The organism is Williamwhitmania sp. (assembly GCA_035529935.1).
Classification (GTDB): Bacteria; Bacteroidota; Bacteroidia; order Bacteroidales; family Williamwhitmaniaceae; genus Williamwhitmania.
Genome location: DATKVT010000029.1, coordinates 1 through 40,566, shown reverse-complemented (window position 1 = coordinate 40,566; position 40,566 = coordinate 1). Strand labels below are relative to the sequence as shown.

The following is a 40,566-nucleotide window of genomic DNA, read 5'->3' as shown; positions in this document are numbered from 1 at the left end:
TGATTTTTTTACTTACTCTGATGTTCTTGCCTCCGTTGGTGAGAAAAAACTTACCATTGAACACTTTCTATTTGCCGATAGTAATTTCTTTAAAACATTCAACGTCAAACTACTTGAAGGAGAACCAGAGAATGTGCTAAAGGAACCTTTTTCGTTGGTGCTCACCAAGAAAGAAGCCAAAATACTTTTTGGCACCGACCATGCAGTAGGAAAAACCATCACTCTGGACAATCGCCAAACATACACGGTTACAGGCATTATGGAACAGATGGAAAACAGCACCATATCTGTCGACGCCATAGGTTCATTCAGCGATATTGGCCGCATCAGAAATGACCCAAATTTTGAAAACTACATCACATCAATGTGGAACTACCCCACCTACGTGGTTTTGAAACAGGGGGTGTCAAAATTGGAAGTGGAACAGCAACTCACCAGCTGGGCCAAAGAACGGTTTCCTAATTACAGATACATTTTTACGCTTAAACCTCTTCAGGATATCTACTTCGACACGTCTATCAAATACGAGGTTGGCAGCAAACACGGAAACAGAGACCTTGTTTATCTCTTTCTGGTAGTTGGTGCTCTTATCCTTCTTTTGGCATGCGCAAACTACATTAACCTTGCCACCGCCATGGCTATCAACCGATTTAAGGAGATGGGTATTAAAAAGACACTTGGTGCAGGGAGAGGACTTCTTACCTGGCAGCTAATAGGAGAATCGGTGGTCATTTGTTGGCTTAGCCTTATTTTTGGGCTTATCCTGCTCGAAGCCCTTTCACCGGTCATTAATCCTCTCCTTGGTAGCAACATCTCCTCGACAATATTGATTCACTCCACCACTACCATTGTCTTGCTAATTGCTGGTGCAACACTCCTAGGAATACTAACTGGAATGCTTCCTGCTATGTACCTAGCCAAAACCAATACCATAAATGCCTTAAAAAATGAGCTATCCTCAGGGAGAGGTGCAATTACATTGCGTTCGGCCATGATTGTTTTTCAATTTTCCATTGCAATCACCCTGATAATAACATCAATTGGCATTTATTCGCAAGTTCAGTACATGCTAAAAAAGAATCTTGGGTTTAACCCTGGAAATGTGTGCTACATTGATGGAAATAGGAGTCTAAACGCCTCGAAAAAAAGGCTACTAAAAGAAAAGCTACTTACATGCCCTGCAATAAAAAACGTGGCATTAATGAGCCAAGTGCCGGGTGAAATTGGCTGGCAGGAAAGCTTTTATATTCACCAAAAACCATTTCAGTATACCTTTTTGGCTGCCGACCCTGAACTTTTTGATGTTCTTGAAATACCCATCATCAAAGGTGAAAACTTCAGCAGTTTACACCTAGAGGATCAGGACAGCTGCATGATTATCAATCAAAGCGCCAAAGATATTATGGGTGTGAATGCCGGAGATATATTTATCGATGATCAAGGAAAATCATTTAAAATACTGGGCGAAGTGAACGATTTTAACTTCAACTCATTAAAAGAAAGAGTTCCTCCGTTGATTATATTTCCAAGAATGAATGCAGCAAACCATTTACTTATTCGCTTCGAAAAAGGAAAAATCGCTGAAGGACTAAACTTTGCAAAAAAAACATGGGAAGAGCTGGTTCCGGATTACCCTTTCACGCCAGTTTTTTTTACCACATCGCTAAACGAACTTTACACAGGAGAGAGGAAAATTGGTTCTCTGATTCTATTTTTCACTTTATTGGCACTGGTTATTGCGGCTATGGGGCTTTACGGACTATCAACATTTCTGGTTAACAAAAGAAAAAGAGAAATTGGGCTACGAAAGGTTATGGGGGCTTCTAACAGTCAAATAAGAAAGAAAATAAGCTTCGATTTTCTGAAATGGGTCCTATTTTCAAATATCATAGCATATCCAGTATCTTATCTAATGGTGAACTATTGGCTCGAACGGTTTGCCTATAGAACAGCAATTTCGCCAATGATATTTGTTGCTGGAACAGTGTTATCAGCCCTAGCCGCCCTTATAACAGTATATTGGCAAATTAGCCAGACCGTGAAAGTTAACCCTGCTCAAACGCTTAAACATGAATAGAGCGGAGCCAATGTGGTGTTCATAGCTGGTCATTATCGAACACTACTTGTACAAAAGCGATACACTCCACCGAGCCGTATGAGATAGAAACCACTATGTATATTACTGATAATGTGAATGTTTAATCATTCGGCACAACTAATGTAACTAATGAGCCAAACAGTTAAATTCTTACGCCATGATTAATGCTTCAAATCTTACCAAAGTTTTTCGGACAGAAGAGGTTGAAACAACCGCTCTAAACGAAGTGGACCTACATGTAAAAGATGGCGAGTTTGTTGCCATAATGGGTCCATCTGGATGTGGAAAATCAACGCTACTTAATATCATTGGATTGCTGGACAATCCTACAGGTGGAAGCCTAAAGATTAATGATATTGAGGTTGCCAAGTTTACTGAAAAGCAACGAACTAATATTCGCAAAAACACCATTGGATTTGTTTTCCAGAGTTTCAACCTCATCGACGAGCTTACCGTTTTCGAAAATGTGGAATTACCATTGCTTTACCAAAAGATTCCTGCAAGTGAGCGCAAGGTTCAGGTTGAAAAGGCACTAGAACGGATGAATATTGCACATCGTCGCAATCACTATCCGCAGCAGCTATCGGGAGGTCAGCAACAAAGGGTTGCCATTGCCCGTGCTGTAGTTTCGAACCCAAAGCTGATTCTAGCAGATGAGCCAACGGGAAATCTAGATTCCAACAATGGAAAAGAGGTAATGGACCTACTTCAGGAACTCAACCGGGAAGGAACAACAATAGTAATGGTGACCCACTCTCCGTCGGATGCAAAATACGCCCACCGATTAGTGAACCTGTTCGATGGGAAAGTATCGGTTGAACAGCCAGCAATGACTTATGCCGAACTTTAACTAAATCAACTAACTATTTAAATGTTTAAGAGCCTTGTATTAATTGCTTTTCGAAATCTCAAAAGGCAAAAGTCTTTTAGTCTAATAAATATCGTTGGGCTCTCCCTCGGCTTGGGTATTGCGGTGGTAATAATTAGCTTCATTGCATTTGAACAAAGCTTTGATACTTTTTATCCTGACTATCAAAATATTTACAGAGTGGCCCACACGGGAGAGTTTAACGGTAAGAAGATTAACGCGGCAAACTCACCTCTTCCCGAAGCGCCGGCAATCCTCGAGGATATCCCCGAAGTTGCCGTCGCTACCCACTTTTATGACATGCCTGAATTTACCGTTGTTAAAGTTGGCGAGTCAAAATTTCTGGAAAAGAGTATTTTTCTGACTGACTCTCTCTTTTTCGCTGTTTTCAATGTAAAAGTGGACGGAAACGAACCCCAAAAGGCTCTTGCATCCCCAAACAATGCTTACTTATCCGAAGAGACTGCAAAGCGATACTTTGGAAACCAAAATCCAACAGGACAGACCATTGAAATAAGAGATAAGGTAGTAACCATTGTTGGTACATTTAAAGATTTTCCAGCTAATAGTCACATTCACCCTAAGATCATTGCCAATCTTAAGTTGCTGTTTTCCAGTCAAGAGTTAAATGAATGGGGAAAATTTGGCTACTTTACCTACATCAGGCTACGAGAAGGAAGCAATGCCGATACGGTACAGTCAAAAATCAGAACAATGTTCGACAATCGTATTGGAAAAGAGTTTGCAGCAATGGGTATATCCTTTATCCCATACTTACAGCCAATTGAAAGCATTCACCTTCACTCCTCTCTCATGGGTGAGGTTGAACCAAATGGCGACTACGAAACCATTTACATCTTCAGCGCTATTGCTCTTTTAATTCTGCTCATTGCCGCAGCCAACTACATGAATTTATCAACTGCACGCTTCTCCAGAAGGGCAAAAGAAGTAGGAATTCGGAAAGTTAGCGGTGCCCGAAAAGGGATGCTCGCCGTCCAATTTCTGAGCGAATCGGTTGTGCTGGCTCTCCTATCACTTGGGATTGCACTATTCTTGGCAGAGCTGCTTTCACCTTTGCTACCTCAACTCTTACAGCGAAATATTGAGTTGGATTTATTTACAACTCACAAGATTTTTCTGTTCTATATTCCGGTTGCCGTCATTACAGGGCTCATTGCAGGCAGCTATCCAGCATATTTTCTCTCTTCCTTTAAACCCATAGCAACGCTTAAAGGAAAAGTTGGTGACGCAAAGCGGTCGGTTGTGCTACGAAAAGTATTGACTCTCACTCAGCTATTCATAACCATTGGATTAATTATTTGCACATTCACCGTTTACAGGCAGTTGCAATATCTCGGCCACAAAAATTTAGGCTTTAACAGAGATAACATAATGATGCTTGGGCTCACATCCAGGGACGCCGTTCAAAAAGCAAATTTGCTAAAAGAGAAAATGTTAACATTTTCAGGTGTTGAAAGCGTAACAGCTACAAGCAGCTTCCCCGGTAGTGTAAATCATGGAGAAGGGTTTGTTCCAGAAGGGTTTGATACCACTCAAACTACGCTGATGTTCCGACAGGATGTGGATTACGACTACTTCAAAACAATTGGAGCAAGCATGTACTCAGGACGTTTCTTTTCTAAGGAATTTCCAACTGACTCCAATGCAGTTATAATCAACCAAACAGCACAGAAACTCTTTGGTTGGAAAGATGCGATAGGAAAAACGATTAGTTCAGCAGGAGGATCACGGCAGTCAACCATTATAGGGGTATATAACGACATGAACATTCTTTCGCTTCACGACCCAGTTCAACCTGCAATTATTTTTCTGGCTAAGCAACCGCCTGCATTCCTCCTCATTCATACGAATGGAGACACAAAGGGAATCGTTGAGAAAACAGAGGAAGTATGGAATAATCTTATCCCAGATAATCCTTTTCGTTATAGCTTTTTGGATGCTGAACTGGCTAAAAACTATGTGAAAGAAAAGATGCTTGGAAGAATATTCCTCATTCTTACAGCCCTAGCCATTCTTATTGCCAATATGGGATTACTCGGTCTGGCAATATTCAACGCAGAAAGAAGACGGAAGGAGATCAGCGTTAGAAAGGTGCTAGGTGCAAATAAGCGAGTTATAGCCTTTCTGTTCCTAAAGGAGTATGGGCTACAGATAGTAGTAGCAAGTGTGGCATCATGGCCTCTTGCCTACTACCTTATGGAGCAATGGTTAGATAACTTCCCCTACCGAACAACCATTTCCATTTGGACCTTCGTAGGAGCAACTATCATTGCAAGCCTTATTGTCTTGCTTGCTATAGGTTATACCGTAATTAAAGTTGCAAATACTAACCCGGCAGAAAGTCTTAAATACGAATAGCAACCATACTAATTAATTGCAGCAAACCTCAATCGATTGACAATTTCGATTGAGGTTTGCTGTATCATGCAGTATTGAGCACCAAAGGGGAACTACAGGTCAACAATTAATAGCTATTAGGTTCAACTTGCCATAAATTATAATATATTGACGCAGGTTTTGATACTACATAATTCATTAAGTTCTTGGCCATGAAAGCAAAAATGAATCTTCGCAGCAAAATACAAACCTATGTGATTGGTGCAAGTGCAGTAATATTTGCTGCAACGGTCAGTTTTATCAGCATTAACTCGCGACAACAGGCAGCAACCGATGCAAAGCAAATCATAAGACTCCAAGCTTGGGAAGCAGCGCGGCAGCTACAGACAAAACTCGAATCTGATTTTGCAATCATTCGGACAATGCGAACCAGCTTTCAGAGTTGGAAAATGCTTGGTTCTGCACTTAGAGACTCTGTAGTTCTTAAGACTCAGCGGCTCTTAATCGAGGATAATCCTAGCCATATTTCGGTGGCCACAAGTTGGGAATTAGAATATATCGATCCAACCTATACCAAGCACTATGGAAGACTTCTCTGGGGCTTCTATCGCGAAAATGGACAAATAAAAACGCTAAAGGGGCTAAAAAATCTTCAAGGCGATGACACCTCAAGTGTATACTACAAGCTAAAAACCTCCAAGAGCGACTATTTGGGTGACCCAGAGCCATACTCCTACACCGGGAAAAAGGAGGATGAAGTATTATCTGCAAACATTTCAATCCCCCTAATCTCAAATGGTAAATTTATTGGACTTGCAGGTGCCGATATAGACCTATCGAGCTTTAGCGATATTGTTGGTAGCTTAAAACCTTTCAAAACCGCTAAGGGATTACTTATTTCCAACAACCTCAAATTCGTAGTTAATCCTAACCTTAAAGCAGTAGGAAACCCAATAGCAGAAACAAACCCAGAACTTGTCGCCTTTGCCAAAAACATTATCGGAGGTGAGGAGTTTCAGTCGGAATTCACCGACTCCTCGGGACGCAAGCAATTCTTGGCCTTTGTTCCTGTTAAGGTTAAAGGAATTCATACACCCTGGTCCGTTGGTCTAGAAGTACCCATGGATGAAATAATGGCAAAGCCAAACCACCTTCTCTATCTCTCCATTGCTGTTGGTATAATTGGCCTTCTGATTATGCTCATTTTAGTAATTAGAATTTCGGCCTCCATTACCAACCCGGTAAAACAGATAACCAAGAATCTCCTGCTCATGGCACAAGGAAAAATTAAGGAGGTCGTTATTCCTCAACTAAATACAGGCGATGAGCTGGAAGCCATGAATAAAGCACTTGAGCAATCTGTTGCCGATTTAAGTCTAAAATCAGAATTTGCGAAACAAATTGGAACTGGCGACTTGGAGGCCACTATTGAGCTTCCATCTACCGAAGATGAGCTGGGTAAGTCGATGCTGGAAATGCAGCAAAGCCTCAAAAAAGCAGATGAAGATGCCAAGAGCAGAGCCAGTGAAGAGCACGAACGACAGTGGGCAAGTGAAGGATTTGCCAAATTTGGGGAGCTCCTTCGTAAAAATTCCAACAATCTGCAAACCCTCTGCCAGGTGCTGGTTAAAGAGCTTACTCGTTACATGAATTTTAACCAAGGGGGGATTTTTCTTCTCAACGACAACGATTCTAACCATCCCATTCTAGAACTCACTGCCGCTTTTGCCTTCGACAGGGTTAAATTCCTAAAAAAGGAGATTCAGTGGGGTGAAGGGCTGGTTGGTGCGTGCGCATTTGAGGGTGAAACAATTTACCTTACGGAGGTTCCGCAAGATTACATCAAGATTACCTCCGGCCTTGGTGATGCCAATCCAAACTCTGTAATACTTGTTCCACTTAAGGATGACAATGGTAGTGTTTTAGGCGTAATTGAGATGGCCTCCTTCACCACAATTGTACCCTACCAGCAAGAATTTTTAGAACAGTTGGGAAGAAGCATTGCATCTACGATAGGTTCAGTTAGAATAAACCAGCAAACGGCTTTGCTGCTTCAGCAAACCCGTCAGCAAGCTGAAGAGATGATGGCTCAAGAGGAGGAGATGAGGCAAAATATTGAGGAACTCCATGCCACACAGGAGGAAATGACTCGAAAAGAGCATGAGATTGCCTGGACTATGGAGTCTATCAACAACTTAGTTGCCGTTATTGAGCTAGACTCAACCGGAACTGTAACTCACATTAACGAGAAGGCAGCAACACTTCTTGGTTACACAAAACCAGAACTTGTAGGGAAAAACTATAGCGTGTTATACAATGAAAAAGAGTTTACTAAAGCGCTTGGATCAGAGTCGTTTTGGTCGACCATGAGGAACAACAAAGTTTTTGAGGCAAATGTTCGTATTATTAGCCAGCATGGGTCTACCGTTATTTGCAAATCAGCCTCCAGCCCCCAGCATGATAGCACGGGTAACCTGGTGAAAATTATGCAAATGCTATTTCCCCAAGCATAGCCTTTCTCTAAAAAGATGAACCGACTTGATAGGGCTATTCTTTATGTGATTTTAGGTGGTGCACCACCCCTTCTGCTCATGCTAATTGCTTGGCGGTTAGGTATGGATTCTCTTCCGTCACGGTATGTCGTTCTATTTGCCCTAGTCGGGCTTATACTTGGACTGCTTACAGACTTATTTGTTTTGGGAGAGTTCGTAAGAAGAGCCTTTACGCTGCCCATTTTTTCCTTGATCATGTTGTATGCATTTTACCTGTTTCTTTTCTGGATATTGAACTACCAACTGCCTTGGCAAAGCATTATTCCAGGACTGGGTGCCGGTTGGTTTGTTGGCAGAAAGGCATACTTTATGGGAGGAGGAAAAATTCTCCTAAAACAGATGGCGAAAAAAGCAAACACCATTTGCTTCATCGGAACCTCAACCACTTTTACTGGTACAATAATGATGATTTTTCAGAACAGAGATGTGGTATTTCAGTGGCCAGCAAAATTGGGCATTCACCTCAGCTCCTCCTTTTGGGTGACCATTGCCGCCCTTGTTATGACGGCTATTATCACTCTAGCGTTACAGTGGGTCCTAATTCGAAAATTAGCCATTCTTTCATTTAAGTACTGGAATCCGAAACCACAGCCCAATAAAACCAATAACTTTTGATTTACAGAGATCTAATAAAATAGAAACTACGAACTTCAAATTATACTGCCAGCTCCTTTTTGCTGGATAAACGGATTAACTAAATCGACAAAAATGATTTACTAACCTTAAATACCTGAACACATGAAAAGCAATAACAAAGAGCAATCTTCGGTTAAGCCTATGGGTATTGGCCTTTCCATAGTTTTTCTAGGTGCTACTACAGCAGCAATGTGGTTTGCGATGCAATACTTTTTACCGAGAATGGTAGTCCAGTTTGCCGCAACCCCTGCCCCACTTGCATGGTATATCTCAACCGGAATTGCTGTATTCTTGCCCATGTTATTGTTGACAATGGTTTTGGTAAAAACAGAATTAAAAAGTTTCACCTACCATCAGCTAAAACATCGATTAAGAATAAGAAAGTTGAAGGGAGAAGATTGGATATGGGTTTTCCTGAGCATAATGCTTTCGGCTATTCTAACGATGGTGCTCATCTTTATAAGTAAAAACAACATTGATCATTTCTCACCACAACCTGCACTTTTGCAGCTGCATTCCTTAGCCCCTGAAGATAGCTGGATTATGTTGGCTTGCTTGCCTCTATTCCTTTTCAACCTATTGAGTGGTGAACTATTTTGGAGAGGCTACCTATTCCCTCGGCAGCAGGCAAAATTTGGAAAAAGAACATGGTTAATCAATGGCCTGCTGTGGTTAATTTTCCGTCTGCCGCTGGGCCTTAACCTCCTTATTGTCTCCACCCCAACTGCATTCTTAATTACCTATGCTTTTCAGAAGACGCAAAACATAAAGGTTGCAATTCTTGTTAATGGGGTAATAAGTGGTTTAGGTTTTATTGCTCTAGCACTTGGCTACATGTAGTTGAATGAAAAAAGCAGGAAAAATATCTACAGCGGTTCAATTTCTTCTAATTGGTGCCCTTATTGTTGCTGGTCCCATATTCACCGTTGGTAATTTAATTCTGTTGCTTATACAGATGTCTAGCCTTGTCCTTGGAATATGGGCTATTCAGGTGGTTGGGGTTTATAACGTCTCCATCTTCCCAATTCCACGCCAAGGATTGGAGCTCCAAATTAATGGTCCATATCGATGGATTCGTCATCCCATGTATTTGGCGGTTTTACTCTTCACTGCCCCCATTACCCTTCAACATCCAACAGCATTAAAAACAAGCTTAATGGTGCTGCTAGTAATTGATCTGGTTTCAAAAATTACCATAGAGGAATCATTACTAAAAAAGGAGATACCCACCTACAGGTACTATATGAAAAAAACTTGGAGACTAATCCCTCTCATCTACTAATTTGCAGAACTAATATGATGCGATGGATTATCAATGTTGGATTGCCTGAATTATCTCAACCCAATTCGCCACCTCATGCTTCTAATAATCTTCGCATTTCTTATAGGCGGCATATGGATAAGCCTAGCAACAATGCTTTCAGAAAAGTTGGGTAGTAAAGCAGGTGGAATGGTTGCCAACCTACCATCTACAATATTGGTATAGCTGTTATTTATTGGAATAACTCAAGGATCTCAATTTGCTGCAAACGCTGCGTCGGCAGTGCCTATTGGCATGATTATAGACACCCTCTTCCTATTCATTTTTATTGCGCTAGTCGAAAAAGGGCTTCTCCTCGCTACCACAATTTCTGTGGCATCATGGTTTGCACTCGCCGCCCTCTCCTTACCCTTAAAAGAACTTCCTAGCTGGATTACTTCCCTAGTTTATTTAGGGGTATCATCCCTCATTTTTATAGTGGCTGAACAAAAACTTGGCATTCAATCCCTGCCAAAAACCAACAAAAAATTTTCCAATCTACAACTCATTACCAGAGCAATGTTTGCTGGTTTAGTTGTTGGAGGAGCAGTTACTATAGGGAGAACAGGGAATGCTTACTGGAGTAGATTATTTAGCATATTTCCCGCTGTCATGTTATCGTCTATGGTGATACTCACGATGAGCGCTGGAAGTCAATTTGCTAGAGCCACCGGCAAAATAATGATTATCACCTCAGCCAATATTGTAGTCTACGGATGGGCAGTGAGCTTATCTTACCCAGCATTAGGCTTGATTTGGGGAACACTTTTTGCATACCTACTTGCAGCTATCTCGGTGTACTTGCTCCGTCCCTTAGTAGCAAAAACTAAATAGGCTAACCATTGATATCCTCTCCACCAGAAGGAGAATTAGAGTCAATTTCGCCTGAATCATAATCCTGTATATTGTAGCCGATTGGAAGATCAAACTGCTGATCTGGAATGTTCGGATTTTTAGAAAAAGTTTGAGCAACAACCTCAACCCCATTAATTTCAGTCTTCAGCACAACATTGTTAAAATGAACGCCGTGCATGCGTCTTTGAGGATACTCGTGATACAAGCTATACGAGAATTTGGTTCCCAATACGCCAAGCAAAAATTCGCTACCCTCCTCCCGATAGTCCATAAATCGCTTCATGGAATCGGAAAGCAGAAACTGAGGATAAGCAGCAAGAAGCGTCGTTGAAAGAACTCTTTTTAGCACCATATTTTCAGTCATATCATCACCATTTTCCTCCCGGAACAAATCGAAGGAGTAGAGGTAGCCATCGCGAATCAGATTGATAGAGTGACTCCGACCGGAAAGGCCAAAATCATCTCCTTCGTTAAATGTTTCTATTAGTTGCTTTTGGCCATAATCGTCAAAATATAGGGTACTAGACACATGAACGCCTAAAATTTTGATTGGCGAAAAAACAACGATTCCTGATTTTAGCCTATTATCAACAGAATTAGAATTGGGATGGCTATCATTTCTTCTTCCTAAACCACAGCCATCGGCAAATAGTAAGAGTATTGCGGCTATACGAATTATGGTTTGATTCCCCATTATTTACCTTAAGTTTTTCGCCTGACAAGTTACGACCTATGCTAGGTAAAACCTTGCCGGATAATAGTTTTAAACTACCGTTTGCAAAACAATACCAAAAAGATTTTGGGTGCTAATGAACCTTTGGCTACTTTTGTTGTCTATTGCTCATAATGCCTTACAATGGACACAAAGAAAAAAGATTCGCGCTACTCCCGTATTTACGATCAGCTGACAGAACTGGTAAAAAAGTCGCAAGACCCAACTGCTCGGATGTGTAGCATTTCTGCGGTACTCAAGCACAAGTTGGACTACTTCTTCTGGTGTGGATTTTATTGCCTAACTCCCGAGCAAAAGCTCATCGTGCGCACCTATCAGGGACCGGTTGCCTGCATGGAACTTAAAACAGACGTTGGGGTTTGCTGGGCTGGCATCAACCAAGGGAAGACAATTATGGTTGAGGATGTTGAACAGTTTCCAGGCCATATTGCATGCGACTCAAGGTCGAAGTCGGAAATTGTTGTACCTGTATTTAACCCCGAAAAGATTATCGTTGGGGTGATGGATGTGGATAGCAGCGAGCTTGGATCGTTTGATGAAATAGATGCAAAGTGGCTTGAAAAAATCGTGGCGCTTATATACAGCTAGCCGTAATAACGTTGGTCATTGGCTGCAAAAAATCAGGAATTAGTTCCTTTACACTTGATTGTAGATTTTTTAAAGCTGAAATTTTCCAATACCTAAGTTGCGGTATAATATTTGTATAGATTAGGAGGACCTTTGAACCAAAAATGCTATGAAAAAAATCTTCCCCTTACTAGTTATGGTTGCAATTATTAGCTCTTCCTGTATGGATAACAATAACTGCACCTATTGTAATCCTTACCCCACCCCATTCGTTTTCACCCTGTTTCCTTCGCTCACGGGCACAAGCATGATTAACGACAGCACCTACATCCCAGACTCCATCCAGCTCTACTACCTTAAAAATAATGTTCAAGAACCGGTCAATTTTGTAATCAGTAACTCGAACTACTTTGGAAACTATATTTATACCACAGATATCTCCAAAGTGAGTGCTGGTGAAAATATCAAAACATTTTATTTACATCTTAGCCAAACCGAAACCGACACGATTTATTTTGATTGTAAGGTTGTAAATGACGGATGTTGCACTTACTACAATTACGACAGCCTATCCTACAATGGAAAAGTGATGCCTTACAGCAGCATCTATGGCCTTTACTTCTTTATTAAAAGTCAACCATAGTAAACATTTCCCCTGCTTCCTATTTAAAAGGCCGGTATAACAACCGGTTTTTTTATTCTGACATTACAATACTACTCAACCATAACCTGCACCATTTTACTAATTTTGTAAAAAAATGAGATAATAATGAAGCTATCCACGGAAGCTCCCATCACACTTTTCGACCTAGTGATGCAGAAGTTAAACCTAGGTTCAAAGTCGAAGGCAAAAAAAATAGTTGAATACGCCACCATTCATATCAATGGAAAAGCAAACAACAACCCAAGACAAATTGTAAATCCGGGAGATGAAGTAACGCTTGAGAGGGAAAAACAACCCGCCAGACGGTCGACACCGCCATTTCCAATCCTTTACGAAGATGATTTTCTTCTTGTTGCTCAGAAACCAGCAGGCTTGCTCACCCATGGAATTGGGGAGGAAAATAGTAAATCATTTGTCGGAATTTTAGGTAGCTATATTACCAATACCTCAAAGGGAAGGGAGCGCATTTTTGTAGTTCACCGGCTCGACAGGGAGGTGGCCGGTTTGCTAATTTTCGCCAAGAGTATTGCCGTCCAGGATAAGCTAAAGGACAACTGGAAAAGTGTGGAGAAGTTATACTATGCACTGGTGGAGAATCCACCAAAAGTTGCAGAAGGCGTTGTGGAAAGCTGGTTGCATGAGCATCCCAAAAGTCTGAAAGTATACTCTGGAAGAAAATCGCCAGAAGCAAAACTTGCAATAACAAATTATCGGCTGGTAAAAGAGGTGTCTCCTTACTACCTGCTCGAGATAAAGCTCGATACCGGAAGAAAGAACCAGATTAGGGTACATCTGTCCGACATTGGATGTCCAATAGTTGGTGATTACCGATATGGTGCCAGCAGCAAGTTCAAGCGTCAAATCAGGCTATTTGCTTACTACCTGCAATTCCCACATCCTGTTACAGGAAAAATAATTGAAGTAAAAGCGGAGCTGCCGCAAACATTCTTGCATCCAGGAGAACAGGATGAAAACTACAAATAATTGAGGCTCCACGCTGCAAGCGAGGGGAAATGCACTCTCCTCGATTCAAAATAATTCATGATTAATGCAATTATTATGAGCATATGCTTATATTTGCAACCCGAATATTGAGCATATGCCCAGAAAGAAATGCTGTAGAATAGTATCAAACGAGCCTACTGTAGCAGGCTTTACCCCTATTGGATGTGAGAGAAGGAAGCTTACCACGATTCATCTAGAACTCGATGAACTTGATGCGATTAGATCAGCAGATTTTTTAGGCTTGTATCACGAGGCTGCCGCCGAAAAAATGGGAGTATCGAGAGCTACTTTTGGGAGAATTTTGGCAGAAGCCCGAAAAAAGGTGGCTGAGGCGCTTATTTCTGGAAAAAAACTTACCATTGAATCGTCAACCTTACCATGTAAGCATTGTGGCCTTCAAGGCTGCAATTGCCACGATAAATACTTGATTACCTGTAATAAAACAACTCTCTAATAATATTGAAAACAAATGAAAAAAGTTGCATTACCCTCAAATGGGAACATGGTGGATGGCCATTTTGGTCACTGTGAGTATTTCACGGTTTACTCCATCGACTCCACCAATGCCATTGCCGAAAAAGAGGTAGTTGCCTCCCCTAACGGCTGTGGCTGCAAGTCGAACATAGCCTCAGTGCTTAAGGAAAAAGGTGTTGATACTATGCTGGCAGGAAACATTGGGCAAGGTGCTGTCAATACACTTGCCGGAAGCGGAATCACCGTTCATGCAGGCTATTCAGGCAATGTTGAAGCGGTGCTACATCAGTTCCTAAGTGGTGATCAAAAAGGTAGTGAAGCCAACTGCAACCATAACCACGATGGTGATCACAATCATCACCATGGAGCAGGTCACTCCTGTAACCACAACTAGTAAAAAATGGGAGGTAACGCCTCCCATTTTTTTAAACTATTTCTTTATCGACCCATGTCGCACCACAAGAACCGGGATGCGCAACTTCCTTCTCACAAAGTTTACGGTTTGCCCAAAAATTATCTTCTTAATCTGGCTATGACCGTGTGCCCCCATGACTAAAAGATCGGCGTTAAATTCGGAAACCAGCCGTGGTATTTCATGTTTTGGACTGCCAAACCCTACCAAGGTTTCAACTCGGTAGCCTTGCGCCTTAAGTTCCTCGGCGTAGCCCTCTAAGTGTATCGTATCCTGTTGGGTTTCCAAGTCCTGAATATCGCTTCCAAAAACAAATGTTCCTGCCGACTCAACAACGTGCATAAGCAGGTATTCTGCCTCATCACGACCCGTACTAATGGCATAGTTGATAACATCGGCATCGGAGTGGGTAAAATCCAACGCGAGCGCTATTCGTTTAAATTCCGGCTTCAGCTCAAGCTTAAGTGGAATAACCTCGTGGGGAATTAGAGCCATTTTCTGTCGGCGTTTCACAAACAATGGACCAAAGGTAATAAATAGCATTACCAACCCAAAGAACGAAACTATCGGAACTACAGTTAACCATATTAACAGTGGGATCGAGGAGGTTAACAACCAACCGTGAATTTCGTCAAATACCAACTTAATATTTAAACTTAGGATTATTAGCGCAATCAGCCACGATACAATAACTACATACCTTCTGATGGCAAAAGTCCCCATCTTCTCCTTGGAGCTAACAAAATGGATTAGAGGTACCACTGCGAAACCCAGCTGTAAGCTTAGCACAACCTGGCTAAAAACAAGCAGTTTACCGGTATAGCTCTCCCCCATTAGCACAATTACTAACACTGCAGGTATAATGGCTAAGGAGCGGGTAATAATGCGTCGAAGCCAAGGGCGAATTCGGAGGTTGATATGGCCTTCCATCACGATCTGCCCTGCAAGAGTTCCGGTGATGGTAGAACTTTGTCCGGCAGCAATCAAGGCAACCGCAAACAGAATTGGTGCAAGATGAGATCCCAGAATAGGTGCAAGAAACTTATACGCCTGCTCAATTTCGGTAACGTCGAAGTGCCCATTTTTATAGAAAGCAGAGGCCGCTAAAATTAGAATAGCCGCATTGACGAAAAAAGCAAGGTTAAGCGCCACAATAGAATCGATAATATTGAACCTAATGGCCTGCTTAATAGAAGCTTTATCACTATTAAATTTTCTTGTTTGCACAAGTGAGGAGTGCAGGTATAGGTTGTGGGGCATTACGGTGGCCCCAATTATTCCAATGGCGATGTAGAGAGCGGCATCGTTGGGAAGTATGGGTATAAAGCCTTTTATCAACTCTCCAGCAATCGGCTGGGCATAAATCATCTCCACCAAAAAGGCAACACCAATTATCAGAATTAAGGCTAAAATAAAGGCTTCCATAACTCTCATGCCCCTATTAATCAGAAACATGAGAATGAAAGTATCCAGAAAGGTAATTAATACTCCGTAAATAAGAGGTAGCCCAAAAAGAAGGTTCAAACCAATGGCCATACCCAGCACCTCGGCAAGGTCACAAGCTACAATGGCAGTCTCCGCTAATCCATAAAGAATTATATTGATAAATGGCGGATAGTATTCCTTCGAAGCTTGGGCAAGGTCGAGTCCGCGCACTATACCCAAACGGGCGCTCAGCGACTGGAGCAGAATGGCCATAATATTGGACATCATTAACACCCAAATAAGCGTGTAGCCAAACTGGCTGCCACCGGCTATATCAGTTGCCCAGTTACCTGGATCCATGTAACCAACGCTAACGAGGTATGCCGGACCTAGAAATGCAAGCAGCCTTCGCCAATAACCTTTCTTAATTGTGGTATCAATGCTTGAGTGAACCTCACCCAACGAAACACCCGTTTTATTGCTCATGCCAATGCGATATCATCCTTATATAAAAGTGGATTAACAAATATAGAAAAATATAGTTGAGTAAGCATTGAAAAAGATGGAGCAAAAGGCCATTTCTACATCCTTTTCCAAACCTATTACAACACTTTGGTGACAATTAATTTGGGTTAGGATTAAACTTCGGTTTAGAAATGTGATCTTTGTTAAAAACTTCCTTATGGCATTTGACCTTTCGAAGAAACGTTGGCAATGGGCTTCCATTTTGCTCCTAGCCCTTATTTGGGGCAGCTCGTTTATACTTATGAAGAAGGGGCTTCAAGCCTTTACCGATATTCAAGTGGCGGCCATTAGGGTTTTCTTCTCGTTTCTGGTGTTGATTCCTGTTTTTCTTAGGCATATCCGTAAGGTAAACAAGCAAAATATTGTTCACCTGGCCATTGTGGGTTACGCGGGCGTGTTTTTTCCGGCCTTTCTATTCACCCTATCCGAAACCCAAATAACCAGCTCCCTAGCGGGCATGCTCAACAGCCTTGCACCTCTCTTCACCCTAATTGTTGGCATTTTTTTCTACCAGAGCAAACCGGCAAGAAACCAATACCTCGGTATTGCTATAGGACTCATTGGTGCCATCGGGCTAGTTTCGGAGGGGAGGCTCGATTTTTTGGAAAACGTAAACGTGTATGGGCTTTATGTTGTAATTGCCACCTTTGGCTATGGCATTAACGCCAATGAGGTGAAGGTTAAGCTGAAGGGAATGAATGGAATTGAGATCACTTCGTTGGCCTTTATGCTCGTAGGGCCACCCGCTGGGATTATCCTGTTTTGCACCAACTTGAGTGGTGCGTATCAATCGCCGCATTTTTGGCCAAGCCTCGCAGCCACGCTTACCTTAGCAACCTTTGGTTCAGTGCTTTCGCTCTTTATCTACAACAACCTGATACGGCACACCAGCGCACTATTTGCCACCTCTACAACCTACATAATTCCTGTATTTGCAATATTTTGGGGACTTGCCGATGGCGAAACGGTTACCCTCTTTGCTATTTTTAATATAGCAATCGTAATGCTTGGAGTGTGGTTGGTAAACAGAAAAAAAACGAAAACAGTAATTCCTTAGATCTATTCTTCAATAAAACCGAGATCAATCGTTGGTTCCCTCAATGATAGATTGGCGCATTCGCGATGGAATAAGATGAATGAACAATTTTTGCGGGATGGTCAACTTTGCGCGCTCAATGGGAAGCCTCATCAAGAAAAAGGCAAACCAAACAAAAAGAACAACCCCCTTAACCACGCTTGAAATACTGATACTCCACCATGCACCAGAGAGGCCCACAACTGCAGTAAGGGCTATGGCAAGTGGTATTCGAAGGCCAGTAAATAGAATTCCAACAATGGATGGTGGCATGGTTTTCCCAGTTCCGTTGAAGGCACCCGCTGTGGTAATTTCCAGAATCATAAAGAGCTGAGAGGCTCCAAGAATCTTTAAGTAGATGCCCCCTTCGCGCATGGCGTTGGGTTCTGGAATAAACCATCCAAATATGGTATCTCCAAAAAGGACGAAGGCAAGCGTTGTAAAAACGCCAATGGTCAAGGTAATACCCAGCGTTCTATAATAACCCTGTCGGATTCGCTGAAACTGGCGTGCCCCAAAGTTTTGGCCAATAAAGCTGGACAAGGCGGTGGAAAATCCACTGGCTGTCATCCACGATATTGCCTCAATTTGTGCCCCAACACTCTGTACCGCCACTGCCAGCTCACCCCAACCGGAAACGATTCGGGCTATATTCATGGCAAAAAAAGCAAACAATCCACTTTGAAGCGTTACCGGAAATCCAATCCTAATAACTTTCCATGCAACCTCTCCATGCAGCTGTAATTTCTTAAATAACTCAGGGAAAGGAGATTTACCATCGGTTAAATTGATAATAAAAATAAGCGTTACAATTGCCTGAGAAATTACCGTAGCCATGGCTGCACCAGCCACCTCCATGCGGGGAAATGGTCCAAACCCATAAATGAAAATGGGGTCGAGCACAATGTTAATTATAAGTCCAACTGCATTAGCATAAAAAGGGATTTTCGACTTGCCACTCCCGTTGTAAATTCCCGAGAACGTTCCATTTAAAAAGGTAAATAGCATCCCAAGAGCAATAATCTTGAGGTATCCAACAGCAGCTGAGGCAACAGCAGCATCTGTAAATCTAAAGTAGTCGATGAGCGGGCCAGCGAATACAAGAAGTAAGACGCCGTATACGATAGACATCAATACACTAATGGACATCGAATGGGAGGCAAATTGTGCCGCACGAACCCTATCCTTGGCACCTAAACTCTGAGAAATGCCCACCTCTGCGCCAACTTTGGTCGTATAGAATAGAGAGTTTCCAAGCCATAGAAAAAATCCAGCGGCTCCAACTGCCGCAGCAGCCTTACTCCCAACATGACCAATCCATATCATATCGGTCATGCTGTAGGCCATCTGAATAAAGGCGGTTCCCATGATGGGTAGGGCCAGCAAAATAATCTGGCGGGTAATGTTACCTTGTGTAAAATCTTTTGCTGTCAACGAATTATGGCATTAAACTAGTATATACTGCAAGCCTGAATCCTTTATGAAAAAGGGGTGCAAATTTAGAAAAATATCAGGGTTAATTGCAGTGATTCGTTGCTTTTTTATTAGCCCACCTCTATTAACAAGAAATGAAGCACCTAAGCTGCCCGCTTGCTTACTGATGCAATGTAGTCCATGATGGAACAACTTACTCCAAACTTCCCATTCTATTATTTCCTTTTAATGGATTGTCGCCAATTCTCGGCCATGTAGCTTGCAAAACCGTAGTATCCCGTCTGTTTAATCATTGTAATACATGCATTCCTATCCGAATTGAATAGATACCCAAAAATACGGGCAATGAAATTATTGTAGAGTTTGCACTCCATTGGGTTAGCGAATGATTTACAATCGGCACAGGAGGCATAGCTGTTTTCCAAACAGCAAGTACGAACCTTGCACCAGGTGGCTTTAACATTCTCTTTACATCCGGGGCACTTGCCCTTCAGGTATGAGCGGCATGCACCACAGTAAAGGCCACACTTGGCCACTAGGCTAACATCGCTTACTATCTCCTTCATAGATCAAGAATTTTTGTACTATTCAATTTCTTAGTATTGTATTTAGAGTTATAAGAAAGCTGTTAATCCATAAAATTAATTGATAATTCCGCTAAGTTACTACAATATTTGTTTCGGTAATTGTATTTGGTGAAACAACGATACCAGCAAGGGTTTATTGTAGGAATAAGCCAAAACATATAAGATTATGCCATTGTTGGAGGAACTCCTATAATCACTAAACACCTATTTTTTTTCTCTGGGGTATTCTGAATATGGCCATTTTGCATCCCTCCTGCGCACTTCCTTTTGCAGTTGTTGGACTTACCACTAGATTAAGCCTCTGGATACGATAATATATTTGAATAAACAATAACGCTACATCAACAGGTATTTACAAATACTAAACAACGACATATTTTTGACAAAATATTGATTCTTACAATTAAGGATGACGATAAATACTCGCGCGTAGTTTAATTACAATATTTCATTTATACAACTTTGCGTTCTATGTTTCTTAACACATTAACTAATCAGCAAACACCTCAAAAATATATTTGCAAATTAAAATTCTTGTTCTACTTTCGTCTTGAATTTATTAACCCAAACTTAATTTTTTATGAAAAGAATTCTCTACACGCTACTTTTTGTGGCTACCGTGCTCACTGTAAATGCACAAGACAACAAGTGGAACATTGGTTTTGGTGGTGGTTTTGCTTCTCCTCAAGGTGACTTGAAGGACATAGCCAGCGGTGGTGTTGATGGTTACCTCAACTGCACCTACAACTTTACCTCAAAGTTAGCAGCAGGCTTGGAATACAATTCATCCACCATGGTAGGAGCCTCTTTCGGTGATATGGGAACAAATATTGACTTTAAGGCTACCAAAATTAGCGCTATCCTTTTAAAGGGTGTATACTACATGACCGAAACCAAAGTTCGTCCTTACGCTGCGGTTATGACCGGTATGTATATGACCAAGATTGGCGTTATTGCTACTGATGGGCTTGGCAACGATATTTCTGAATATGTTTCAAAGTCGAAACTTGGTGGTGGTCTTGAGCTTGGTCTTAAGATTAAGTGGTTCAACCTTGGTGTTGGTTACCATAACCTTGGCAAGGTAGAAGGCGGTAAGGTTTCTTACATGCAATACAACCTCGGCTTCAACATTGGTTTCTAATCAAACCTTTTTATAAAATACAAGGAGGCTGTCCGAAACGACAGCCTCTTTTTTGTTCTAGAGATTTTGATTATGCATAATTATAATTATAGACCTGCAATATAATTCACATAGTATACTGCAAAACAAAAAAACATAATGAACCATTTCATTAATAATCTAATCATTACAATAATCTTCAAATAATTTAACACTAAAAAAATATATGGTGTGAACCAATTATAGAAAAAAGAGTTACTATTGCATATTAATTCACAGGAACAATGATTACCAAGTTACAAAATAAGCGCACCATTACCCATCAAATTATGCCTTCCGCAGGTATGACTACTAAGGGTATGTATAATTCAAAGAAGCGCACGAAAATCTGCAGGCTTGGATGAAAATGTGAAATGATTTAAAAAACCACATATAAACAAGGGCCTGCAGGAAACTGCGGGCCTTTTTTATGAACCCTAATACAAAATGAGACCATGAAAGTGCTCAAGTTTGGAGGAACATCGGTTGGTAGCGCCGAGAGGATGAAAAGTCTCACCAAAATTATTCCCACTGGAGAGCAGGTTGTAGTTGTTCTCTCTGCCATGGCTGGCACTACCAACATGCTGGTGGATATTGCCGACATGGCTAACAAGGGCGATAAAGAGAAAGCTCAAACCTCACTTCTAGAGGTACAAGAAAATTATTTAAAGGTCATTTCTGAACTCTACCAAACCGAAGAGTATCAAAAAAACGCCAAACGCACCATCTCGCTCATTTTTAATGATGCCATAAATGCTATTGAAACAGAAACAGGCCCATCCCTCGAAAAGGTTATTCTCTCAATTGGTGAGATAATATCCACCAACCTTTTCCATCTCTACCTCTGGGAGACGGGAATTCCCTCGGTTCTGTTGCCATCGTTGAGCTACATGCGCATCGACAAGGACGGTGAGCCCGACATGTACTACATCTCGGAAAATATTTCCCGGCTCATGGAGGAGGCCAAGGAGATGGATGTATACATTACCCAAGGGTTTATCTGCAGAAATGCCAAGGGCGAAATCGACAACCTCAAGCGAGGGGGAAGCGACTATACGGCTGCCATCATTGGTAATGCCATCAATGCAGAGGAGGTGCAGATATGGACCGACATCGACGGCTTTCACAACAACGACCCTCGCTATGTAAGCAACACCAAGCCAATCCGCAACCTCTCCTTTGACGAAGCAGCAGAACTTGCCTACTTTGGGGCAAAGATTCTGCACCCAGCAACCATTCACCCCTGCAGGAAGAAGGGCATTCCCGTACTGCTGAAAAATACGCTGGAGCCAGAAAATCCAGGAACCCTTATCACGGCCAACTACCAGGCTTCCAGCTTAAAAGCGGTGGCCGCCAAGAGTGGGATTACAGCTATTAAGATTCGTTCGTCCAGAATGTTGATGGCCCACGGATTTCTGAAGAGAGTTTTTGAGGTGTTCGACTCCTATAAAACCTCAGTTGATATGATTACCACCTCGGAGGTTGCCGTATCACTTACCATCGATAATGATACGAGGCTTCCGGAGATTGTTGCAGAGCTGGAGCAATTCTCGGTAGTTGAAGTGGATCTTAAGCAGGCCATCATCTGTATTGTTGGCGATTTTGTGGCCGAAAGACCAGGGTCAGCGCTTAAGATTATGGAGGCCTTGCACGATATACCCATCCGTATGATCTCCTACGGTGGAAGCAGCCACAATATCTCCTTGCTGGTAGGTGAGGAGCATAAAATACCGACCCTTCAGCTAATACAACCGGTGCTTAATGAATCGGAACCGGAGAGTCAACCTCGGATAGAGGGATTTAAGCTAATATCGTAGTGAAATAGTATTACCCTAACAAAAAAAAGATGATTCCATTCGGCACCTCGGAAGCGCTACAAGGCCTACCAACGCCATTTTACCTATACGACGTCGACCTCCTGAGACGAACGCTCCTAAATGTTTCAACCCTAACCAAATCGTTAGGTTTCACCGTTCACTATGCGGTAAAAGCCAACGCCAACGAACGCATCCTCAGGGAGGTTGCATCATTTGGTTTTGGAGCCGATTGCGTAAGTGGAAATGAGATTAAAGCAGCACTAGAAGCTGGATTTCCAGCCAAGGAGATTGTTTTTGCCGGCGTCGGTAAAAGCGACAAGGAGATAAGCTACGCGCTACAGAAGAATATATTCTGCCTCCATTGTGAATCGGTGGAAGAGCTGAAGGTTATCAACCAAATTGCTGCCTCACAGGGCAAAAGGGCACTTGTTGCACTTCGCGTAAATCCCAACATTTCGGCAGAAACTCATTTGCATATTACCACTGGCACCCTAAGCAGCAAGTTCGGCCTCTCCCCCATGGAGCTAAACGAAGCCATTGACCTTCTGCCCGCGCTAAACAACGTTCGACTGATTGGTCTTCACCTACACATTGGTTCTCAAATAACTAAAATGGAGATTTTCCAACATGTTGCGGAGAAGATTAACCAGCTTCAGGAGAACTACTTCAAAAATAGTTTTTTGCCCTACCTCAATGTGGGTGGCGGCTTAGGGGTCTCCTACGAAAACCCAGAAGGGAATGAGATGCCGGACTTTGAAGGATATTTCAATACATTTAGTAAGACACTCCGCTTGCTCCCCGGCCAAAAAGTGCACTTTGAACTCGGGCGTTCCATTGTTGCCCAATGCGGCAGCCTTGTTACCAAGGTACTCTACGTGAAGGGTAGCGAGCAGAAAAAGTTTGCAGTGGTTGATGCTGGAATGACCGACCTTATGCGTCCCGCCCTCTACAATGCAGTTCATAAGATTGTAAATCTCAGCTCCTACAATTCCACGCAGGTATACGATGTGGTAGGCCCAGTGTGCGAAAGCACCGATTGCTTTGCCCACGACGTGGCACTTCCAAAAGCATCGAGAGGTGACCTGCTCACCATCCTTTCGGCAGGAGCCTATGGTGAGGTAATGAGCTCGCGCTACAACCTACGCGAAAAGCCTCAGGTCATTTTTAGCGATGAAATAAAGGTTACGCCAATAATGGCTTGGACCATGTAGCATTTTTGATAGAAGTCAACAGAAAGAAAGTGTTTGAGTTAGTAGTAATAGTGTTTTAGCTTAGGTGTTTGCGGCGCATAATCCAAGCCTGTGTGGGGCGATGGATATTGCGCCGCAATTTTCTTCTGGATGTTGTCAACATCATTTAAACGGTTTCCATTATCTTCGTAATAAAAAGATGGAGCGCAGTACCACCAAACTGTTACCGCTTGACATTGCAACATTTGCCTACATCTCTATAACGACCATTTTCATGACCCTCTTCTCATGGAAATTAAACGACATAGGGATTCATTTGCTCGTAAGACTTGGCTTTGTGATGATTGCTTGGTGGTTAATTGTAGCTGAGAAGAAAAGTTCAAAAGTTCTATTATCATTTTTTAGAAGGGCTTACCCGCTGGCTTTTCTTGGCTACTTCTACACCGAGACCGATTATCTCAACAACCTTCTCTTCAGCAATTTTGATCCAAAAATATTCAGCCTCGAGCAATTCCTTTTTGGATTCCAGCCCAGCATTAACTTCTTCCAACATTTTCCAATGCCATGGTTTAGTGAGCTGATGAATTTTGGATATTTTTCCTACTACTTTCTTGTGTTTGGCCTTACGGTTTGGCTATTCATCAAGAATAGGAAGATGTTCGATTACTCCCTCTTCGTTATAGTGTTTTCATTTTACATCTACTACCTTATTTTTATTGCCTTTCCGGTTGCTGGGCCGCAGTACTTCCTCCCGGAATCCCTCAAGCATATTCCCAACTCCGGTATCTTTCGTGAGATGGTTGTTTTGGTGGAACGGCTGGGAGAAGGTCCAACAGCCGCCTTCCCCAGCTCGCATGTGGGCATTGGAATTATTATTGCCATTCTGTGCGCCAAGTATGCCAAACCGCTGCTTGCTTGGATTCTTCCACTTGTTTTTATTCTTTGCCTCTCCACCATCTACGTAAAGGCGCACTATGCCGTTGATGTGCTTGCAGGCTTCATCAGCGCGCCTCTAATATTTCTCCTCTCATCCCAAACTTATCGATGGCTTGCAAAATTTACAACGCTTAGTAAATGAACTCCCGCAAGTGGACAAGTAATCATGTGAAATTTGCACTCAGGAGTTAAAAAAAACTTCCTGCTGGAATAATTATCCACAGTTAACATTACATTAGCTAGGAGTTGGTAACATTGAAATAATATTTGTCATATGGTTGAGCTGCGGGAAGTAATTACCCATAAGGATATCAGAACCTTTATCTACCTACCGGAAAAAATTCACAAAAATCATGATAGCTGGCTACCACCCATTTATATTGATGAGTGGTCGTTCTTCAACCCCAAGAAAAACAGAGCATTTGCCGCCGCCGACACCTTAATGCTGGTAGCGTTCAAAGATGGCAAGGCAGTTGGACGAATTATGGGAATAATCCACCATACATACAACCTACTGAGAAACGAGCACCATGCACGCTTTGGCTACCTGGAGTGCTTCAACGATACAGAAGTTGCCCATGCACTACTTGGCCGAATTGAGCAGTGGGCAAAAGATAAGGGAATGGTAAAGGTGGTTGGCCCCTACGGCTTTTCCGACAAGGATCCGCAAGGATTTCTCATCGAAGGTTTTGAGCACATGCCTATTATCGACTCCGCGTGTAACTTCCCCTACCTAATTTCGCTGGTGGAGCACGAAGGCTACACCAAGGAGGTGGATTGCATGATATACAAGATGAACCTAGAGAAGAGCATGCCAATTCTCTACGAACGGGTGCAGCAGCGCTTGGAAAGTAACAACGGCTATTCCATTCGGGAATTTACAAGCCGAAAGCAGCTGAAACCTTGGGTTGTTCCCATTTTGGAAATAGTAAACAAGACCTACGGCGACCTCTATGGCTTTGTGCCAATGGAACAGCAGGAGATGGTGGACTTTGCCAACCGTTACCTTACCATTATTGACCCCAGATATGTTAAGGTGGTATTTTCTGGTAATGAACCGGTTGCATTCATAATTGGCCTTCCAAATTTTACTCCTGGAATTCAAAAGGCAAAAGGGCGAATTCTGCCTTTTGGCTTCATCCATATCCTCCGATCGATTAAGCGGAGCAGGCAGCTCGATCTGATGCTGGGAGCAGTTCTTCCCGAACACCGTGGAAAAGGGCTAGAAATCTCCATGACAATGAAGTTGGTTGAATCGTGTAAAAAGGCTAACATGAATATCATTGAGGTTCACCTAGTGCTGGAAACCAATACCCGAATGCTTGCCGAGTTGGAACGTGCCGGGGCTGAATTTCACAAGCGCTTTAGGGTATTTCAAAAAATGCTCTAATCAATAATTGGTAATAAATTTTAGGCAATGAAAATGTCCTTACTTTGGAACCGGCCAACGACAATTAACAGCATATAAAATGTCGCTGCAATTGGTCAGAATTGACCAAAACTTAATCGTCTACTTTAACTTAACCTTGCACCATTTGTTGTAAAAGAAAAATAGCGCCATGAAAAAAGTTGGAATAATCGGTTCAGGGATGGTGGCTACCTCTCTGGCCAAAGGATTAATAAACCTTGGATACACGGTTATGCTTGGTTCGCGTGACGCAGCCAAACGTGAGACAATAAAAAAGGAGACTGGAGCAGAGGTTGGTGATTTCAAGGAAGTAGCTGCATTTGGAGAGTTGGTGGTACTTGCTGTAAAAGGTATTGTTGCCGAAACAGTAATAAAGTTAGTCTCGTCTATGCTCGATGGTAAAACCGTAATTGATGCCACCAACCCAATCGACGAAAAACCACCCATTAACGGAGTGCTCTCCTTTTTCACCACCAACGATGATTCGCTAATGGAAAGGCTGCAAGAGCTTGCACCCAAAGCAAATTTTGTGAAGGCCTTTAACAGCGTGGGCAATTCACACATGGTAAATCCTCAGTTTGAAAGCAAACCAACCATGTTCATCTGCGGTAATAGCGATACCGCCAAAAAGGAGGTTACCAGCCTGCTCGACAAGTTTGGTTGGGAAACGGAAGACATGGGGGCAGTTGAGGCAGCCAGAGCCATTGAGCCTCTTTGCATACTTTGGTGCATTCCCGGCTTTAGGGAGAACCGATGGAACCATGCCTTTAAGCTGCTTAAATCAAAATAGGTTGAGTATCCACCATCAAGAAATCCACCTTTTTGGGTGGATTTTTTTTTGCTCCGCGCCTTAAGAAGATAGCCATACTACCTTCGATAAAGCCAAGTTATTTCTACATTTGAAAAAAAATATTGCAGCATGAAAGCATTACAAAAATTGGCTCCTATAACATGGTGGTTATTCCGAATAGCCATCCTTCTCTTCTTCTTGGCAAGATATGGTCAAGCAGTTCTCCACTTCGACTTTAACTCGGCCAACTTTTATACCTCTGCAATATTTCTACTAAGTGCCGTTCTGCTTTTTATTGGTGGATTTTACAAAAATGGAAATCTTGCAAGAATAGCTGGATTATTTCTTTTTATCGTCTCTATTTACGAGGCATACCATAATAGCAGCCCACTAATTGGCTTTGCCTTTAGTCAGTATCTCCTCCTAAGCGCAATTGGACTACTTTTCCTAACCCGAAAGGAAAACATTTAGTATTCCACAGATAGCCGATTTAAAGCAACTTACAACAAAACATTCTCAGCTTAAAACCGTTTAATAAGCTATTGCAATAGCGCCATAAGCCCAGCTGTTGCTTGGATGAACATTAGTTTTATGGGCAACATAACACCGCATGGCTCGATTTCTGTTTCCCTTAGGACTCCTGCTTTTTCTTGTCACCACAAGCGGCAAAGCGCAACTTTTTTTCGAGGCAGATAAGGTTGAGGATGCCCAAGTAAAGGTGTTTAACGTTGACAATCCCGACGACGCGGACTTCTACATATACTTTGTAAACACTAAGGAGGAGGTCACCAAAATTGGTTTCTGGATGGAGGTGGAGACAGCCAAGGAGGCGCAGGTGAAGATCATATTTGTTGACGATGAGAAGCAAGCCGACTTCAAGGTTTGTGCCGTGGACGACTCGTCAAAGGCTGGTTGGAAAAACCTGTACGACCCCAGGAAAAGCCTGCTTAATCTAAACCCTCCCGATTCAACTGCGGTGAAATAAAACAGATCTAAATCATTATCAACTCTACCTTAAGCCGGAACCGCCACCCGGCTTTTTACTTGCTACACGTACCATAAACAGAAACCTATCAAACCATTTCAATTATTTTCTATTTTTATTTATAATTAATCTAAAAAAGAATAATTTTGCAGTCAAAATAATGTTTAGTATGGAATTGATGATAGATACGCGGTTCTTCACCGTACAGGCAGTTACCAATCTCACCGATCACACCTTTATTGTGAGAGTGCCAAGAAGAGGTTTGCAGTTTAAAGCAGGTCAGCACATCTCAGTCGGCATCAAGGGCGACCACAACCTCAGAGAATACTCCATTTTTAGTGGAGAGAACGACAGTTACCTCGAAGTCTTGGTAAAGGAGGTAAAAACAGGGTACTTTACCCCACGGCTCAAACGTGTAAAAAATGGCCAGCTCCTAGAAATTGATGGCCCCTACGGTAAATTCGGTATCTCGAAGGAGAAGGAGGATACACATAAGCACATTTTTATTGCCAGTGGCACCGGAATTGCACCTTTCCACAGCATGGTGAGAACCAAGCCCCAACTCAACTACCATGTGATTCATGGCGTTAAAAGCGCATCGGAAGGATATGGACGCGAAAGCTTCGACCCTACCCGCTACACGCTTTGCACCTCGCGCGATGGCTCGGGTAGCTATGCCGGGCGGGTTACCAAGCTGCTGGAGGAGATGAAGTTTGAACCCAACACCCACTTCTACCTCTGCGGCAATAGCAAGATGATTTACGACGCACTCGAAATCATAAAATCGAAAGGATTTATCCGTGCAAACGTATCCACTGAGGTCTACTTTTAACCAAGCCCTCTTTCTGATAAATGATTGAAGGCTGTAACTTGTAACTTATTCCTTACTACCGTTGAAATACCATTTGCTCACGCTGGGATGTCAGATGAACACCTCGGATGGGGAACGCGTTAGGGCAGTGCTCGAACGGGAAGGGTTTAGCGAAACGCTTACCGAAGATGACGCTGATATTCTGGGCATTCTGGCCTGCTCTGTGCGCCAAAAGCCCATCGATAAGGTTTACAACAAGATTGCCGAATGGAATCGTGCAAAGAACCATCGCAACCTCATAACCTTTATCTCCGGCTGCGTATTGCCCGCCGACAGGGAGAAGTTTCTGAAGTTGTTCGACTTTGTATTTCCCATGAGCGAGCTAAACCAGCTACCCGAGATGATAAGGGGCTACGGTGTGGCAACGCCTGCTTCGCTTAAGCAGCAAGGCAACTCGCCCATTCTCCCCAACAACGAGAACATCTACTCGCTATGGAACATACGGCCTAAGTATAGCTCGGGCTTTGAAGCCTACGTGCCAATTCAAAATGGCTGCGATAAAATGTGCACCTTCTGCGCCGTGCCCTACACTAGAGGCAGGGAGGTTTCGCGCCCATCGGCAGAGATACTGGATGAGGTGGAGCAGCTGGTAAAGCAGGGCTACAAGGCCATTACGCTGCTGGGGCAAAACGTAAACTCCTACGGTCTCGACAAGCCCAACACGGAAATCTCCTTTGCTGAGCTGCTGGAAAAAATTGGTCAGCTGGGTGACAGCTCCCACGAGGAGTTCTGGGTTTACTTTACCTCGCCTCACCCTTCGGACATGGACCCAAAGGTGTTTGAGGTAATTGCGCAACACCGCTGCCTGGCAAAGCAAATTCATTTGCCCCTGCAGAGCGGCGACGAAAAGCTGCTCATCCACATGAACCGACGCCACGACGTGGAGACCTACCGCGAGCTGGTTGCTAAGCTACGGGCCTCGCTGCCCCAGGCCACGCTCTTTACCGACATTATTGTGGGTTTCTGCGGTGAAACCGAGGAGCAGTTTCAAAACACGGTGGAGGCCTTCAAGGAGTTTAGGTTCAACATGGCCTACATTGCGCAATACTCGCCACGGCCCGGTGCGGCAAGCTACCGCTGGGACGACGACGTTCCCTTCAACGTAAAAAAGGAGCGCCATCTTAGGCTTACCGAGGTGCTTAAGCGCATAAGCCTGGAGCACAACCTCAAACTAGTTGGACAAACTGTTAAGGTGCTAGTCACCGGAACCGAGCAGCGTACCCCCTACCTCACCGGCTACACCGAGGGTCGGCTGGTTACCAGAATTCTAGCCACAGAAGGCTCACTGATTGGGAAAATAATAACGGTGAGGATTACCACGGCCAACGAACTTTCGCTGGCAGGAGAACCCCTCTTGGTCACCACCGCCATAACCGCATAGCATGGAGAAGAAAATATCGTTCAAGACGCTTGGTTGCCGGCTCAACCAGTACGAAACCGATGCACTCGCCTCCACCTTTACAAAGGAGGGATTTAGCATTGTGCCGTTCGACCAAGAAGCCGATGTGTGCGTGGTAAACACCTGCACCGTTACAAACCAGAGCGACCACAAATCGAGAAACATCATTAGCCAGGCGGCACGCAAAAGCCCTAAAGGGTTGGTGGTGGTAACCGGCTGCATGGCCGAAGGCTACACTCCCGCCTTCTCTGCCGAAGAGGCGCAGGTTTACGTGGTGGATAACACCCGAAAGTTCTCCATTCCGCAGCTGGTGGAGGCGCACTACCGTGGCGAAACGTTTGCCCCCGAAAGGCAGGAGCAGGATGTGTTTGGCTTCGGTCCGGTGGAGCATGGGCTGCACACGCGCAGCTTCATTAAAATTCAGGATGGATGTGACAACTTCTGCACCTTCTGCATCATTCCCATGGTGAGAGGCAAGGCGGCGAGCCGCCCCATCGACAGCATATTGGACGATGTGCGCCAAACGGTGGCCAACGGGTTTAAGGAACTGGTGATAACTGGCGTAAACATTGGGCGCTACGACAATAACGGTCTCACCTTTGAGGATGTGCTGCAGCAAATACTCGATGTTCCCGGCGACTTCCGGGTAAGGATTTCATCGCTGGAGCCCGATGGCCTCAGCCCACGCTTTGCGGAGCTCTTTAGCCATCCCAAGATGTGCCCACACCTGCACCTCTGCCTGCAAAGCGGCTCGGAGCGCATACTGCTCGAAATGCGCCGCATGTACTCCGCGGCCCAGTTCCGGCAAACGGTGGAGGCCATTCGAAATCAATTTCCCCACTTCAACTTCACCACCGACGTTATTACGGGCTTCCCCGGTGAAACGGAGCAGGACTTTGAGGATACCGCCGACATGGTGCGCGAGCTGGGCTTTAGCCATGTGCACACCTTCCGCTACTCACGCCGGCAGGGCACCCGTGCCGACCGCATGGAAAACCAAATTCCGGAGAAGGTAAAGGTTGCCCGAAGTGAAGCCATCAGAAACCTTTCGGCAAAGAACAAGGAGGAATACTACCGCTCATTTATGGGAAAGGAGCAGGTGGTGCTCATTGAACGGGTATCGCGGGGAGTTGGCAAGGGCTATGGCCAGCACTACATTCCCGTGGAGACGGCGGCAAGCCCCGCTGAGGTAAACACCTTTGTTAAGGTAAGGATAACTGGTCTTAAGGGTGAAGGCGACAAGCTGGTTGCCCTAGCCGAGCGAATGGCCTAGAAGCGCATAAAGCCACCACGGTTATCGTGAATGCGACCATTGGTGCTGCGCGAGGTGCGGCTGGCATCGGGGCTGGTAATGCGTGCCAAAAACCAGTAGGCCACCACCACGGCAAGCATGCGGAATAGCAGCTCGATTAGCGCTGCCCGCCAAGGCTGCTCCAGCAGCAGCGCCACCGCCGAATAGATTACGTAGCCTGCCGACACCAGCACCACTACCCACCCGGCAATATGCACCGGACGGTAAAAAAATCCTTTACGGGTAAACCATACCAGCATTGCTACAACCGTTTTGGCAAAGATAGGAAGGGAATTGGGGAGTTTGGGAATTTGGGAATTTGAAGATTTATGAATTTGAAGATTTATGAATTTGAAGATTGGGGGATTTGAGAAAGATGATAACGGTTTGCGGTATGTTTAGTTGCCGATTTCGAAGATTCACATTATCAAGTTACAATTGTGCTTGATACGAGCTGAAATATACGAAACCCACTTAACCGGCAATTAAATATACCGCGTGTTGTGTGCTGTGTTTTTTATTTCTTTATCCTCTCAAATGTCGCCATAAACCATTTAATCCGTTTTACAACATGCAAGATAAAAAATATCGAAAGAACAATTGCAATTTTATCGTGAAATTCAATAAATCTTTTACGAAACAATTCGCTTCCGTTCACCAAATCAATAATCCATGGAACAAATCCTGTTATAGCCGCCATGACAAAAATAATTGTCAATGATATTACTTGTTTATTTTTATTCAGTAATCCTTTGCCGATTATTGTTTTATACCATTTCAAATGTTTTGATATATGAAAAATTGCTAAAACAAAAAGTATTACAATTGAAATCTTATGAATATCTGACCATGAAGAATAATCAAGACCTAAAGAATAATTATCTCTACCATGATTACCAATATGGTATTGGATTTGAATTAATAATCCAGAAAATACAGTTAAAAATCCCAAAAACAGTAATCCAAGATTTATAATAAAGCTTTTAATGTCATTTTTCATCTGAAATACTTTTAGGGTGTTTTAACAATAGCCTTTGCAGAACAAACTTTAAAACAGTTCATACAACCAACACATTCTGAACTATTAACAAATTTAACGTGTTTGTGCCATGGCAGTTTAATCCGACCAATAACATTTTTAGAACAAACACTTATGCATTCCCAGCATGCTTCACATTTTTTGGTATCAAGCAAAACAAACGCTGTGTTTGTATGCTCTCGTTTGAAGAATATTTGTCTCATATTAAATAATTTTGAACAAAATTCTTCAAAAATATTCCTTGAAACGATAACAATTGTTAAGAAATGAACCTTACTTTCGATTTCGAATTCGACTTAGCGAAATCGGCGTTATCCCCAAAAAAGAAGCTATATAATGTTGTGGAACACGTTTGAGTATTTCGGGATGGTTTTGAATTAAATCCATGTATCGTTCTTGTGGTGTGTCCTTTATCCTTGAAAGAAATAATTGTCCGTAAATTCTAAAACGTTGAAAAATAAAATCCTGAAATCCATTTTTAAATTCGGGATAAGCAATCAGTAGTTTTTCGAAATCAGCTTTCCCAATCGACAAAATGGTAGTTGACTCAATACTTTCGATTGTGAAAAGACTTGGTTTTTGATTCATAAAACTATCAATCGAAGCAACGGGTTGACCTTCAAGAAAGAATTGAAACGTTATATCTTTCCCCTCTTTATTAAACCACTCTCTCAAACAGCCCTTTTTAATTAAATAAATGTTGTTTGAAACTTCGCCTTCGTGTAATAATACAGATTTTGATGCAATTTCTTTTTCAACAAAGCAATCCTGAAACTTTGTCCAGTTTTCCTTATCGACTTTTAAAGTATTTATCAATTTATCTATCATTGTCTATCTGCTCGGAAGCTTTTTTTAACATAGCACACAACGAGCGTATAAACACAGCTATGGTTGTTATTTCCGCCTTAGACAAACCCTCTTTTTTTTTGAAATTATCGCGGTATTATGCTCGGTAAAAGGGAGTTCCTAGGCTGGTTTATCCTATTTCTGCTATTCGTTAGTATATCAAACTTACAAAAAATAGGAATAGCATAGCTCTCCAATGAACTATTTATTTACCCCCTACTCCAATGGTAAGGGGGAGGCCTGTGGGGGTTGGGCAATTCAATTTATTAGGAGGGTGGTGTGTGAAGCAGCAGAAGGGCCAGCAAGATTTGAAAAGGGCAAACCATTTTTAAACCGTTGGGCGGTTTCGGTGCAGGGGTGGTAGGGTTATTTTACGCCGCATTACCATGCACCGCACGCGCTTGGGTACCTCTCTAACCCATGGCTAAAGCCATGGGCTACAATCATACAACCCCTCCGGGGTTGGGTTATTGGACAAATGATTTTTCGTTCCTGCATACGGTTGAATTCTTTAAATTCCCTGATTTCCTTAGCTCCTTTTCTTCTTCCAATCTCCCTTTCGTGGTTGCGGTGCATGGTTATTAGGTTGCATTGAACAACCTTATGCACGTGCACCGCTAGCGCTTGGCAACCTCCCTAACCCATGGCTGAAGCCATGGACTATGAAGATTCAACCCCGCTGGGGTTGGGTATAGGTATAAGAAATTCTTTTAATTCTTTTAATTCTTTTAATTCTTCCTCTATTCCCCCGTTGCGGGATCTTCGCTTCGCTGCGACTTCTTCTAACTTCCTCCCATTCCTATAACTTCCGCATAACTCCCGTTTAACGTCCGCTTAACTTCCGTATATCTCTCTTATCTTTGCTCCCATGAATACCTCGTGCGACATATTGCTGGTTACCCCGCCGCTGCTGCAGCTGAACACCCCCTACCCTGCCACGGCCTACCTGAAGGCTTTTTTGGCTGCAGAGGGGTTCAGCGTTGGGCAGGCCGACCTGAGCATTGAGACCTTCAATGCGCTGCTTTCGGAATCGTCCATGAGGAGAATTTTCGACACGACCAACGGCAGCCTACTCCAAAAGAGCAGCAACCTCAACCATATTTATCAAAACCTCGAACGCTACCTGCAGCTGCTTCCCTCGGTGCTGCAATTCCTGCAGGGCCAGCGCCCGGAGCTGGCGCACCGCATTGCCTCCCGACAGCTTCTACCCGAAGCCGAACGGTTTAAGGCCATTGCCGACATGGAGTGGGCCTTTGGCACCCTTGGTGTGCAGGAGAGGGCTAGCCACATTGCCACCCTCTTTCTGGAAGATGTTTGCACCTTCATCCGCGAAACGGCAAGTCCACACTTTGAGCCCATCCGCTACGCAGAGAAGCTGGCGGTATACGCACCCACCTTCGATAATTTGCAGGAGGAGATGGAGGGCACTGCCGACCCGGTGATGGAGGCCATGGAGCAGCTGCTGCGCGCACGAATGGTTGAGCAGCAGCCGAAGATGGTTGGATTTACCGTTCCATTCCCCGGGAACCTGCTGGCTGCACTCCGTGGCTGCAGGCTCATCAAAAAGGAGTTTCCCCACACCATAACCGTGCTGGGTGGCGGCTTTCCCACCACCGAGCTGCGCAGCCTCACCGATACCCGCATATTTGCCTATGCCGATTATGTGGTGCTCGACGATGGGCTAAGCGCCATTAGAGCCATTGCACAAAGGCATATTGGCAATAGGGAAACCGTACAACCTTTCTCCACCTGGTATTTGGAGAATAACGAGCTGCAATTTTCACCGGAGAGTAAAGATGATGCGGTAAAGTTTGCCCAGCTTCCCTGCCCCGATTTTACCGACCTACCTCACCACCTCTACCTCGGCCTGCTCGATATGCCCAACCCCATGCACCAGCTCTGGAGCAATGGTCGCTGGAACAAGCTGATGCTAGCGCATGGCTGCTACTGGGCCGGATGCACCTTTTGCGACACCACGCTACCCTATATTCAGCGTTTTGAGCCGCGCAAAGCGGCGGATATTGCCAACCACATGGAGCAGGTGGCAACACAAACCGGCAGCTGGGGCTTTCACTTTGTGGACGAGGCCGCCCCACCCCGCCTGCTCAAGGAGCTATCGCTGGAGCTAATCCGTAGGAAACTTCCAGCAACATGGTGGACAAATATTCGGTTTGAAAAGGCCTTTACACCGGACCTCTGCAGGCTAATGGCCGCAGCGGGGTGCATTGCCGTATCGGGAGGCATTGAGGTGGCCTCCGACCGTATTTTGCAGCTCATCAACAAGGGCGTTTCCGTGGACCAAGCCACCAAAGTTACCCGTAGCTTTAGCGAGGCCGGCATCATGACCCACGCCTACCTGATGTATGGCTTCCCCACCGAAACGCTACAGGAGACCATCGATTCGCTGGAGGTGGTGCGGCAGCTCTTCGAGGAGGGAAACCTACAGTCGGGATTTTGGCACCGCTTTGCCATGACCGAGCATAGCCCCGTGGGTAAAAATCCGGGAAATTTTGGCGCCAAACGTATCTCCTCCACCCCATCGCCCTTTGCCAACAACGAGGTGCCGTTTACGGCCCCATTTGACCACAACCTCGATATGGTAGGCGAAGGTCTACGCGTTGCCACCTACAACTACATGCAGGGGCTGGGCTTCGACCTACCATTGAACAAATGGTTCAGCGGAAAAATACCTCAACCAACGCATCTGAAAAGTAGGATTAAGCATCACAACCAAACACAGAATATCGACCTACCGCAGGAGCACTCCCGCATGGTTTGGCTTGGTGGAGGTGCCCAAATTAATCCAAAGGGAGAGGTGGATGTAGCCGGAACGAAAAGTAGTCTTTCCATCCGGTGCAACCCAGTTCAGGCTCAATGGCTGGTAAACACCATTGCGGCACTCACCACCACCCCCGGCATTAGCTACGCCACCCTTAAGGAGTCGTACCAAAACGAGACTGGCGAACCGCTGGAACTCTTTCTCTTTGGTAAACAGGGAACAGCAGTGGGAAAGGCGGGGCTGCTAATAGTGTAGGCAATGGGACAATGCGCCAATTAATCAATTAGACAATTTGGGAATTTGAAGATGTAAAAATTTGAGAATTCATCATTAATATTGAAGGACAACATTATCAATGCATAATGGAGTTACTCTTCGTATGATATGGTTTTATATCCCAGCAGCCTTCTTTACTTCGCCTGAAATATTCCTTACCTTTGAAAAAAGAAAAAGAGGGAAAAATGGACATTCAAGCAAGAAAACTACACCTTATCCAAGAAGTCCTTCGAGTTGCTGACGAGGAGTTGATCACTAAACTTGAAAAGTTACTTCGAATTGAAAGAAAAAAGAGACTTGACAAGGAGTTGGCTCCTATGACCTTGAAAGAATTTAATGAAATCGTTGATAATTCTGAAGACGATTTTAAAAATGGAAAGGTTATAGAGGCACATAATCTGCTTAATCAGATTGATTCATGGAAGTAAAGGTTTTGTGGTCAGACTCCTCCCTTCTACAACTCCAAGAAATATATGATTACTATTGTTTTAGGGCCAGTGTCACTGTGGCTAAGAAAATAGTAAAAGCATTAGTCGTAAAATCAATTCTATTAGAGTCCAATCCATTAATTGGCACAAAAGAACTCTTGCTGACCGGAAGACCTTTCGATTATCGTTTTGTCGTTGAAGGCAATTACAAAATCATTTATCGTGTTGACGACAATATTGTTAGGATAGTGTCGGTATTTGATTGTCGGCAGAATCCACGGGAAATTGAAAAAATAGAGGAATAACGTCACTTGATAAATGTGGCAATTAGCCAATTTGAAAATTTGAGAATTTGAGAATTTGAGAATTTATCATTGAACTATTACATGCTAGGAGGATAAACCCTAATCTCCTAATCCCCTATCAACCTAATCCCCTAACAAAAAAACCCCGGCAGGCATTGGTTGTTTTTTGTAAGCTGCGAACAAGGACTTTAGTGTCTAATTCGAAAACAACCGTTGCACCACCGGGGCTATGTAGAATTACAGATTTCTATTTAAACAAAACCTCCATCTCTACTCTTCGGTTTTTCATGCGACCCGCTGCAGTTGCGTTGGAAGCAATGGGGTGATCGGGACCAAACCATGCGGTTACAATACGTGACCCTTCCACACCCTGAGCCGTCAAATACTTCTTTACGGCCAATGTTCTCTTGCGCGAAAGGAAGATATTCATCGTCCGGTTACCCTGATTATCGGTATAACCAGATAGTTTCAACATCCACTCCGGCTTTTGCTTGAGCAGGCTGGCTAGCTGGTTTAGCGATGAATATGATTCAGCTAAAATAACATCCTTTCCCGATTGGAACTGAAGGTCGGAGAAGGCAGTATTCAACACGGCCTGCTCTTCCTTCTTTATCTCAGGACATCCATGGTTTTCAACAGTTCCGGGGGTAAGCGGACACTTATCCTCCTTGTCGATAATGCCATCGCCATCGGAGTCGTTGTAGGGACATCCCCTATTTTCTATAGGTCCAGCCACGTTGGGGCAGGCATCCTCCGAATCCTTTATACCATCACCATCGGAGTCGGCGTAGGGACAACCCCTATTTTCGATGGTTCCTGGCTGCTTGGGACATAGGTCCTCGTTGTCGTAAATCCCATCACCGTCGGAGTCGGGGCAGCCCTTGTGAAGTGCACTGCCAACAGAATCTGGACATGCATCATCGATATCCGGCACACCGTCGTGATCCCTATCGGGGCAACCATTAAGCGCTACACTTCCAGAATCGTTGAGGCAGCGGTCTAAGTTGTCGGGAACGGAATCTCTATCGGTGTCTGGGCAACCTTCAAATATTGCCAAACCGGGCTTGTCGGGACATTTATCGTTGATGTCGGCAATGCCATCGCCATCACGATCGGGGCAACCCTTTAGCGCTATGCTTCCGGAATCGTTGGGGCAAAGGTCATCCTTATCGGGAATGCTATCCCTATCGGTATCGGGACAGCCCTTAAACTGAGCCAAACCGGGTTGGTCGGGACACTCGTCAATTTGATCGTAAACGCCATCACCATCGCGGTCGGGACAACCTTTATTGGCAGCCGTACCAGGCACCATGGGGCAAACGTCGTCCTTATCGGGAATGCCGTCACCATCGCTATCGGGACAGCCTTTAAACTGTGGCAATCCAGCAACCAGCGGGCAATCATCATCCTTATCGGCCACCCCATCCTTATCGGTATCCTTCGGTTTACGCCCAAAGGTGAACACCATTCCGGCATGGATGTGAGCATTGGTTGCCGACTTGTAATTTGGAAAGGCAAGAATGTTGTCGGTGGCAGCATAAATTTGCATTGCCCCAACATTAAGCGAAATGCCAAGGCCAAGGTTGTTATAACTCTTGTTCATAATACTATACGATGCCGAAAGTCCTACCATGCGTCCCAACTGTGAGTAGTAGGAGAGCGACACCGATGGAAGCATCTTCTTATTGTAAAACTGGCTGTAGAACAGCAAACCTACAGTATTTTTGTCGTTGATGTTATAGTCAGCACCAAGGTAGAACTTCACCGGCAGGTAAGTTTTATATGCCTGACCATAAACAGAATCGACGTTAAACTTATCCTTTAGGGTATCCAATACCGACGAAAAGCCATCGCCCAAAGTTGTGCCATGGCTTATAAAATCGTTGATATCGATACCATTAAAGTTAACAGTTTCGCCAGGCTTTTGGCTAACCAGCGTCAATAGCTGCTTCTTCCAGTTGATGTAGCCAAGGTCGATTAACGATGCCGAAAAGGTAAATTGGGGGTTCAGCTTATAGGTAGCACCAAGATCGATACCAAAACCCAAGTTGCCGGGAAAAACTAAGCTGCTAACACTTTGGTTGCTGAGGCTATCAATACCGGAGGTGCGAATCAGCACATTCGACTTCATCTGCAAATCGAAGCTGTTGGGATCGGTGTAGAGGCTGGCGCTTCCTCTCTCGGTATTTACATTGAACCGCCCGTCAAGCAGCTTGATGCGCATACCAACCGTAAGCTTCTCATCCACATCCTGAGCCAAGCCAAGAGAAAACTCATCAAAAACCATGGCATCATAGCGTGTATCGAAATTAAGGGTTTGGCCTAGCCCAACCGCTCCATTCCCCTTCCAAATGAAGTTGAAGAGGTCTTTGGAATACATAAACCGAGAAATGGTTCGTTCCCTAAAGGCAAAGGAGATGTAGTAGCTATCGGCTGCCCTAAATCCAAATGAAAGAATGTCGATATCGAGGTTAGTAAAGAGGTAGTTGCTCGAACCTAATTTCCCAAGCAGCTTATCGATATCCAGCTTCAATGAGTCGCCATCGTGGGTAATGATATTGTTGTAGCTAAATGCGTTGGATGCATTGAAGTAAATGGACGAAACCATGGGATATCCCACAAACGAGCGGGCCTCTGGAACCAGTGCCGGATTTTGGTACATCCGGCTGGGAACCAATCGCATGTGGTATAGGGTAAAATCTTGCTGTGCTTTTGCACTGATGGAAATCACTAAGAGCGCAACTCCCAAAATCGTAAATTGAAGAATCTTTTTCATGGTTAATCTGATTTTGGGTTAAGGCTTAACATTGAGCTGTGCCTGAGCGGCCAACTTTACTTGAAGTCGATAGTTGCTGTAAATTTTCACATTCTGACCTACCGATCCAGAGGTACTCATCACCGCCTTAACCAATAATTTCTCAGATCCCACAATCTTGTCGATTCGTGCCCTATCGTATGTAAAGTTGCTTATCTTTTCAGTCGCTTTTGTTGCTACTCCAGTAGTAAAATTTACATCACCAGCCGGAACTATTACGGTATTATCGGTAACTAGCGAATCGAGAACATTGAAGCTGCCATCGGTGAAGTAGATCTGTATATTAGCGTCCATGGGAAACTCATTAATAATATCGGAGCGGAGGAGCAGCTGCTGAACCTGATCAATATTGTCTACCTTAAAGTCGAAGGTATCCTGAACGGCAAAGTTGGCAACACTCCCGTAAAGTGGGAGACCAAATTCAACGTCGATATTGAAGCGGCTCGAATCACGCAGAAAGTTCTCTGAAACCTCACCGCTGGGGTTTGTCATTGCATCGAACATGTATTCTATGGTTCCTGGCTTTAGTAGGTTGATAAAAGTTGAAATGGCACCTCCTGTGGCCGTATTGTCTACACTAAGCGTGGTTACCTTATTCTGATCTACATCGCTGTAGGCAGGTGAGGTTATGGCTATAGGATTTGGAATACATGGATTTCCAGCC

37 protein-coding genes are annotated in these 40,566 nt (G+C 43.8%); 28 read left to right on the top strand and 9 right to left on the bottom strand.

The window, feature by feature from the left end:
* From VMW01_01975 to VMW01_01940, 8 genes are all read left to right on the top strand, one after another.
* Positions 1 to 2,077: FtsX-like permease family protein (locus VMW01_01975; GenBank protein HUW05004.1), on the top strand; the 2,077-nt coding region annotated here is incomplete at its 5' end.
* A 178-nt stretch (positions 2,078 to 2,255) separates the two neighbouring features.
* Complete coding sequence (locus VMW01_01970) at positions 2,256 to 2,948, top strand: ABC transporter ATP-binding protein (GenBank protein HUW05003.1); 693 nt, start codon at positions 2,256 to 2,258, stop codon at positions 2,946 to 2,948.
* A 21-nt stretch (positions 2,949 to 2,969) separates the two neighbouring features.
* On the top strand, positions 2,970 to 5,345 hold the full coding sequence (locus VMW01_01965; GenBank protein HUW05002.1) for an ABC transporter permease: 2,376 nt from the start codon (positions 2,970 to 2,972) through the stop codon (positions 5,343 to 5,345).
* A 191-nt stretch (positions 5,346 to 5,536) separates the two neighbouring features.
* Positions 5,537 to 7,837 (top strand): GAF domain-containing protein, encoded by a 2,301-nt coding sequence (locus VMW01_01960; GenBank protein ID HUW05001.1) that lies wholly within the window; start codon positions 5,537 to 5,539, stop codon positions 7,835 to 7,837.
* 15 nt (positions 7,838 to 7,852) lie between these two features.
* On the top strand, positions 7,853 to 8,491 hold the full coding sequence (locus VMW01_01955) for a hypothetical protein (GenBank protein ID HUW05000.1): 639 nt from the start codon (positions 7,853 to 7,855) through the stop codon (positions 8,489 to 8,491).
* 123 nt (positions 8,492 to 8,614) lie between these two features.
* Positions 8,615 to 9,352, top strand: coding sequence for a CPBP family intramembrane glutamic endopeptidase (locus VMW01_01950; GenBank protein ID HUW04999.1), 738 nt, complete (start codon positions 8,615 to 8,617; stop codon positions 9,350 to 9,352).
* 4 nt (positions 9,353 to 9,356) lie between these two features.
* Entirely contained in the window at positions 9,357 to 9,794 is a 438-nt protein-coding gene (locus tag VMW01_01945; GenBank protein ID HUW04998.1) for a methyltransferase, read from the top strand.
* 273 nt (positions 9,795 to 10,067) lie between these two features.
* The gene (locus VMW01_01940) at positions 10,068 to 10,646 is read left to right on the top strand and encodes a hypothetical protein (protein HUW04997.1); all 579 of its coding nucleotides are present in this window, start codon (positions 10,068 to 10,070) and stop codon (positions 10,644 to 10,646) included.
* Between the two features lies 1 nt (position 10,647).
* On the opposite strand, the gene VMW01_01935 is transcribed toward VMW01_01940, so the two are convergent.
* On the bottom strand, positions 10,648 to 11,361 hold the full coding sequence (locus VMW01_01935; GenBank protein ID HUW04996.1) for a hypothetical protein: 714 nt from the start codon (positions 11,359 to 11,361) through the stop codon (positions 10,648 to 10,650).
* A 162-nt stretch (positions 11,362 to 11,523) separates the two neighbouring features.
* On the opposite strand from VMW01_01935, the gene VMW01_01930 reads away from it, so the two are divergent.
* From VMW01_01930 to VMW01_01910, 5 genes are all read left to right on the top strand, one after another.
* Entirely contained in the window at positions 11,524 to 11,988 is a 465-nt protein-coding gene (locus VMW01_01930) for a GAF domain-containing protein (protein ID HUW04995.1), read from the top strand.
* Positions 11,989 to 12,136: 148 nt separating this feature from the next.
* A complete protein-coding gene (locus tag VMW01_01925; GenBank protein HUW04994.1) occupies positions 12,137 to 12,610 on the top strand; it encodes a hypothetical protein in 474 nt (157 codons plus the stop codon).
* Between the two features lie 126 nt (positions 12,611 to 12,736).
* A complete protein-coding gene (locus VMW01_01920; GenBank protein ID HUW04993.1) occupies positions 12,737 to 13,615 on the top strand; it encodes an RluA family pseudouridine synthase in 879 nt (292 codons plus the stop codon).
* Positions 13,616 to 13,730: 115 nt separating this feature from the next.
* On the top strand, positions 13,731 to 14,090 hold the full coding sequence (locus tag VMW01_01915) for a DUF134 domain-containing protein (protein ID HUW04992.1): 360 nt from the start codon (positions 13,731 to 13,733) through the stop codon (positions 14,088 to 14,090).
* A 15-nt stretch (positions 14,091 to 14,105) separates the two neighbouring features.
* Complete coding sequence (locus VMW01_01910; GenBank protein ID HUW04991.1) at positions 14,106 to 14,504, top strand: NifB/NifX family molybdenum-iron cluster-binding protein; 399 nt, start codon at positions 14,106 to 14,108, stop codon at positions 14,502 to 14,504.
* Positions 14,505 to 14,540: 36 nt separating this feature from the next.
* Here VMW01_01910 and VMW01_01905 read toward each other — a convergent pair whose 3' ends face one another.
* A complete protein-coding gene (locus VMW01_01905; GenBank protein HUW04990.1) occupies positions 14,541 to 16,433 on the bottom strand; it encodes an Nramp family divalent metal transporter in 1,893 nt (630 codons plus the stop codon).
* A 196-nt stretch (positions 16,434 to 16,629) separates the two neighbouring features.
* Here VMW01_01905 and VMW01_01900 point away from each other — a divergent pair, with 196 nt between their 5' ends.
* Positions 16,630 to 17,529, top strand: coding sequence for an EamA family transporter (locus tag VMW01_01900; GenBank protein ID HUW04989.1), 900 nt, complete (start codon positions 16,630 to 16,632; stop codon positions 17,527 to 17,529).
* 24 nt (positions 17,530 to 17,553) lie between these two features.
* Here VMW01_01900 and VMW01_01895 read toward each other — a convergent pair whose 3' ends face one another.
* Positions 17,554 to 18,981, bottom strand: coding sequence for an MATE family efflux transporter (locus tag VMW01_01895; GenBank protein HUW04988.1), 1,428 nt, complete (start codon positions 18,979 to 18,981; stop codon positions 17,554 to 17,556).
* 215 nt (positions 18,982 to 19,196) lie between these two features.
* Positions 19,197 to 19,547 (bottom strand): DUF3795 domain-containing protein, encoded by a 351-nt coding sequence (locus VMW01_01890; protein ID HUW04987.1) that lies wholly within the window; start codon positions 19,545 to 19,547, stop codon positions 19,197 to 19,199.
* Between the two features lie 601 nt (positions 19,548 to 20,148).
* Here VMW01_01890 and VMW01_01885 point away from each other — a divergent pair.
* The 11 genes from VMW01_01885 (at position 20,149) to mtaB (ending at position 31,396) form a co-directional block, all read left to right on the top strand.
* Positions 20,149 to 20,709 carry a hypothetical protein gene (locus VMW01_01885; GenBank protein ID HUW04986.1) on the top strand — a complete coding sequence of 187 codons (561 nt, stop codon included), beginning with the start codon at positions 20,149 to 20,151 and terminating at the stop codon, positions 20,707 to 20,709.
* Between the two features lie 473 nt (positions 20,710 to 21,182).
* Positions 21,183 to 22,544, top strand: a complete 1,362-nt coding sequence (locus tag VMW01_01880) for an aspartate kinase (GenBank protein HUW04985.1) — start codon at positions 21,183 to 21,185, stop codon at positions 22,542 to 22,544.
* A 29-nt stretch (positions 22,545 to 22,573) separates the two neighbouring features.
* Positions 22,574 to 23,755, top strand: a complete 1,182-nt coding sequence (gene lysA / locus VMW01_01875) for a diaminopimelate decarboxylase (GenBank protein HUW04984.1) — start codon at positions 22,574 to 22,576, stop codon at positions 23,753 to 23,755.
* Between the two features lie 178 nt (positions 23,756 to 23,933).
* Positions 23,934 to 24,812 (top strand): phosphatase PAP2 family protein, encoded by an 879-nt coding sequence (locus tag VMW01_01870; protein HUW04983.1) that lies wholly within the window; start codon positions 23,934 to 23,936, stop codon positions 24,810 to 24,812.
* A gap of 132 nt (positions 24,813 to 24,944) precedes the next feature.
* Complete coding sequence (locus VMW01_01865) at positions 24,945 to 26,060, top strand: hypothetical protein (protein ID HUW04982.1); 1,116 nt, start codon at positions 24,945 to 24,947, stop codon at positions 26,058 to 26,060.
* Between the two features lie 169 nt (positions 26,061 to 26,229).
* Positions 26,230 to 26,868: an NAD(P)-binding domain-containing protein gene (locus VMW01_01860; protein HUW04981.1), complete on the top strand. Its 639-nt coding sequence runs from the start codon at positions 26,230 to 26,232 to the stop codon at positions 26,866 to 26,868.
* A gap of 129 nt (positions 26,869 to 26,997) precedes the next feature.
* The gene (locus VMW01_01855; protein ID HUW04980.1) at positions 26,998 to 27,339 is read left to right on the top strand and encodes a hypothetical protein; all 342 of its coding nucleotides are present in this window, start codon (positions 26,998 to 27,000) and stop codon (positions 27,337 to 27,339) included.
* Between the two features lie 139 nt (positions 27,340 to 27,478).
* Positions 27,479 to 27,853: a DUF6150 family protein gene (locus tag VMW01_01850; protein ID HUW04979.1), complete on the top strand. Its 375-nt coding sequence runs from the start codon at positions 27,479 to 27,481 to the stop codon at positions 27,851 to 27,853.
* A 169-nt stretch (positions 27,854 to 28,022) separates the two neighbouring features.
* The gene (locus VMW01_01845; protein ID HUW04978.1) at positions 28,023 to 28,685 is read left to right on the top strand and encodes an FAD-binding oxidoreductase; all 663 of its coding nucleotides are present in this window, start codon (positions 28,023 to 28,025) and stop codon (positions 28,683 to 28,685) included.
* 61 nt (positions 28,686 to 28,746) lie between these two features.
* Positions 28,747 to 30,105, top strand: coding sequence for a tRNA (N6-isopentenyl adenosine(37)-C2)-methylthiotransferase MiaB (gene miaB, locus VMW01_01840; GenBank protein ID HUW04977.1), 1,359 nt, complete (start codon positions 28,747 to 28,749; stop codon positions 30,103 to 30,105).
* Position 30,106: 1 nt separating this feature from the next.
* Entirely contained in the window at positions 30,107 to 31,396 is a 1,290-nt protein-coding gene (gene mtaB / locus VMW01_01835; GenBank protein ID HUW04976.1) for a tRNA (N(6)-L-threonylcarbamoyladenosine(37)-C(2))-methylthiotransferase MtaB, read from the top strand.
* Here the strand turns inward: mtaB and VMW01_01830 are convergent.
* From VMW01_01830 to VMW01_01820, 3 genes are all read right to left on the bottom strand, one after another.
* Positions 31,393 to 31,674, bottom strand: coding sequence for a hypothetical protein (locus VMW01_01830; GenBank protein HUW04975.1), 282 nt, complete (start codon positions 31,672 to 31,674; stop codon positions 31,393 to 31,395). The genes mtaB and VMW01_01830 overlap by 4 nt on opposite strands.
* A gap of 257 nt (positions 31,675 to 31,931) precedes the next feature.
* A complete protein-coding gene (locus tag VMW01_01825; GenBank protein HUW04974.1) occupies positions 31,932 to 32,414 on the bottom strand; it encodes a DUF4405 domain-containing protein in 483 nt (160 codons plus the stop codon).
* Between the two features lie 312 nt (positions 32,415 to 32,726).
* Positions 32,727 to 33,281 (bottom strand): Crp/Fnr family transcriptional regulator, encoded by a 555-nt coding sequence (locus VMW01_01820; GenBank protein HUW04973.1) that lies wholly within the window; start codon positions 33,279 to 33,281, stop codon positions 32,727 to 32,729.
* Positions 33,282 to 34,167: 886 nt separating this feature from the next.
* On the opposite strand from VMW01_01820, the gene VMW01_01815 reads away from it, so the two are divergent.
* The 3 genes from VMW01_01815 (at position 34,168) to VMW01_01805 (ending at position 37,087) form a co-directional block, all read left to right on the top strand.
* Positions 34,168 to 36,333 carry a radical SAM protein gene (locus VMW01_01815; protein ID HUW04972.1) on the top strand — a complete coding sequence of 722 codons (2,166 nt, stop codon included), beginning with the start codon at positions 34,168 to 34,170 and terminating at the stop codon, positions 36,331 to 36,333.
* Positions 36,334 to 36,515: 182 nt separating this feature from the next.
* Positions 36,516 to 36,782 (top strand): hypothetical protein, encoded by a 267-nt coding sequence (locus VMW01_01810; GenBank protein ID HUW04971.1) that lies wholly within the window; start codon positions 36,516 to 36,518, stop codon positions 36,780 to 36,782.
* Positions 36,773 to 37,087, top strand: coding sequence for a type II toxin-antitoxin system RelE/ParE family toxin (locus VMW01_01805; protein ID HUW04970.1), 315 nt, complete (start codon positions 36,773 to 36,775; stop codon positions 37,085 to 37,087). The genes VMW01_01810 and VMW01_01805 overlap by 10 nt, the downstream gene beginning before the upstream one ends.
* Positions 37,088 to 37,334: 247 nt before the next feature.
* Here the strand turns inward: VMW01_01805 and VMW01_01800 are convergent, their stop codons facing one another.
* Positions 37,335 to 39,863, bottom strand: a complete 2,529-nt coding sequence (locus VMW01_01800; protein ID HUW04969.1) for a DUF5723 family protein — start codon at positions 39,861 to 39,863, stop codon at positions 37,335 to 37,337.
* Positions 39,864 to 39,881: 18 nt separating this feature from the next.
* A partial coding sequence (locus tag VMW01_01795) for a hypothetical protein (GenBank protein HUW04968.1) occupies positions 39,882 to 40,566 on the bottom strand: 685 nt, incomplete at its 5' end.

Coding starts and splice junctions, on each gene's coding strand:
- VMW01_01940 (HUW04997.1), top strand. CDS start 10,068: ATGATTATAGACACCCTCTTCCTATTCATTTTTATTGCGCTAGTCGAA.
- VMW01_01845 (HUW04978.1), top strand. CDS start 28,023: ATGGAATTGATGATAGATACGCGGTTCTTCACCGTACAGGCAGTTACC.
- VMW01_01860 (HUW04981.1), top strand. CDS start 26,230: ATGAAAAAAGTTGGAATAATCGGTTCAGGGATGGTGGCTACCTCTCTG.
- VMW01_01930 (HUW04995.1), top strand. CDS start 11,524: ATGGACACAAAGAAAAAAGATTCGCGCTACTCCCGTATTTACGATCAG.
- VMW01_01880 (HUW04985.1), top strand. CDS start 21,183: ATGAAAGTGCTCAAGTTTGGAGGAACATCGGTTGGTAGCGCCGAGAGG.
- VMW01_01910 (HUW04991.1), top strand. CDS start 14,106: ATGAAAAAAGTTGCATTACCCTCAAATGGGAACATGGTGGATGGCCAT.
- VMW01_01920 (HUW04993.1), top strand. CDS start 12,737: ATGAAGCTATCCACGGAAGCTCCCATCACACTTTTCGACCTAGTGATG.
- VMW01_01855 (HUW04980.1), top strand. CDS start 26,998: ATGAAAGCATTACAAAAATTGGCTCCTATAACATGGTGGTTATTCCGA.
- mtaB (HUW04976.1), top strand. CDS start 30,107: ATGGAGAAGAAAATATCGTTCAAGACGCTTGGTTGCCGGCTCAACCAG.
- VMW01_01970 (HUW05003.1), top strand. CDS start 2,256: ATGATTAATGCTTCAAATCTTACCAAAGTTTTTCGGACAGAAGAGGTT.
- VMW01_01965 (HUW05002.1), top strand. CDS start 2,970: ATGTTTAAGAGCCTTGTATTAATTGCTTTTCGAAATCTCAAAAGGCAA.
- VMW01_01850 (HUW04979.1), top strand. CDS start 27,479: ATGGCTCGATTTCTGTTTCCCTTAGGACTCCTGCTTTTTCTTGTCACC.
- VMW01_01830 (HUW04975.1), bottom strand. CDS start 31,674: ATGCTGGTATGGTTTACCCGTAAAGGATTTTTTTACCGTCCGGTGCAT.
- VMW01_01890 (HUW04987.1), bottom strand. CDS start 19,547: ATGAAGGAGATAGTAAGCGATGTTAGCCTAGTGGCCAAGTGTGGCCTT.
- lysA (HUW04984.1), top strand. CDS start 22,574: ATGATTCCATTCGGCACCTCGGAAGCGCTACAAGGCCTACCAACGCCA.
- VMW01_01825 (HUW04974.1), bottom strand. CDS start 32,414: ATGAAAAATGACATTAAAAGCTTTATTATAAATCTTGGATTACTGTTT.
- VMW01_01900 (HUW04989.1), top strand. CDS start 16,630: ATGGCATTTGACCTTTCGAAGAAACGTTGGCAATGGGCTTCCATTTTG.
- VMW01_01865 (HUW04982.1), top strand. CDS start 24,945: ATGGTTGAGCTGCGGGAAGTAATTACCCATAAGGATATCAGAACCTTT.
- VMW01_01885 (HUW04986.1), top strand. CDS start 20,149: ATGAAAAGAATTCTCTACACGCTACTTTTTGTGGCTACCGTGCTCACT.
- VMW01_01820 (HUW04973.1), bottom strand. CDS start 33,281: ATGATAGATAAATTGATAAATACTTTAAAAGTCGATAAGGAAAACTGG.
- VMW01_01905 (HUW04990.1), bottom strand. CDS start 16,433: ATGAGCAATAAAACGGGTGTTTCGTTGGGTGAGGTTCACTCAAGCATT.
- VMW01_01950 (HUW04999.1), top strand. CDS start 8,615: ATGAAAAGCAATAACAAAGAGCAATCTTCGGTTAAGCCTATGGGTATT.
- VMW01_01915 (HUW04992.1), top strand. CDS start 13,731: ATGCCCAGAAAGAAATGCTGTAGAATAGTATCAAACGAGCCTACTGTA.
- VMW01_01805 (HUW04970.1), top strand. CDS start 36,773: ATGGAAGTAAAGGTTTTGTGGTCAGACTCCTCCCTTCTACAACTCCAA.
- VMW01_01955 (HUW05000.1), top strand. CDS start 7,853: ATGAACCGACTTGATAGGGCTATTCTTTATGTGATTTTAGGTGGTGCA.
- VMW01_01935 (HUW04996.1), bottom strand. CDS start 11,361: ATGGGGAATCAAACCATAATTCGTATAGCCGCAATACTCTTACTATTT.
- VMW01_01960 (HUW05001.1), top strand. CDS start 5,537: ATGAAAGCAAAAATGAATCTTCGCAGCAAAATACAAACCTATGTGATT.
- VMW01_01945 (HUW04998.1), top strand. CDS start 9,357: ATGAAAAAAGCAGGAAAAATATCTACAGCGGTTCAATTTCTTCTAATT.
- VMW01_01800 (HUW04969.1), bottom strand. CDS start 39,863: ATGAAAAAGATTCTTCAATTTACGATTTTGGGAGTTGCGCTCTTAGTG.
- VMW01_01870 (HUW04983.1), top strand. CDS start 23,934: ATGGAGCGCAGTACCACCAAACTGTTACCGCTTGACATTGCAACATTT.
- VMW01_01815 (HUW04972.1), top strand. CDS start 34,168: ATGAATACCTCGTGCGACATATTGCTGGTTACCCCGCCGCTGCTGCAG.
- VMW01_01925 (HUW04994.1), top strand. CDS start 12,137: ATGAAAAAAATCTTCCCCTTACTAGTTATGGTTGCAATTATTAGCTCT.